This window comes from Lewinella sp. 4G2, assembly GCF_001625015.1.
In the GTDB taxonomy this organism is placed as follows: Bacteria; Bacteroidota; Bacteroidia; order Chitinophagales; family Saprospiraceae; genus Neolewinella.
On record NZ_LVWJ02000012.1, the window covers coordinates 57672 to 100276 of the forward strand.

The 42605-nt window shown below is 57.0% G+C and carries 37 protein-coding genes and 1 tRNA gene (1 of these 38 only partly in view); 17 read left to right on the forward strand and 21 right to left on the reverse strand.

The window, feature by feature from the left end:
* Together A3850_RS01765 and A3850_RS20275 are read right to left on the reverse strand one after the other, a co-directional pair.
* Nucleotides 1-616, reverse strand: the beginning of a protein-coding gene (locus A3850_RS01765) for a DUF6089 family protein (protein ID WP_068213518.1). Its footprint begins 1019 nt before the window's first position; only the first 616 of its 1635 coding nucleotides appear in the window; the start codon lies at nt 614-616; its stop codon lies beyond the left edge, outside the window.
* A gap of 210 nt (nt 617-826) precedes the next feature.
* Nucleotides 827-1384 (reverse strand): hypothetical protein, encoded by a 558-nt coding sequence (locus tag A3850_RS20275; protein WP_197493964.1) that lies wholly within the window; start codon nt 1382-1384, stop codon nt 827-829.
* Nucleotides 1385-1428: 44 nt separating this feature from the next.
* Between A3850_RS20275 and A3850_RS01775 the strand changes: the two genes are divergently transcribed.
* The gene (locus A3850_RS01775; protein WP_197493965.1) at nt 1429-2181 is read left to right on the forward strand and encodes an acyl-[acyl-carrier-protein] thioesterase; all 753 of its coding nucleotides are present in this window, start codon (nt 1429-1431) and stop codon (nt 2179-2181) included.
* Between the two features lie 15 nt (nt 2182-2196).
* Here the strand turns inward: A3850_RS01775 and A3850_RS01780 are convergent, their stop codons facing one another.
* The 3 genes from A3850_RS01780 to folB form a co-directional block, all read right to left on the reverse strand.
* Nucleotides 2197-3096, reverse strand: coding sequence for a neutral zinc metallopeptidase (locus tag A3850_RS01780; RefSeq protein WP_068213525.1), 900 nt, complete (start codon nt 3094-3096; stop codon nt 2197-2199).
* A gap of 91 nt (nt 3097-3187) precedes the next feature.
* A complete protein-coding gene (locus tag A3850_RS01785) occupies nt 3188-3910 on the reverse strand; it encodes a DUF4197 domain-containing protein (protein WP_068213527.1) in 723 nt (240 codons plus the stop codon).
* 105 nt (nt 3911-4015) lie between these two features.
* Nucleotides 4016-4750 (reverse strand): dihydroneopterin aldolase, encoded by a 735-nt coding sequence (gene folB, locus A3850_RS01790; protein ID WP_068213530.1) that lies wholly within the window; start codon nt 4748-4750, stop codon nt 4016-4018.
* 184 nt (nt 4751-4934) lie between these two features.
* Here folB and A3850_RS01795 point away from each other — a divergent pair, with 184 nt between their 5' ends.
* Both A3850_RS01795 and A3850_RS01800 read left to right on the forward strand, forming a co-directional pair.
* Complete coding sequence (locus A3850_RS01795) at nt 4935-5198, forward strand: hypothetical protein (RefSeq protein ID WP_068213533.1); 264 nt, start codon at nt 4935-4937, stop codon at nt 5196-5198.
* A gap of 41 nt (nt 5199-5239) precedes the next feature.
* Nucleotides 5240-5764 carry a peptidylprolyl isomerase gene (locus tag A3850_RS01800; RefSeq protein WP_068213536.1) on the forward strand — a complete coding sequence of 175 codons (525 nt, stop codon included), beginning with the start codon at nt 5240-5242 and terminating at the stop codon, nt 5762-5764.
* A gap of 32 nt (nt 5765-5796) precedes the next feature.
* Here the strand turns inward: A3850_RS01800 and A3850_RS01805 are convergent, their stop codons facing one another.
* The 3 genes from A3850_RS01805 to A3850_RS01815 are packed head-to-tail and all read right to left on the reverse strand — an operon-like array spanning nt 5797 to nt 6991.
* A complete protein-coding gene (locus A3850_RS01805) occupies nt 5797-6210 on the reverse strand; it encodes a hypothetical protein (RefSeq protein WP_068213539.1) in 414 nt (137 codons plus the stop codon).
* Entirely contained in the window at nt 6207-6485 is a 279-nt protein-coding gene (locus A3850_RS01810) for a hypothetical protein (protein WP_157500817.1), read from the reverse strand. The genes A3850_RS01805 and A3850_RS01810 overlap by 4 nt, the downstream gene beginning before the upstream one ends.
* 47 nt (nt 6486-6532) lie before the next feature.
* Nucleotides 6533-6991 (reverse strand): DUF1569 domain-containing protein, encoded by a 459-nt coding sequence (locus tag A3850_RS01815; RefSeq protein ID WP_068213546.1) that lies wholly within the window; start codon nt 6989-6991, stop codon nt 6533-6535.
* Between the two features lie 173 nt (nt 6992-7164).
* Between A3850_RS01815 and A3850_RS01820 the strand changes: the two genes are divergently transcribed.
* The 4 genes from A3850_RS01820 (at nt 7165) to A3850_RS01835 (ending at nt 11081) form a co-directional block, all read left to right on the forward strand.
* On the forward strand, nt 7165-9432 hold the full coding sequence (locus tag A3850_RS01820; protein WP_068213548.1) for an ATP-binding protein: 2268 nt from the start codon (nt 7165-7167) through the stop codon (nt 9430-9432).
* Between the two features lie 129 nt (nt 9433-9561).
* Nucleotides 9562-9972 (forward strand): response regulator, encoded by a 411-nt coding sequence (locus A3850_RS01825; protein WP_068213550.1) that lies wholly within the window; start codon nt 9562-9564, stop codon nt 9970-9972.
* Nucleotides 9973-10506 carry a response regulator gene (locus A3850_RS01830; protein WP_068213552.1) on the forward strand — a complete coding sequence of 178 codons (534 nt, stop codon included), beginning with the start codon at nt 9973-9975 and terminating at the stop codon, nt 10504-10506.
* Nucleotides 10506-11081, forward strand: a complete 576-nt coding sequence (locus A3850_RS01835; protein ID WP_068213554.1) for a biliverdin-producing heme oxygenase — start codon at nt 10506-10508, stop codon at nt 11079-11081. The genes A3850_RS01830 and A3850_RS01835 overlap by 1 nt, the downstream gene beginning before the upstream one ends.
* A gap of 60 nt (nt 11082-11141) precedes the next feature.
* Here A3850_RS01835 and A3850_RS01840 read toward each other — a convergent pair whose 3' ends face one another.
* Complete coding sequence (locus tag A3850_RS01840) at nt 11142-11669, reverse strand: GNAT family N-acetyltransferase (protein ID WP_197493966.1); 528 nt, start codon at nt 11667-11669, stop codon at nt 11142-11144.
* Between the two features lie 113 nt (nt 11670-11782).
* On the opposite strand from A3850_RS01840, the gene A3850_RS01845 reads away from it, so the two are divergent.
* The 3 genes from A3850_RS01845 to A3850_RS01855 all read left to right on the forward strand — a co-directional run bounded on the left by A3850_RS01845 (nt 11783) and on the right by A3850_RS01855 (nt 18838).
* Nucleotides 11783-14068, forward strand: a complete 2286-nt coding sequence (locus A3850_RS01845) for a hypothetical protein (RefSeq protein WP_068213559.1) — start codon at nt 11783-11785, stop codon at nt 14066-14068.
* Between the two features lie 250 nt (nt 14069-14318).
* Nucleotides 14319-16937, forward strand: coding sequence for a TonB-dependent receptor (locus tag A3850_RS01850; RefSeq protein ID WP_082921561.1), 2619 nt, complete (start codon nt 14319-14321; stop codon nt 16935-16937).
* A gap of 455 nt (nt 16938-17392) precedes the next feature.
* Entirely contained in the window at nt 17393-18838 is a 1446-nt protein-coding gene (locus A3850_RS01855) for a hypothetical protein (protein WP_068213561.1), read from the forward strand.
* 133 nt (nt 18839-18971) lie between these two features.
* Here the strand turns inward: A3850_RS01855 and A3850_RS01860 are convergent, their stop codons facing one another.
* The 3 genes from A3850_RS01860 to A3850_RS01870 all read right to left on the reverse strand — a co-directional run bounded on the left by A3850_RS01860 (nt 18972) and on the right by A3850_RS01870 (nt 21227).
* Complete coding sequence (locus A3850_RS01860; RefSeq protein ID WP_068213563.1) at nt 18972-19607, reverse strand: peroxiredoxin; 636 nt, start codon at nt 19605-19607, stop codon at nt 18972-18974.
* 84 nt (nt 19608-19691) lie between these two features.
* Nucleotides 19692-20648: an alpha/beta fold hydrolase gene (locus tag A3850_RS01865; protein ID WP_068213565.1), complete on the reverse strand. Its 957-nt coding sequence runs from the start codon at nt 20646-20648 to the stop codon at nt 19692-19694.
* Between the two features lie 6 nt (nt 20649-20654).
* On the reverse strand, nt 20655-21227 hold the full coding sequence (locus A3850_RS01870; RefSeq protein WP_068213567.1) for a TetR/AcrR family transcriptional regulator: 573 nt from the start codon (nt 21225-21227) through the stop codon (nt 20655-20657).
* Nucleotides 21228-21336: 109 nt separating this feature from the next.
* On the opposite strand from A3850_RS01870, the gene tgt reads away from it, so the two are divergent.
* Nucleotides 21337-22470 (forward strand): tRNA guanosine(34) transglycosylase Tgt, encoded by a 1134-nt coding sequence (gene tgt / locus A3850_RS01875; protein ID WP_068213569.1) that lies wholly within the window; start codon nt 21337-21339, stop codon nt 22468-22470.
* A 141-nt stretch (nt 22471-22611) separates the two neighbouring features.
* Here tgt and A3850_RS01880 read toward each other — a convergent pair whose 3' ends face one another.
* Nucleotides 22612-24180 carry a hypothetical protein gene (locus A3850_RS01880; RefSeq protein ID WP_068213572.1) on the reverse strand — a complete coding sequence of 523 codons (1569 nt, stop codon included), beginning with the start codon at nt 24178-24180 and terminating at the stop codon, nt 22612-22614.
* Between the two features lie 785 nt (nt 24181-24965).
* Nucleotides 24966-27959: a gliding motility-associated C-terminal domain-containing protein gene (locus tag A3850_RS01890; protein ID WP_082921562.1), complete on the reverse strand. Its 2994-nt coding sequence runs from the start codon at nt 27957-27959 to the stop codon at nt 24966-24968.
* Nucleotides 27960-28130: 171 nt separating this feature from the next.
* Here A3850_RS01890 and A3850_RS01895 point away from each other — a divergent pair, with 171 nt between their 5' ends.
* Nucleotides 28131-28592 (forward strand): hypothetical protein, encoded by a 462-nt coding sequence (locus A3850_RS01895; protein ID WP_157500819.1) that lies wholly within the window; start codon nt 28131-28133, stop codon nt 28590-28592.
* Nucleotides 28593-28677: 85 nt separating this feature from the next.
* Here A3850_RS01895 and A3850_RS01900 read toward each other — a convergent pair whose 3' ends face one another.
* The 4 genes from A3850_RS01900 to A3850_RS01915 all read right to left on the reverse strand — a co-directional run bounded on the left by A3850_RS01900 (nt 28678) and on the right by A3850_RS01915 (nt 32365).
* On the reverse strand, nt 28678-30552 hold the full coding sequence (locus tag A3850_RS01900) for an ABC-F family ATP-binding cassette domain-containing protein (RefSeq protein ID WP_068213583.1): 1875 nt from the start codon (nt 30550-30552) through the stop codon (nt 28678-28680).
* Between the two features lie 155 nt (nt 30553-30707).
* Entirely contained in the window at nt 30708-31508 is an 801-nt protein-coding gene (locus A3850_RS01905) for a geranylgeranylglyceryl/heptaprenylglyceryl phosphate synthase (RefSeq protein WP_068213586.1), read from the reverse strand.
* A gap of 134 nt (nt 31509-31642) precedes the next feature.
* The gene (locus A3850_RS01910) at nt 31643-32020 is read right to left on the reverse strand and encodes a four helix bundle protein (protein WP_068213588.1); all 378 of its coding nucleotides are present in this window, start codon (nt 32018-32020) and stop codon (nt 31643-31645) included.
* 260 nt (nt 32021-32280) lie between these two features.
* Nucleotides 32281-32365: transfer RNA gene (locus A3850_RS01915), tRNA-Leu, on the reverse strand.
* Nucleotides 32366-32565: 200 nt separating this feature from the next.
* On the opposite strand from A3850_RS01915, the gene A3850_RS01920 reads away from it, so the two are divergent.
* Nucleotides 32566-33933 carry an alkaline phosphatase gene (locus A3850_RS01920; protein ID WP_076639914.1) on the forward strand — a complete coding sequence of 456 codons (1368 nt, stop codon included), beginning with the start codon at nt 32566-32568 and terminating at the stop codon, nt 33931-33933.
* A gap of 320 nt (nt 33934-34253) precedes the next feature.
* Here the strand turns inward: A3850_RS01920 and A3850_RS01925 are convergent, their stop codons facing one another.
* A complete protein-coding gene (locus A3850_RS01925; RefSeq protein ID WP_068213591.1) occupies nt 34254-34691 on the reverse strand; it encodes a phosphoheptose isomerase in 438 nt (145 codons plus the stop codon).
* Between the two features lie 172 nt (nt 34692-34863).
* Here A3850_RS01925 and A3850_RS01930 point away from each other — a divergent pair, with 172 nt between their 5' ends.
* Together A3850_RS01930 and A3850_RS01935 are read left to right on the forward strand one after the other, a co-directional pair.
* Entirely contained in the window at nt 34864-35661 is a 798-nt protein-coding gene (locus tag A3850_RS01930; protein WP_068213593.1) for an SDR family oxidoreductase, read from the forward strand.
* A 185-nt stretch (nt 35662-35846) separates the two neighbouring features.
* Nucleotides 35847-36755, forward strand: coding sequence for an NAD(P)/FAD-dependent oxidoreductase (locus A3850_RS01935; RefSeq protein WP_068213597.1), 909 nt, complete (start codon nt 35847-35849; stop codon nt 36753-36755).
* Between the two features lie 99 nt (nt 36756-36854).
* On the opposite strand, the gene A3850_RS01940 is transcribed toward A3850_RS01935, so the two are convergent.
* Nucleotides 36855-38696: a M56 family metallopeptidase gene (locus tag A3850_RS01940; protein ID WP_068213600.1), complete on the reverse strand. Its 1842-nt coding sequence runs from the start codon at nt 38694-38696 to the stop codon at nt 36855-36857.
* 2 nt (nt 38697-38698) lie between these two features.
* The gene (locus tag A3850_RS01945) at nt 38699-39061 is read right to left on the reverse strand and encodes a BlaI/MecI/CopY family transcriptional regulator (protein WP_068213602.1); all 363 of its coding nucleotides are present in this window, start codon (nt 39059-39061) and stop codon (nt 38699-38701) included.
* 175 nt (nt 39062-39236) lie between these two features.
* Between A3850_RS01945 and A3850_RS01950 the strand changes: the two genes are divergently transcribed.
* Nucleotides 39237-40811 carry a mechanosensitive ion channel family protein gene (locus tag A3850_RS01950; RefSeq protein WP_068213605.1) on the forward strand — a complete coding sequence of 525 codons (1575 nt, stop codon included), beginning with the start codon at nt 39237-39239 and terminating at the stop codon, nt 40809-40811.
* A 173-nt stretch (nt 40812-40984) separates the two neighbouring features.
* Entirely contained in the window at nt 40985-42376 is a 1392-nt protein-coding gene (locus A3850_RS01955; protein ID WP_068213608.1) for a dipeptidase, read from the forward strand.
* Nucleotides 42377-42605 lie beyond the last annotated feature (229 nt).

Here is a 42605-nt window from a genome sequence, read left to right on the forward strand (position 1 = left end):
AAGCGGAGACACCATCGATCAGGTCAGAACCCGTCATGCGGTAGGTTACGTCGAGGCCGAGGGAAGACTTCTCGCTGAGGTAGTACTTGAGGCCAGCACCAAGGGGAATGACAACGCCACCGTTGTCGTCTTCCTGGTCCTGAATATCCTGCGCGATTCTTGCGTTGGTACGGCCGTTGTAGTCTGTATCTACGTCACCCCAAATGCCGTAAGCGACACCTGCACCTACGTAAGGAGAGAGGATTTTCTTGAAACCGTCGTCACCAAAACGCTTTGCAGCGAAGGGTTCGAACTCGAGCATCAGGCCGGGCTCGATGACGGAGGTGTTGGAGGTGAAACCACGGCGGGCGTTGTCACCTTCCGTTTCGTCACTTTCGAGGCTAGCGTACATCAAGTGAGCTTTCAGGGCAAGCACTTTACCGATACGGCGGCGCACGTTAATATTGGCGCCGAAGCTGGGCTGATTGAGGATAACGATATCTGGATCAATAAGGTCACCGGCCATGGAGGCGGTACCGACCTTTAACCCGATTTCCCAAGGGTAAGGATTGCTGGACTGTGCGGAAAGGGATACACAGGAGAGCATGACTAAAGCAAGGAGTAAGTGCTTATACATGTGCGCTGAATTTGGCAAGTGAAATATAGATTTTTAGGATAGGTGGGGTTTCCCACTAACGTATGTACTATCGTAAATAGCCGAACGGATGTTCGTTTACAAACGATACTAAGACGCAATTTTAGGAATAATTACGCTAGACAGGTCTAAACCAGCCTAACATTCTCACCTAAACACCCATTTTTCACGGTATTTGCACTATTTCCTTCCCTACCGGCGGTGAAATTTCACCAAATGGCCCGGCTCGGCCTCATTATAAAGCTCAAGAATCAGCTGCCCCCGTTGTCCACCGGAATTGGGGAAGAGAATCTTAATCGGGTTATGCACGTACCCATCTTCCCCAAATAAACTCAATTGGTGGCGTAGCTTCGGAGGCAAGCGGAACTGCTTCAGCTCGGCCACGTCCGCCGGTAATGGTAAACCCCGATATCCCTGTTCTTCCAGGAAAGTGACGATCAGTGCGTAGGTCCGGTCTAGCCGGCCGGCGGCGAAAGAAATGCGGTAGCAGTAGCCATCCGAAGTGCCACCCTCCGCGACGGGACCCGCGGCGGGGAAGTTGTACCTTAGGCCATCCTTGACGAGGCGTAAGCCACCTGCGTTGGAATGTATTTTCACTTCGTCCAATTCCTCTACGTCGGAGGCAGATATACCGGACGGAGCGGCGGCCGATAAATTTGGTGCTTCCGTTTCCTCACGAAGGGTGGAGGACCGGAAATTAGCGATGAAGACCGGGCGCCTGGGGGTAGAGGATTTCAGGCTTTTGCCCATCTTTCGTTGCTTTTAGTGAGTACTTAAAACAAATATACAGTTTGTTGCGACAATCCCCCCTTCACGAACTCTTTTCTACTCAGGTACCCGCCTACGCCGCCGGGCCAGATGGTTTGCTGACGGTTCCTTACTTAGTCCGGCTACTACAGGAAGCAGCCATGCGTAATACGGTACGGCTAAAGATCAGCTCACCTGAGTTGATGGAGGCGGAGGGCTTATCCTGGATCCTACGGCAGCAACGCATTACCATCCAAAGGTGGCCGCGAATGAACGAAGCCATCGATATTTTGACGGCCCCCACCGGGTTTGCCCGGGGCCTGTTGACTTACCGGGACTTCCACGTGCTGGACGCTAACGATCAACCCATCATATCCACCGTTTCGGAATGGTTATTGATGGACGTCGGCTCCCGCAAACTGCGGCCGATCCCCGACCGTATTCTTGCCCTACAATCCGACTTAGCACCCGCGGCAGCGCACCTTGAGCGGCCGAAGATCAAACTGCACAACCCAACCGTGGTGGATAATTCTACAACGACAAAGGTGAGCTACGGGATGCTGGATTTTAATGGCCACCTGACGAACCCCGTATTCCCCGAATTGATGTTGGAGCCACTCGGAGATACGTTCCTAAGTAATAGAAAGGCGACGGAAATCACCATCTTCTTCCAGGCCGAAGCGCGGTACGGAGATGAACTAACGGCGGAAATCGGAGCGGGCAGAGACGGTGGCACCGCGCACTGCCTCAAGCGCGGCGAAGAAACACTGGCGCGGATGCTGACGAAGTGGGACGCCTAGAAGGGATAGTTAAGTTTACAACGCAAAGTTGTTCCCGAAGAAGTAATCCAGCGCGGCCTTGCTGGCGTCTCCGGATTCGTAACCGGCGTAGAATGCTTTGATGCGTTGCTCGGAGCTGCCGTGGGTGAAGCTATCGGGCACTACGTAGCCCTGGCTCTGTTTCTGAATCTTGTCATCCCCAATAGCCGAGGCGGCGCGCAGGGCTTCTTCGATATCCCCTTCGCTGAGCAGATCAGTACGGTCGGCGTAGTGGGCCCAGACGCCCGCCAAGTAGTCGGCCTGAAGTTCAAGCCGAACGGACATCGCGTTGGCATCCTTCTTAGCCAACCGGCGGCGCGCCTGGCTGACCTGCTGGCTGTAGCCGAGTTGGTTCTGAATGTGGTGGCCCACCTCGTGCGCAACGACGTAGGCAAGAGCGAAATCACCCGGCGCCTTAAAGCGTTGGCGGAGGAGATCTGCAAAGGAAAGGTCGATGTAAACCTGCTGGTCCGCGGGGCAATAGAAAGGACCAGTGGCCGCGCTGGCGAAACCACAGGCGGAACGGTCCTGACCGGTAAAGAGCACGAGCGTGGGCTCCTGGTAGCGCCGGTTGTATTCCTGGGGGAATAGTTGGCTCCAGATCTTCTCCGTTTCGCGGAGGGTAACGCCGACGATGCGGGCGTTTGGATCACTATCGTCCACCAGGCCACCCGTACTAGGGCCGGAAGCGGAAGGGGCGGTGACCGTTCCACCGCCATTGCTGACGCCGAGAAACTCGCCCGGATCACCGCCCAGGAGCATGACGATGATCGCGATGATGATGGAACCGAGCCCGATGCCACCGGCGGTCTTCGTGCCACGGCTCATGCCACCACGGCTGCGGCCGCCACGGCGGTCATCAATATTTCTACTGGATTCTCTTCCTTCGAGTTTCATGAGGATTGTTTGCTTGGGGTAAATATAACTGGTCGCCGACTGAAGACGGCCAGGCCATGCTTTAAGCTCGGAACGGTTGGGGCGCGATGATCTATTTGGCGCCGTCCTGCAGGGCGAACACCTTGCGAAGCAGTTCGGAGGTGCGGGCACCAATGTTCTCGCGGATGTTTAACTCCTCGACGGCAATCTTGCGGAAGAGCCCTTCGAGCGCTTGCTCGGTGACGTAACCACCCAGGTCCGTGTTGACGGGTTGGCGGGTGAGGGGGAAGTTGTTGTAGGCATTAGCGGCGTCGCCCCAGACTTTATTAGCATCGTACTTGTCCAGGGAGTTATTGATCACCGGGCTGAATTCGTTGTAGAGCGCATTGTAAGTGGCCCGCTGGAGAAAAGAAGTTGCCGCATTGTCCTCTCCCTTAAGGATGGACATCGCATCCTGGATGGTCATTTGGCGGATGGCGTCTACGAAAATGGGGCCAGCTTTGCTCGCGGCATCCTCCGCACCCTGGTTGATCTTGCGGAGGATCACCTCCTCCAGGTTATTGAAGCCGGGAACGTTTTGCAGTTTACCCGTGACCTTGCGTACTTCCTCGGGTAGTAGGATGCGGTAGGCCGTATCGTTGAAGTACCCTCCCTCCTGGCTCAATTCGGAGGCTCCCCGCTCGACACCCTTGCGCAATGCTTCTTTGAGGCCGGCACCGATATCTTCGGAGCTCAGGCCACCCGCCAGTACGGTATTCAGCGTCTGGTTGATCTGCTGCGAGGTGCAGGCAAGAAAAAAGAAGGGGAGGCAGAGGAGCGTGAGGTGGCGTAGCATAGCAGGTTTATTTAACAGAAGAAAGCGATTAAGGCGCGCGGTTGTTTTGTTCAGGTGGCCGCTTAGCTTTTTAATAAGGAATCCGGTGGCCAGTGGATAAGGGGACTATTTGGGGTCATCCGGCCCAAAATCGAAGTCCAGCGCATCAAAATCGGGTAGGGAATCCATGTCGAAATCGTCGGGCAATTCGAAATCCTCCAGGTGGAAATCGTCGTCGGAAACGGCGTGGCCGGCTTCGTCCCCAAAGGCCTCGTCGTCCCATTCAAAGTTATCCTCCACGACCAACTCGGCGGGAAGGGCCGGTGGTGGTGGGGTAGGGGGATCAAAGGTCTGCTGAGGAAGCACCGGCCGGGGTTTGAGTGGTGCACCCGTCATGGTGCCCCCACCGGTACGGCTGGCGAAGGGCCCATCCTTATCGTAATGCGGCTCGTAATTGTCCTCAAAGGTGCGCGGTTCACCCAGGCCACCGCCGTAGCCAGCGGTAGCGGTGACTTCGACTTCAACCCAGGAAGCGGCGACTTTGCCCCCCAGCGGCGGGTTCAGCTTATGGAGGCGGAGCTTGACCTTATCCACGTTGTCGAACTGTTCGGCAATCCGGGCCGCCATGCGGTAAGCCAGTGCCTCCAGTAACTGGGTGGGGCGTTTCATTTCAGCCTTTAGCAAGTAGTGGATGGTGGCGTAGTTGACGGTCTGGCCCAGATCGTCCTGGCTGGCGGCTCCACCGATGCGGGCGTCCACCTCAACGTCGATGCTGAACTCGTTGCCCATGTAGTGTTCCTCCTCGAAGAAACCGTGGGGGGCGTGGATCCGTACGTCCTTCAAACCGATCTTAGCATTCATCGCCGTACAATTTACGGGGCGGGCCTGCGAAAACGGCCTACCTCCACCGGGCGCAAGATACTGCCCGGCCGGAGAAGTTGGCGGGGCCTTAGTTCATCACGTGCGGGAAGGACTGGCCCACCGCAACCTGGGCGGCTCCCGGCCGTTATGGTACGTATTCAAATCTTACTTAAGCGCATCACTGATGACCAGCTACTTCGTCGGGGCCGTTGCCGCCGCCATTATTTACTACATCGGCCGGGAGGTCGTCGGCTCTTTCGCCCACCCCTCGGATGGCGACCTGGTCAAGTACTGGAACGGTGACCTGAAGCGGTCCGACGCCAAAGCTTTCCGCCGGGTCAGTGAGCACCTGGCTACCTGTACGGATTGTCGAGATCGGCTCGACGAGGTACGTAACACCCACGCCGGCCCCGGAGCCGCCGATCCAATGATCAATCGCCGCTACTGACCCTACCCAGCCTCTTTCTCTTCGCATTTCAACCCCTACCCATGAGTGCTCCCCTTACCGTCGATGACCACCAGATCGTTACCCTCACCTACGAAGTCCGGGACGGTGGCCCCAGCGGCCCCCTGCTCGAACGGATGGACGTCAACTACCCCTTCGTCTTCATGTTCGGGGTCGGTAAAATGCTACCCGCCTGGGAGCGGCGCATCTTCGGGCTGAAGTCCGGCATGGGCTTCAGTTTCCAACTCGCGCCCCAGGATGCCTACGGGGTGCCGAACAAGCAGCACATCCTGAAAATGCCATTGAATCTTTTTAAAAATGAGCGGGAGCAGATCGAGCCCGGGCTACTTGTAGAAGGGCAATTCGTCACCCTCACGGATGCCGACGGCAAAGCCGTTAACGCCAAGATCCTGAAGTGGGACGACGAGGAAGTTACGCTGGACGCTAACCACGCCCTGGCCGGTAAGACCCTCTTCTTCTCCGGGGCCATCCTCAACGTGCGGAAGCCTACCGTGGACGAGCTCATCCAGAAGCGCTACATCGATTTGGGTGGGGTGCACCGGACTTAAGGCTCAGGATGCGTCCTTATATTATGGTAGGCCTATTCCGGGCTAAAGTCCAATTCTCGTAATTGCAGCAAGCTGTCCTGCAGTAAGCTATCCTGCAACAGACTGTCCCGCAACAGCGTGTCGAACCGAATTTCGAAGGGGAATAATGGCCTTAAGGGTAATGGTGCGGAAAGTTCCTTCGCCGGCGGCTCTCCCGGCCTGCGCGGGCGGGGTGGCCGGCCTTCGATCCGTTTCATGCGGCGGGCCCGTTGGATGAGTAGCGAATCCGCCCGTAGCTGGGCTTGGCGCATCACTTCTTCTCGGCAGTCGTCCTCGATCCGGGCGATGAGGCGGCCCACCCTTTCCTCGAAGAGTTGCTGGATGTAGGCACTACTATCAGTATTGCGCTCCTTACACGCCGCCAGGCTGGCCACGATTATGACTAGGGTTAGGATGCGGTACTTCACTGGCCACGGAGTTCAGGCATCCGCGCCCGCATCCGGGCTTCTTCTTCCAGACGGCGCTGCACGATGCTGTCGGTAGCTACGGCGACGCGGTCGGGTGTCTCTTCTACGCAGTTGGCCTTCAGGATGGGCCGGAGGCTGTCCATGTAGGCCACGATCCGGGTATCGAGCACGCTGCGCTCGGCCATCGTGAGGCGGATGTTGACTTTCGTCTCCGTCGGTTCACAGGCAAGCAGCGAGCAGATGATGGTCAGCAGTAGAAGCAGCCTCGATGGCACGGCGTAGATAGGTTTAAGGTAGGTAAGGCGCAAATAGGTTGCTGCGATCAGACACCAAACTGCGTCAGGTGGTGGTCCAGGTGTTTGTAGTAGAGCGTGCTCCATTCCTGCGCCGTAAGAGGGCCAAATGAAGGGCTGGGTTTGCCTTCATGAGCCGTCTTACCTTCCTGCTGCACCCGGTTGAGGTAGCTGATGAGGCGGGCTTTTTCCTTGCCAAAATCCCGCTCGTCCGTGATCAGGAACGCCGGAGCCGTGCGGCTGTTTTTCTCGTAGGGTTTGGGCCCAACCACGGCGGGTTTCACGAACTTTTTCAGAAACCACCCCATCAGGAAATTCGGCTTGGGGGGTGGGTTGTCGTAAGTCTGTTCGTAAGCTACGTTTACGTGGGCCAGCATTTGGCCGACGTTCATTTTGCCCCATCCCGGCTGAGTGTCAGGGCTTAATTTCTCTACCCGGTCAATCAAGCTCTGGGTAACGGCTGGTTCAAAAACTGAGGGGTACGTCATAATCGAAATTTAGCTGGCTACAAATATACGTGGGCCAATCCCGAAGACCAGCAGTGCTGTTCTTTAACAACAATTCATCGGCCTCGTTGTCTAAATCTAGGACTTATCAGCGGCGGGCCTCATGCTCTGCTACTTTAGTATTACCCAGCTCCTTTCACTCACCTGCGTTTCACATGACCATTCGCCAACGGTACAATACCAACTATGACCTTACGAATTGCGACGCAGAGCCGCTACGCTTCATGCGTAGTTGCCAGGACCACATCGCCATGCTGGTCCTGTACGCCGATTCGCTGCAGATCAAAGCTTACTCAGAAAACGTTCCGAGCAAATTCGGCCTGCCCGCCAATCAGCTTTTGGGCGCTGACGCAGGTGCCGTGCTGGGGAAGGATATCGTAGCCACCCTCCGGCAATTAGGTGACGTAGCGGACATCTCCACCCACATGCCACTGGAATGGCTACGCGTTGGGAAGGACGGCGAAACGGTTAGCCGGGAGAACGTAGTCGTCAACCGGGAAGGGGAACTCCTCATCGTGGAGATCGAACCCAGCGATCCTTCCTTTGCCTCGACGGCCTTCCTGATGAAGATCGATAAGGCGATGGCCCGCATCCAATCCAGCGTAGAGCGAGGGAACGACATTTTCAATACCGTAGTAACGGAAGTCCGGGGCCTAACGGGATATCACCGGGTCTATCTCTACAAATTTGATGAGCAGTATAACGGGCAGATCATCGCCGAGAACCGCGCCGAGGGGGTGACCTCCTTTCTCCATCTCCGCTACCCGCATACGGATATCCCCAAGCAGGCGCGGGAACTGTACGTCCGCCAACAGATTCGCCAGGTGGCCAGCACCCGCGAAGATTCGGATTACCTCCTGATCTCGGATGATAACCAACCCATTAATCTCAGTTTGGCCAACGCCCGGGGCGTTTCCCCTATCCACCAGGAGTACTTACGGAACATGGGCGTGGGGGCGAGTATGAGCATCGCCGTTACCGTTAATAATAAACTGTGGGGCCTCATCGCCTGCCACCACCACGCGGACCGGTTCATCGATTACCGCCTCCGCCAATTACTCGGCTTCTTCGGTCGGCTACTTTCCGGCCACCTGGCACTGCACCAGGGGAGTTCCTACCAGCGGAGCGTCCTGAACAGTAGCCTCACGCGAGCGCGGTTGGTGGAAAAGATGAACGAGAGTAGCGACCTCGTCACTCCAATGACGGAAGGAAGCCGCCACCTACTGGAATTGATGAACGCTAACGGCGCCGCCCTCATCCTGGACGAACGGGTGATTCTTCTCGGCGAGAGCCCCACGGAAGCCGAAGTTCGTAACCTCTTACCCCTGATCGAGGAACTGGATGAGAACATCTACGCTACGGATTCCCTACACGCAAAATTCCCCCCGGCCAAGGAATTTCATACCGCCCCCGCCGGGCTGGTCAGTATCCGGCTTACGAAATCACCCGGTGAGTACGTGATGTGGTTCCGGCCCGAGATCGTCACCACCCTAACCTGGGGTGGGAAGCCGGAGGACCGCAAGATCATTGAGGAAGGCCGGGTGCGTTTACATCCGGAACTTTCCTTTAATAGCTACTCCGAAACGAAACGGGGCGTCAGCGAGCCCTGGCAACAATTTGAGTTGGACAACGCCCTGGCGCTCCGGAACGATATTAAGGAGGTCATCCTGGTCAAGTACCAGGAGATGCGCAAGGTCAATAACCAATTGGTCAACGCCTACGAAGAGTTGGAGAGCTTCAGCTATACCGTCAGCCACGATCTGCGCGCCCCCCTGCGCCACATCCGCGGATACGCCGAAATTCTGGACGAAGACTACGGGGATAAGCTCGACGAATACGGCCAGCGCGCTCTGGAGGTTATCGTCAATAGCGTGAACCGAATGAATGATTTCATTGATGGGATCCTAGCTTTCTCCCGCCTGGGGCAGGGCCGGATCTCGCTGGACGAAGTCAACCTGGAAAGCCTGATCACCCGCGCCTTTGATGGCACTCCTGACCACGAACTGGTCAGCCTGACGCTGGACTTGCAACAACCTAGCCTTCACGCGAACGGCGCGCTGCTGGGTCAGCTCTTTCAAAATTTGATCGGTAACTCCATTAAGTACCGGCGGACCAACGTTGACGCCACCATCTTCATCCGGAGCTGGGAGGAGAACGGTAACTTGAAAATTGAGGTTGCCGATAACGGTATCGGTTTCGACATGAAGTACGCTGAGCAGATCTTCGCCGTATTCAATCGCCTCGTCCCCGAAGAGGAGTACGAGGGCACGGGGGTCGGTTTGGCCATTGTCCAACGGATCGTAGAAAAGCACCGTGGCAACATCAGCGTCGATAGTAAAGTGGGTGAAGGGACCGCCTTTACGATCAGCATTCCCCTGGATCTATTGACGCAGGAACAAAAGAAAATCGAAACGGGTGCTTAAACACGTATCGCAAGTGTAAAGGGTGTTCAAAATCATTAAAGGCGTGCTAATTTTGGTCCTGCTTTTGAACTTTTAACACTGCTGATTCGATCAAAAAGGTGTACCCTCCTTTCGTGCTACTATTAGATTATGCCCCAACAGAAAGTATTACTAATTGACGATTCTTCCGATGACGCCTTTTTGATGGAGCGTGCATTGAGAAAGGTTGCCCCGGACGTTGACTTCGAATGGATTGAGGATGCCGTGAAGGGTTTTGAAAGGTTGCTGGATTTTCCTGATAACGGGCAGGATGTCATCTTCATGGACATCAAAATGCCCAAGATGACGGGTCTTGAAATACTGGATGAACTGCAAAAGCGGAAAAAACTAGCTAATTTGCGCCGCGTCAACATACTTTCGTCCTCCGTGCTCAACGCGGACATCACCGCAGCGCTGCAGTACGGAAATGTTGCTTACTATACCAAACCAGCTGGCACAACGGATTTACGCTCTCTTTTGCAGGACGTACTTTCCGCGACGACCAAAGACCTCCAAGCGTAAATGATTGATTCTGTATTAAAAGTTTTCTTGCTTGAGGACCGGCCCGCGGATGCGGAGCTGACCAAGCGCGCCCTGCTCAAATTCGCACCCCATTCGCTTATCACCGTAGCCAAAAACGAAAGTGAATTTCTGGAACGCATCCACTGGAATGATTACGACATCGTTCTGGCGGATTACCATCTACCGGGCTACAATGGGCTGGAAGCGCTACTGTACATACGGGAGCACTTCTCCCACGTACCGTTCATTTTTGTGACCGGCCAATTGAATAATGAGGAAAAAGCCGCCGATGCCGTCCTCAGCGGTGCTAATGGCTACGTCCTTAAAGAACGCCTCAGCCAACTTAAAGAGGCCTTCACCTCCGCGCTGGACTGGGCCGCCTCCCACCGGGCTGCGGCGGACGAGCAATTGGCCCGCACCCAGCAACGTTCGTTGATGCTCCAGAAAGCCATGTATTTGCTCGAAGGTGCGTCTGACTTTTCGGAGAAGGAGGACATCAAGCAAGCCCTGAGCCAGGTACTGGCCCTCGATTAATGCGGGAGGCTACCATCGCTACCCGTTTAAAGGAAGAAACCAGAGCGGAACACCGGGCCACCGAAGATTTATTGCTGGGGAAAGGACTGCGCTCGCGGGATGTGTCCTTAACCCAGTATGAGCACCTCATCGCCACCAGCTATTTGGTGTGGAATCACCTCGTGGAATGTTTCCAAGAACAAGATAATAGTGTCCCCAACCTCCCGATCTTCCTGGGCTTAAGGGACGCTTTACTGCAAGACGTCAACCTGTTAAAGTTGGAGCCGAGGACCACTACCATCGAATTCTCTCCAAACTCTGTTGCCGCCGCACTGGGGGCGCAGTACGTCCTGCTCGGTTCTACGCTTGGGGGAAGAATGATCGCCAAACTTCTACCCGCCTGCCCGGAATTGAGCCACCTGCCATCCTTCCACTTTTATCGAGCGTGTGGACAAGTACCGCCGGCTACCTGGCCCAAGTTTCAACGGTTACTGGCCGAGCGGATCACCACCACCGCCGAGCAGGAGGCGTGCTTGGCCGCCGCGCGGGCCACGTTCAACTTGTACGCTGAACTGTACCCGACAGGTAACTCATAGGCGTAGGTAGTTTGCCTCGTGGTTAGCCAGCCCCATTTAAGCTCTCAAGAAATCACTAATTCAGGGGCGTTCGACAACGTACGCCACGTGGGGCGCAATTGGGTCCGTCGGATCGATCTTCGGGTGCAGGAATTCACCGTGATAAACCATCCCCAACTTCTTCATTACGTTGATGGACGGCTGGTTCTCCACCGTTGTGATGGCCGCTACGGCGGGGACTTTTAATTCACCAAAAGCGTATTCTACGCAGGCCCGGGCGGCTTCGGTAGCGTAACCCTTGCCCCAGTGCTCCGTTGCCAACCGCCACCCGATCTCCACGCAGCCGGTGGGAAGGGGAAGGTAAGCCCCCGGAACCACCATCCCTACGAATCCGATGAAGGCACCGGCCTCCCGAAGTTCCGCCGCCCAGAAAGTGAAGCCGTGCTCTTCGTCGTGCGCCCGGAAACGGCGAACGCTGGCGTCGGATTCGACCTTCGTCTGCAGGCCGGGGAAGTACCGGCGCACGGCGGGGTCGGCGTTCATCGCTGCGAAGGGAGCCAGGTCGGTATCCCGCCAGGAGCGGAGGAGGAGTCTTTCGGTAGTGAGCATTTCGGAAATAGTGAGCGGGGCAAATATGCGTCTTTCCGGACTTTAAGCGGCCTTGCCTTACCTTCGGTATTGGGTTGACCTACTGCTTACCCTGCTTTCGCAATTTATCTCTCATGACACTATTCCGCTTCCGCCCGTTCCTGGGCATCCTGTCTCTATTCCTATTGCTTTGCACCAGCGTCAGCGCCCAAGACTGTGATCTGGGGACGGAGGACTGGGAGACGGGGTCCAACGCTAACCCACCAGCGGGCTGGACGCGCGTCGGTAGCCCCAATCAGGCGGCCCCCTGCAGCAACTGCGGGGAGATTGACGGGCGCGCCCAGGGCTTTAATACGGTAGGGGAAGGCATGATCTCGCCCGAACTTACCTGCGTCGGTACCGTCACGTTTGATTGGCACTCCTCAAGTAACACCGGTGTATTTACCGTGGAAGTGCAGTGGAGCCAGACGCCAAGTGATGAAGCCAGTTGGCAGACCTTTGAAACGATCAATGCTACTGGTATTGGACCGGATCAGAAGCAGTACATGGAAGTTGTTGCTGACCTGCCCGAGGAAAGTGCCGTAGCCCCTTTTGGAATCTTTGTGCGGTGGATCATGACCGCAAGAACCTCCAGTACCTTTTACCTGGATAACATCTGTTTCACCTCTGGCACCTGCACCGTCCAGCCCACGCAGATCCAGTTTACCCAGTTGCCGCCCAGCTGTATCGAGGTGGGTGCCCCCTTCACGGTGACGGCCTGCGCGACGGACGATAATGGCTTCATCGCCGAAACTTACTCCGAGAATATCCTGGTGCTCCCCTCAACCGGCACCGTTACGGGAGGTGGTGCCAACCCGCCCGTCGCTGGTTGCGTGACGCTCGATCTGACGGCCACCAGCGCGGGTAACTTCTCCCTCATCGGCTCCAGCCAACTATTAATGGCGGCCAATGAAGCCCTCTCTGCGGAGGAGGCCTGCCCCAACGAGATCGACGTCCGCGTCATGGCCTACAATCTGCTGAACTTCCCGAACGGCCGCGACCGCTGTGAGGACCCTAACGACATCGTCCAGCTCAACCGCCAGGATACGTTGGCCAAGATTGTGGAACACGTCGAGCCGGACGTGATTATGGTCTGCGAGCTGCAGGACGCCCAGGGCAGCGCCGATATCCTGACCGCCCTTCAGGGTATCGACCCTAATTATGCGGCGGCCACCTTCGTGGAGAATACTTCTACGATCGTGAAGAACCTCAACAATATGCTCTACTACAACTCGGCGAAAATGACGCTGGTGCAGCAGAGCGTGATCGAAACCAATACTCGCGACGTCAGCCGCTACCGGATGCAGATGAACGACCCCAAGATTGCCACGGCACCCGATACGGTATTCGTCAACTTTTACGTGATGCACACCAAGGCTGGGTCCGCGCCGCCGGATTCTACCCGCCGGGCCAACGACGTGGCGACCTTCCAGGCTGCTTTTGACCAGTTGCCGGTCGAGAACGCCGTCTTTGGGGGCGATCTGAATTTCTACACCGACACGGAGGCTGCTTACCAGACGTTACTCAATGGCGCCAACCCTTGGTTCGACCCCGTCGATGCGCCCGGGGAGTGGGATAACAACCCGGCCTTTTCCGACATCCACACTCAGGCCAGCCGGGCATCCGGCTCCCAGAGTTACGACTGTGGCATTCCCGGTGGCCTCGACAGCCGCTTCGATTTCCTGATGTACGACCAGCCCATCAACGATGAAGCCATGGGCGTCGAGTACCTCGACGGCACCTACGATATCACCGGTAACGACGGTAACCTCTTCAACCAGTCCATCAACGACATCGATAACATGTCCGGTGTGCCCCGCTCCGTGCTCGATGCGCTCTTCTTCATGTCCGACCACCTCCCCGTTACGATGGATTTGCGAGTCACTTTCCCGCTGCAGGAACTCCCCGTCACACTGGCTCATTTTGGCGCTGACGCAGGTAAAAGCGAAGTGCGGTTGAACTGGGACATCACCGAAGAGACCGGATTCAGCCACTACGTGGTGGAACGGCTGGCCGGCGAAGATGGCTGGACCAAGCTCGGCGAAGTGGCCGGCGGGCGCCCCTCCTACGTGTTTACGGACGAGTCCCCCACCCGCGGAAACAACTTCTACCGCCTCCGGATGGTGGACCTCGACGGGGCGGAAGCCTTCTCGCCCGTCCGCTCGGTCCGCTTCGGCGAAGCCTTCACCCTTTACCCGACGGTGACTTCCGGGCAGGTATTCCTGAAGGGTGCCGACTCCGCCAATCTATCGGTATACGATGGCCTGGGCCGCAGGCTGGAGGTGCCGGTTACGGGGCAAGGGTTCAGCCTCGCCGCCCAGCCCTCCGGTTGGTATACGGTGGTTGGTAATGGTGAGGTGCGTAGGGTTTTCCGGAGGTAGGTAATGAATATGTCTTTTTGTTGACTTGAATCTACCCACTTCTTGCCTCTCGAGATCCCGGTAGGGATCACCATTCTAGCCCGGGATCAGACTTGACCGTAAGGTCAAGATAGATCCCGGGGTAATAGTAAGGTGCGAGGCATTGTTCCCACCAGACAATCCCCAGTTATCCCCACCCGGTTAGGCAATGCCGAATTACCTTTGTCGTTCCCCCTGCGGGCCCCGGTTGGGCTGCCCCTCACTTTGCCCTATGCGACTATTGTTTACCGTTTTTGTACGTCCTCAACCCTGTAAGCCAACGCAGTACGGGGCCAATTCCTGGCCAGCGCGTGGCGGCACACTCCTACTATTCTTACTGTTGAGTAGCGTTGGCCTTTTCGCCCAGGTGAGTTCCGCATCCATCTCCGGTAAGGTGACGGACGGGGTAAACGGGCGGCCGGTGGACTTCAGCACGATCTACATCAAGGGGACGACGCGGGCCGTGGAGAGTGGGCAAACGGGCCGCTACCTCATCAGCGTACCGGCGGGGGAGGATTTTACGCTGGTCTTCAGCCGTTTGGGGTACGGGGAAACTTCGGTGCCCATCAAGGCCCTGCCCGAGGGAAGCAACAAGCAGATCGACGTTGCCCTCGCACCGGTGGAAAGTGACCTGGAGGTCATCGTCCGCGAAAGCAAGATCGAAGAGGGTGGGATGATCCGGGAGCAACCGGAAGCCCTGCGGCTTCTGCCTTCCACGACGGGTAACCTGGAATCCTTACTACCCCATATCGCCCTCGGTGTCAGTAGCGGCGCTGGCGGTGAACTGACGAGCCAGTACAACGTACGCGGTGGCAACTACGACGAGAACCTGGTCTACGTAAACGGATTCGAGATCTACCGCCCCCAGCTCATCCGGGCCGGGCAGCAGGAAGGGCTCACCTTCGCTAACCTGGACATGGTGCGGTCCCTGAGCTTTAGTTCCGGTGGGTTCGATGCCCGGTACGGGGATAAGCTTAGTTCGGTGCTGGACATCAAGTACAAGCGTCCGGATAGTCTCCGCGCAAGTTTGCAGGCCAGTTTCCTCGGTGGCTCCGCCCATATTGAGGGCAGTTCGAAAGCCAATAAGGATGGCCTCAAGAAATTCCGCTACCTGGCCGGCGCCCGTTACAAAACGACCCGTTACCTACTCGGTAGCCTGGAGACGACGGGGGAGTACCTCCCCAACTTCGTGGACATCCAGACCTACCTGACCTACGACTTTAACCCGCAGTTGCAACTGGCCTTCCTGGCGAATTACAACCGCAGCATTTACAACTTCACCCCGGTGGAGCGGTCGACGGCCTTCGGTGGCTTCTTCGAGACGCTGCAGCTCTTCACCAGCTTTACGGGGGCGGAGCGGGACGATTTTCTGACCCAAATGGGTGGCCTTTCGCTGACGTTCATCCCCGAGAAAGACGAGAACCCGCTCTTTCTGAAGTTACTGGGCTCCGCCTTCCGCAGCGACGAAAACGAGGCCATTTCCATTGCCGGTAACTACAGCCTGGGCAACCTGGATACGGACCTCGGGAGTAGCACCTTCGGGGAGGTCATCAACGAACTCGGGTCCGGGACCCAGCAGGACTTCGTCCGTAACTTTCTGGACATCCAGGTTTACAACCTGGAACTGCAGGGTGGCCTCGAACTGGACGTCAGCAGCGAATCCACGCGGCGGACTCACTTTTTGCAGTGGTCCGCCAAGGCCCAGCACGAGCGGGTGGATGACTTCATCAACGAATGGGAACGGCTGGATTCGGCCGGCTACAGCCTGCCCTTCAACGAGGGGGCGGTGGAGCTCTTCAGCGTCCTGAAAACGGAGAACACCCTCAACTCCAATCGCTTCAGTGGTTTCTTCCAGGATACCTGGACGATCCGCAAGGAAGACCGTTTCGACCTTCGCCTCAGCGCTGGCGTACGGGGAACCTACTGGGACCTCAACGAAGAGTTTAACGTAAGCCCGCGGGCCCAACTGCTGTACAAACCCCTGGGCAAGACGGCGGACATCACCTACAAGCTGGCGGGTGGGCTCTACGTGCAACCTCCGTTCTACCGGGAATTGCGCCGGCCGGATGGTACCATTAACCGGAACCTGCGGAGCCAGAAATCCGCCCACCTCGTTGGCGGGATCACTTCGGATTTCTACTACGGTAAGCGGAACCCCAAAAAATTCCGCTTCATTGCCGAGGCCTACTACAAAGATCTGTGGGATCTCGTCAGCTACGACATAGAAAACGTGCGAATCCAGTATTCGGGGGAGAACGACGCGACGGGCTACGTGGCGGGAGTGGACTTCCGCCTCAACGGTGAGTTCGTGCCGGGCGCCGACTCCTGGCTGAACCTCAGTTTTCTGCAGGCCCGGGAACGCCTTACGGGCGTAGAACACCGGGAAGTCGTGGGCCGGGATATGGTCGCCGACACCGTCCTCTTCAACACGGTAGATTTCGTTCCCCGGCCGACGGACCAACTTTTCCAGCTGAGCCTTTTCTTCCAGGATTACCTGCGGAAGAACGAGAACTTCCGGACCCACGTCAACCTCACGGTGGGCGGCGGCCTGCCCTTCGGCATTCAGGATGATAACCGCATCTACCGCAATGCCCTCCGCTTCGATACGTACCACCGGATCGACATCGGCTTCAGTTGGCGCCTGTACGACCGCGCCACTTCGGTTAAGGGCCGCAACCACTGGCTGGGCTTCACCCGGTCCACCTATCTCAGTCTGGAGGTCTTCAACCTGATGCAGGTTAGTAACCAGGCGGGGAATACCTTCATCAAAACGATTGGGCAACAGCAGTATGCCGTCCCGAACCGGCTTACTGGGCGGCGGATTAATTTGCGGTTGAAGGTGGATATTTGATTTGGGGGGGAGTGGTGAACCGGACGCTCGCAGGACCTCCTACGTCGGACGCTACGAGGACCTGGATTATCGTAGTTGTCTAATCCTCCCCGTTACCCAGAGCTCCTCGTAGCGTCGATTTTATTGTAGCGCAGCGGAAATAGAATCGTCCTGCGAGCGTGCGGTCGACCACACAACCGGACGCTCGCAGGACCTCCTACGTCGGATGCTACGAGGACCTGGATTATCGTAGTTGTCTAATCCTCCCCGTTACCCAGAGCTCCTCGTAGCGTCGATTTTATTGTAGCGCAGCGGAAATAGAATCGTCCTGCGAGCGTGCGGTCGCCCACATAACCGGACGCTACAAGGTCCCAGCGACCAACAAAAAGTTAGGCAGCATGCAAAATTGCCCGTCTACCATCACTTTAAGCAACTACCTGGGCGGGAGATCGTTGCATTGGTTAAATCCTCCAGCTATGCGGTTGTCGTTTTTCCTGGCCCTGTTTTTGTCCTTACTCTGCACCTGCGGCAGCGCCCAAGTGCTGACGGTGAGCGACGAGCTGACGATGCGCAGCGATACGGACTACAGTTTGATCGGGAAATTGGGCGGGCAGACGCTGCTGTTGCAGGACCGGAGCACGAAGTACCTGCTGACCGCCTACAACCGGGGGATGAAGCAGACTTGGGAGAAGGAACTGGAACTGCGGGGCCGCAACGTGCGCCTGCTGGAGTCCGTCGCCAAGCAGGATGGGACGGGGTTTTACTTGGTCTATCTTTTTCGAGAATCCGGTAGGCACAGTCTGCAGGTGGATTTATACAACCCCGCTGGTAACCTCAAGGACAGCACGACGCTGGTCAATTTTGGGCTGTTTGTATCTAACCCGGAGGACGAGATCTACCGCTCGGAGGACGATACGAAGTTGGTCATTCTCTTTACCGACCAGAGCACTAAGCCCCGCGTTATCGGCATCGATCTGGCTGAGCAAAAGCTGCTGTACGACCGCGTGATTGAACCGAAGAATTTCTATTACGGCGAAGATTTTCTGCAGGCGGAAGTCGCCAACTCGGGCGATTTGTTTTTCATCATCGAGCGGGACAACTTTAAGAGCAAGCGGAAGGAACACCGGTTCGAGGTACACCACCTGGAGGCCAAACAAGCGGCGCGGGAATTTGAAGTCTCGATGGGCGATAGCCTGACTTACGATCTGTTTTGGCGCTACGATAACATGAACGATCGCCTACTGGGTGGCGGCCTGTATACGACCCGCGATTTCAGTAAGGCGGAAGGTTACTTCACCGTTGCCGTGGACCCCGCCAACCCGACGGCGGCGGACCCCCGCTTCGTGCCCTTCCCGATCCCGCTGATCCGTAACGTACAGGGGAAGAAGTACAATAAGAAGCACCCCGGTATTGACGAGATGAGCGTGCGGGACGTCATCCTGCGCCACGACGGGGGCGCGCTGCTCGTTACGGAACGCAACCGCCAACTGGAGCGCCGCAGCGCCGCCAGCAGAACTCAGGTAGCGACTGATTTTGGTATTCGGCCCCTGGTGGATTACCACTACGATGAAGTGATTGTCTTCGCCGTGCACCCCGACGGGAAACCGCACTGGAACAACATCCTCCACAAAAAACAGTACAGCCAGGACGACGGCGGCGTGTACTCAGGCTTCTTCCTGATGGAGAACCCCCGCAGCCTACGCTTCCTGTTCAACGACGAGATCCGCTTCGAGAATACGGTGAGCGAGTACGTCGTCAACGGCCGCGGTGAATTTGACCGGAACAGCCTCTTTAACACGCGCGACCTCGACCTCCGCCTCCGTTTTAAAGATGGTATCCAGGTAGCCGGGAACGAGATGATCCTACCCTCGGAGACGCGGAATAAGTTGCGGTTGGTGAAGATGACTTATGAAGGGAAGTAAGGGTGACCGCCCGTAAGGATGAATATTAAATGACCAAAGCACCAAAGTACCAAAGCAATACTTAGAAAGGTGCTTTGGTATTTTGGTGCTTTGGAAAGAGGAAGACCGATACTTAATTACGGTGCCAAGTCCTCTAACGATTCGGTTGGGGAGTCGTCCGCAAATACGGCTTGATGACTTTGTGGCCCTTCGGAAATCTGTCCGGAATATCTTCCGTTTTGATGCCGGGGCTGACGACTACGTCTTCGCCGTCTTTCCAGTCCACGGGGGTGGCGACGGAGTAGTTGTCGGTGAGTTGGAGGCTGTCTAGGACGCGGAGGATCTCCTGGAAGTTCCGTCCCGTAGCGGGTGGGTAGGTCAGCGTGAGGCGAACTTTCTTGTTCGGGTCGATGATGAACACGGAGCGGACGGTGAACTTGGCGTCGGCTTCCGGGTGGATCATGTCGTAGGCTACGGCGATCTTCTTGTCGGGGTCCGCGATGATGGGGAAGTTCATCTTCACGTTCTGGGTCTCTTCAATATCGCCCACCCAGCCCATGTGGCTTTCCAGGTCGTCCACGCTAAGGGCAATCACCTTGGCGGAGCGTTGCTCGAAGTCTTCTTTTAGGGCTGCCGTCCGGCCGAGTTCGGTGGTACAGACGGGGGTGTAATCAGAGGGGTGGGAGTAGAGGACGACCCAGTTATCACCGGCCCAGTCGTAGAAGTTGATGTCTCCCTGGGTGGTTTGGGCGTCGAAGTTGGGGGCGGTATCGCCGAGTCTGATGGGCATATAGCAGTTTGTTTAGGTTCGCCCTGCTAACGGGGTGGACGCCGGGATTGTTGAATGGCGGCGGTGCTCCCTTGTCCGTATTTCCTACTGGTAGTAATCACTCACCCCGCCGGTAGTGGAGAGGTCCTCCAGCGTCATGACGGCCGGGATAGGTTCTACGTCGCCTTTGTTAATGGATACGGGATCGGGCAGGGTGCCGTTGACCAGGTACTCCAGGACAATCCGCGTCACGCCGGCCGTGCCCAGGTGGTGGCCGGCCCCTTCCGCGCGGTACAGGGCGCTGCCCGGCCAGTGGCTGTGGTTGCGTTCGGAGTTCATGAAGGCGGTTACGCTGTCCGCCGGATCGTGAATTAATAGCGCTTCCACGTGGCCGAGTTGGGCGGCGCTGGCGGCCACGTCGTAATCGTTAAGGTGGCGGCCGGCAATGGTGTACACGTAGGCTTCCAGCTTTTCGAATACGATATCGCGGAGGCCCAGGCTCTGGGTGAAGGTGAGGAAGATCCAGCGCACGGTGGAAAAGGTCGCCAGGACGCACATCCGTTTGGGGTGCAGGCCCTTTGGCAGCCCCGCCAGTGCTTCGATGAGGCAACCGCCCCCGAAGCTGTGGACCAGCGCCATCTCGCAGCCGCCCGTTTGCCGGATCAGTTGTTGGATGATGTTGACCATACGCGGAAAGTGGAGCACGCCCTTATCCGCCAGCCCGTGGCCGACGGGGTCGAAGGCCACCACACGCATCCCGGCCTCCACGAGGGTAGGGACGTAGTGGCGCCACCGCCCCGCGTTATAGCCCCAACCGTAGGAGCAGATGACGATCGGGCCGTCCGCCGGGCCCCACGAGTAGACGGCCACGTTTTTGCCTTCGTGCTTAAAATCCTGGCGCTCCGCCGTTGTCAGGAATTTGCGCTCCTTCTCCCGTACGTTCGGTGGGGGAGGGGTGGCGAAGATCTTAAAAGTGAGGTCGCCCGTTTTCTGGGGGCTGACGTAAGACAGCAGGTTCAGGCCAAGGCCCAGCCCTTTAAAAAGTAGTTTGCGGGTGTTCATCGTGGGTCATTTTGGGTAGATGGGTAGGTTCAGGGATTCCAGGGCGCGGGCCCGGAAGCGTTCCAGGTGGGACGTATCCTGGTAGAGTTTGTAGAGAATGACGCTGCCCTGGTAATCCGCGAAGAGCCGGTAGGTGCGTTCGGCCGCCTCCGCCTCCGGGAAGCGTTCCTGGAGAAAAGCCTGGGTAACTTCCTTCCAGCGGTTGTGGAAGTGGGTGAGCCCCGCGGCGAAAAGCCCGTTACCACCCGTTTCCAAAATGGTGTTAGCGAAAAAGCAGCCGGCGCCGCCGTTGAGCTCACAGAGGCGGAAGTGACAATCCATAAAGGCACCCAGTCTTTCCGCGGCCGGTGCATCGCCCTGCAGCTGGGTGAGAACGCGGGTTTCGTACCACTCCATGGCGTATTCGAGGGCCGCTTTCATCAGGTCGGCCTTACTCCCGAAGTGATGGAGGAGGCCCGCCTTACCCAGCCCCGCCGCCGTGGCCAGTTGCTGGAGGGAAGCATCGTGGTACCCTTTTTCGTGGAAGACCTTCCACACGGCGCGCAGAATTTCGGCGCGGTTCGTTTTGACTTTTGGCATGGTGTTGTTTTACCGACCGGTTGGTTGGCAAAGATAGTCGCTTTTTGAAATCTTTTACTCCCTTCCGCGGAAATTCCCAAACACTTTGCCGCGGGTATATCTTCGCGGCATGACCTTCAAGCTCCAGCATACGGATACCGCCACCGACGCCCGCGCCGGTGAATTGACCACCGACCACGGCACCATTCAGACGCCCATCTTCATGCCCGTGGGTACGATCGGGACGGTCAAGGGCGTCCACCAACGAGAGTTGCGGGAGCAGGTGCAAGCCCAGATCATCCTGGGTAATACCTACCATCTTTTTTTGCGCCCGGGCATGGAAACGATGTCGGCTGCCGGCGGTCTGCACCGGTTCATGAACTGGGACGGGCCCATCCTCACCGATAGCGGCGGGTACCAGGTGTTCAGCCTGGCCCACCGGCGGAAGATCACCGAGGAGGGCGCCACCTTCGCCAACCACATCGACGGCAGCAAACACCTCTTCAGCCCGGAATCCAGCCTCGGCATCCAGCGGGACATTGGGGCAGACATCGTGATGGCCTTCGACGAGTGCCCGCCTTACCCCAGCGAGAAAGTGTACGCCGAAAAAAGTATGCACCTCACCCACCGCTGGCTGGAGCGCTGCGTCCAATTCATGCGGGATTCCGCCCCCAAGTACGGCCACGACCAGGCCCTCTTTCCCATCGTGCAGGGCAGTTCTTACGACGACCTGCGGCGCAAATCCTGCGAGTTCATCGCCGCCCAGGACCAGCCGGGCAACGCCATCGGCGGCCTCTCCGTGGGGGAGCCCATCGCTGATATGTACCGGATCGCCAAGTTGTGTTGCGACATCCTACCCAAAGCCAAACCGCGTTACCTGATGGGCGTCGGCACCCCGGCCAACCTCCTCGAATGCATTAGCCGCGGGGTGGATATGTTCGACTGCGTATTGCCCTCGCGCAACGCCCGCCACGGCATGCTGTACACGCGCCGGGGCATCATCAACATCAAAAACGCCCGCTGGCGCAACGATTTTTCCGTGGTCGATGACCACCCGGCCGGGGCGCCTACTTCCCGGGCCCACACCAAGGCGTACGTCCACCACCTCTTCCGCGTCAACGAATTGCTCGGCCCCCAGCTGGCCACGCTGCACAACCTGCGCTTTTACCTGGCCCTCGTCGAGGAAGCCCGCGAGCGCATTCTCGACGGCAGTTTCGCGGCCTGGAAAGCGGAGCTGGTTCCGTTGCTGGAGACTAAGCTGTAGTTGGTTTGGTTTTGGTATTGTTGCTTTTGCAGGGCGCTGCCGCGGGTGCGGGGTTTGGTGGGGGAGGAATGACCTCAATAAAAATCGGGGCGATCACCACGTTAGATGATCGCCCCGCTAGGCATCTGAAAAGTTTCGCCACTAATGAAACACAAGCTTCCCTCTATCCAGCGTGCCGCTACTGCTGCCTAATTCCCAGTAGTATAGGCCAGCGGGCAGATTTTGCCGTGGGATTGTCAATTGCTTACGGTGGTTTAGTTCGACGGACTGAACGCGTCGCCCCCCGGCATCATAGAGCGCCCAACTCAGGTTAAGTGCTGAGATACCTTCGCGCAATTTCAACTGGACCGGACCAGAGCTTGGGTTAGGTGAAATGGTCACGTAAGTTTTAACCGGTAAATACTGCTCTTCCGTTGCGACGGAGGAATAGTCCACGCAAGGAGAAACGGGATCTTTAGCCGTACCAATGCGGAAGACGGGGAAGTAGGGTTGATCCCGTGAAACGCTATGTGGCAAAGCCAACCCGTCCTCCTCCCAATCACAGGCAGCGCCTTTCTCATTAGGATTATGGATCACGTGAATATCATTACCCGCGTGAGCAAAAATATAGATTTTACAATCCGGACCAAGCTGCATTCTGACGGTAGTCGTAACATCTTCTAAACGGTGGTCGTTTCTGTATTCCAAGTCCGCAATTAACATTCGGCTTTGCAATACGTCACTGGCATCCAGATCATATTGAAACACCCTTGACCAATTACTTACATATAAAAATCTTCCATTGGGACTTACAGCTACGCCTCCATAGCCCCAAGTGTAAGCAGTTTGAGGATCGTCAGGCGGCAGTGGCAAATGTCGAAAGTTGGACAATTCACCGGTCGACCGGTTAAAGTCGAAAATTCTAGTGCCAATGTTGCCATTATGACGGATAAATAGGGAGCCGTCAGGAGAAAATATGGCCTGCTCGAAACCACGAGTCGAATTGTCATCAGTAAGACCTATGTTGAAAACATGGGCAATATTCATTCCATTACTATCGAGTAAAAAAACAGCAATCGAATCCGATTCCAACAGTGGGTCAATGACCCACCAATCTTCACCGTTAGCATGCTTGTTCATGGTGAACCCGCTCTCAAAATATCTAGTACTGTATTCCTTCCTCAATTCCATTACTCTTCCAAGCCCATTATTTTCCTCCATATTAATAGTGGTAATAAAAGACCTGTTCCGAACCCAATTTGGATAAGTATCAGTGGTGTCTCTATATAGTGGCCTGTGTAAAACGAAATACTCCCTGTCGCTATATGGTTTAGGTATGGACAAAAGTGTACGAGAGCTCCCAGGGTAAAATCCGATTTCACCAAATTGAGGGTCAATGCAATAGTCGTCAGCAACGCTTCCAGCATTAAGCTTTCTTCCATTATGCATTATTACATGATTTTTATTGAATATCGCACATCCGTTACTGTAAAATTGAAGATCGCCATCTTTGTTAGACATGAACGTGGAGGTCATCTCGAATTCTGTAATAAGGTCCACTTTATTTACTTCTGGATATCCATTGGTGAAATTTACTGACAAGGCACTGTCTCCGATAGCCAACAGCCAATTATTGTCGTATTGCGCGTTTCTTTGAGCGAAGAGAGATACAGAACTCAATAAAAAGCAACCTATTGAGATAATTTTAGCTACGTTCTTAAAATAATTCATAGTTCAATGATTAACTTTTCTAGAAAAACTTCGTTCAAGCTCGTAATAAGGCGTAATTGATACATCCCGGACTTAAGCCCGTAATTACGAGCATCCATTCTTAACACGCCCTCAGCAGACTTATTTGGCTTCATGGAATATGAAATGATTCCATTGCGAGGGGGCGGGGTATAAAAATTCATCAACGTGATGTTTACAACAAAGCTAAATCCATTCGCGAAGCGCGCGTAACCATTTCCCTCAGTGAGGGTACTATACATAAAGGGTGCGTTTAGATAAGCACGGTGGGTATGTTTAGGCAACTAATTGTGTGCGAGGTGGTGGGGGTAGCTAGGTCAGGTGAATAAGAAAAATCAAAGTGTACATCTTTAATTCATTCGTAATGTAACCAATAAAGTGCTGTTATCCAAGGACTTGCATCGTCTTCTTCGTGATTCGTATAGTAATAAGCAAGGAATCCTTATTGCTATCGATTGCAGGATTTGCTTCATTCGCACGATTTCGGTTGACCGCCACTATTTATTAAATCGGTCTCAGGAAGTACGAAAATTGGCCTGGCCGTAAGGAATGAGGTGATGGCCAACGAGCCAGTTAAAAATACAATCGTTGGATAATTTCTGCCTGATTTAAAGCACTAATATCCTGCCTCACAAATTTCTGTCGCAAGGCTTATGCTCAATCTCTTTTATATAGTTGCCTACTATCCGCAAAGCAGTTCCTCCCAAAAGAAATACCTCAATCAATCCCCAGCGCTTAACACGTTGTGGTCGTCGAAACCTCCCCCATCACTGTAACAAGACAACCTCCACCACCCGCTCCACCGTCTCCCTCCCATTAAAATAAGTATGCCGCACGAGGTAGGTGCCCGCAGCCGCCAATTCCCCCCGAACCCGGCCATCCCAGGCTTCGCTGCCAGCGTGGACCAGGCTCCCCCAACGGTCGTACACCCGCAACTCGGGGTTGGCGTACAGGGCGCAACTCCCTCGCGCGGGTTGGGGGGCGTAGGTGTCGTTCACGCCGTCGCCGTTGGGGGAGAAGGCGGTGGGGAGGTAGACCCGGCAACAGTCTTCGGCGAGGGCATTGAACGTAAGGGTAGCCTCCGCGCAACCGTCGGTCCGCACCAGCGAGAGGCTCGAACCGGCCCTTACCCAAAATTCAGTACGCAGCGAATCATCGGGTAGGTAGGTCGTCAAACCGGGGCGAGGATCCGGCCTAAAACGAACGGAATCCCCGTAGCAGAGTAACTCATTGATGGTTTCATCCGTCAGCGTTGACACTGGGGCCGGGCGAACGGAATAAGTAGCCGCTGCATCAGTACATCCGTTGTCCATCCGTATTTCGAAGTCGGCCGCAGCTATGACGGGGCGGGCCACGTCAGCGAAGCCATCCGTCCAGCTTGAGGTTACGCCGGCAAGCTGGGGTAAGGACAGCCACACCGTATCCCCCGGCGCGCAGAGGTTGAAGGTCCGGTCACTGGCGGCCGCCGATACATCACTGCTGGGGGCGATCGTGATGCCGTAGCTCACCGCTTCGCAATCCGTCCTGAGGCTGAGGGTGTACGTCCCTAATTCGTCGCTCTCCCAGGTTCTTTGGGGGTCGGTCCGGCCGTCATTCCACTGCACCTGCGGCAGCGCCTGATGATCGGGAAGGCGGTAAGTGACGGAGCCGCCGGGGCAAACGTAAAGCGTGGTATCCGCGCCCGGAGGCAGGGGAGCGGTAGGCTGAACGACGGTGAAGGTAGTAGCGTCGGCGCCGCAGCCATTATCCGCCGCCACGGTGTAATTGCCGGGTTGGTCGACGAGCAATGTGTCCGCCGTCGAGCCATCCGGCCAGGTGAAATTGGCGGGGATGGGGGAGCGCGCCCGCAGGACGAGGGGCGCACCGGGGCACAACGTGAGGGTGCCGCCTTCCGCCAACTCCGGTGCGGCCGTCGGGCGCAAAACCGTAACCGTAACGGATCGGGTAAACCGCTCCCCGCAGTTGCCTTCCACGGCAAATTCAATGGCGTACGTCCCCGCAAAATCGAGCCCCGCCGGTGGCACCAGGGAAAGCCGGTCCAGAAAGAACTGCAGGTTACGCACGGCGTACCGGTCCGGCTCCCGGTAGGTGATCTCTTGTGCGTTCGTGGAGGTAACGGCGGGGTAGGGTGCCCCTTCGTAACGCAAGCTGGCTCCGAGCGGCCCGCCCGTAATGCGCACCCGAACGGAGCGCAGGTTGGCCCCGTCGTCCAGCGTCCGGATGCTATCCACGAGGGAGTAGCGGCCGGGGACGGTACCGCAACCGACGATGTAGGGCGGTAGCTCCACGGGCTCGAAAACGGTGCAGCCGACGGAGCGTTGCCGGACGGTAAACTCCTCCAGCGTCGGTGGGCTGCTCCCTTCACTCACCAATTCCTCGAATGCTACGGGGTGGGCAAGGATGGCTACGGGTACCTCCTCGGCGAGGTAGCTGACGGGATCGCCGGGGCATTCCGGCGTGGCGAAGAAGAGGGCTTCGTCGAGGCGGGCCAGGTAATTGACGCGTTCGCCGTCCTGGCAATCGCGCGTTACGCCGCTGATGAAAAAGGCGCCGGGGTCGGCATTCCAAGTGATGCCGCTTACGTCGTACTGTTCGCCGTCCTTGCGGATAGCTTGGAGCGGATTCCCCTCGGCGTCGATCCGCAGTACGGTGAGGCTGTGGGCGGAGGGCGAAGTGATGCTGGCAAAGGCGGCCGTCACCAGGCCTTCTTCACTCACGTGGATGGCCCCCTGCCCGGCAAACTGATCGTCGGTGCGGTAAGCGGTTGAGTGGATGACCTCGCCGTCGGGATCCAGTTTCAGGAGGTGAGTTCGCCACTGATTGCCACCCGCGCCGAGAAAAGTGATGAGGTGAATATTCTCCTCGGCGTCCAGGTGGAAGCGGGAGGGTTGGCGCAGTTCCATGATGAGGCCATCAGCTCCGAAAAACCGGTCGCGGCTGATCTTTTTAGACCACACAATCGCGCCATCAGCCGTGAAGCGTAGCAGGGTGATTTCCTTCTGCGGGGTGCCGCCTACGGTGGTCGTGATGAACCCCAGCGCGAGCAGGTCTCCGTTGCGTAAAACTTGCACGTCCAGCAAACTGGCTGGCCGCACGGTTTCGGGAACGAGTTTGCGCGCAAAAATCGGCTCGCCATTGGATCCAATTTTGGTGATGGCCCCGAGGCTGGCCCGGGAGCTTCCGACCACGTAAAGGTTGCCAGTTCCATCCCCCGCCACGGCCTGCATCGTCCCCACCCAACTGCGGCTCGATTGAACGTCAAACGCCGCGTCCCGCCTGATGATTCCGTAGGACCGCACGAGGGAGTTGGGCGCCTGGTAGGAGGTGAGTAAAGTCTGGCTACCGTCCGGCGCCAGGTAGACGTCCTTGATCTGCGCGGGCAGGTCGCTGATGTGGTGGGCCGGCCCGGCCTGGTCGCCCCATTCGTTGACGGTGAGGATGACGCCGGCGCGTTCCGTTTCCAACTGGCTGGCGAAGTGGTGGCCGTACATCAATACTTCTCCAGCGGGTAGGGCCTGTACTTCGAAGAGGGCCTGGCGCCCACTCCCCGCGTAATCAAAATACTTCAGGTCGAACTCCTGCGCCACGGCATTTACGCCACCCAAAACCCCCAGGAGGGCCAGGCAGTACGGCAGGAAGTATCGTTGCGGGTGCGTCACGGTAAGGAAGGTATCCAATTTGCTACCCCGGCACAACAGGGAACGGCCGTAATGGGTCATTCCCGCACGAAAATGACCCCGAAAGTCCGCTGGGGAACGCATCGGGGCCGGTTAACAACCTAACGTAAATAATCTTTGCCGCAGTAGGCAGTAGGTCAACCGGTTGGCCAACACGATTAGTTGCGCTACCTACTGGACGGCAAGTGTGTGTTTGGTGAACGCTGGCTGAACAACCCGTGCGTGGTGGGGTTAGACGGCAAATCCAATCACACTATGAGATTCTTATCCTTTCTTTTCCTCGCCCTGCTCGTAACGGCCTGTGGCGAAACCGAGTCCATGAAGGACGCCGCCAACGACAACATGGCCGCCGCTTCCGAAATGGTCGATACCGAGGCCGCCGCCGCGAAAGCCGAGGGCGCTAACCTCCTCCAGTCTACGATCCAGGCGGTGCAGTCCGCCGGTGGAGACATCACCGCCCTTTCCCCCGACGTGGCCACCAGCAACATCGAAAGCTGGATGGGCAAGCTCAAGGGCGTGGAAGGTGCCGACGGCGTCGTCTCCGGCCTCTCCAACCTCAAGAATGAGCTCACGGCCGGTAGCATCGACGGTAGCAAAGTATCCGGTATTCTCAGCGGCCTCGCCACCGAAGTACGCGGCATGAGCGGTGAAATGCCCGCCCTCAACACCCTCGCTTCCGCGCTCGACGCCGGTGCGAAGAAGCTGGGCGGTATGTAATCGACCCTGGTTGTAGTTCTACTGAAATTACTACTGAAATTACTGCCGAACCCGAACGTACGCCCCGCCGTCCGTTCGGGTTTTTTTATCCCACCAACTCCATCCACTCCATTTCCTTCTCTTCGATCTGCTCGTTGAGGGCGGCGAGTTCCTTGCCTAATTCGGCTATTTTATCCGGGGCGAGGTTGGCGGCATTTTCGAACTGGGCGTTGATCCTGGCCTTGGCCTTTTCCAGTTTATCAATCTGCCCTTCTACCCGGCGGATGGCCTTGCGCTCTTCCTGGCTCATATGTTTTTCGGGCGCTGCCGCAGGTGCGGGGCTGGAGGGTTTAGGAGCCGATGGGGTGGACGGTTCCGCCGACTTAGCGGCCAGCTCTTCCTTACGGACCTCCCGGTATTCGGTATAAAGACCGTTCCAATCGCGGATGTTGCCCTCTTCTTCAAAGATGAACAGGTGGTCGGCGATCTTATCCAGAAAAAACCGGTCGTGGGATACGATGAGGACGCAACCGGGGAAGTCCAGGAGGAATTCCTCCAGGATGTTGAGCGTCATGATGTCGAGATCGTTCGTCGGCTCATCGAGGATGAGGAAGTTGGGGTTCTTCATCAAGATGGTGAGCAGGTAAAGCCGCCGCCGTTCCCCCCCGGAAAGCTGGCTGATGTACACCTGTTGCTGCTTATCCGGAAACATGAAGCGGTTGAGGAGGCCGCGGGCCGTCAGCTTCTGCCCTTTCTCCAACGGGATGAACTCCGCGATCTCCCGAATGGCCTCGATGACGCGTTTGTCGTTGTCTAGGTTGATGCCATCCTGGGTATAGTAACCAAAGTGGGTGTTGACGCCGTGGATGACCTTCCCCGTGTCCGGTTCCAGCTCCTTGGTGAGCATGTGGAGTAGGGTGGATTTCCCCGCCCCATTACGGCCCACGATGCCGACCCGTTCGTTCTTCTTGAATTTATAGCTGAAACCCTTCACCAGTTGGCGCTGCCCGTAGGTCTTGCTGATGTTGTAGGCCTCCAGGATCTTGCCGCCCAGGCGCTGCCCCTTGATTTCGATGGTAAGCTCCCCTTCGCGGCGGTGGCCGGTGACCTTGTTCTTCAGCTCGGCGAAGGCGGTGAGGCGGGATTTGGCCTTCGTCCCCCGGCCGGAAGGCATGCGGCGGACCCACTCCAATTCCTTCTTCATCCGCTTGCGGTCCTTGTCCAGTTCGGCGGAAGCGGTTTCTTCGCGGGTGGCCTTCTTCTCGAGGAACTCGGAGTAGTTGCCGGTGTAATGGTAGATCTCGCCGCCGTCCAGCTCGATGATGCGGTTACAGACCCGTTCGAGGAAGTACCGGTCGTGCGTCACCATCAGCAGGGTGAGGGTGGAGGTTTGGAGCCATTCCTCGAGCCATTCGATCATGTCCAGGTCGAGGTGGTTGGTCGGCTCATCCATGATGATGAGGTCCGGCTCGTCGATGATGAGTTTGGCCAGGGCGACGCGCTTACGTTGGCCACCGGAGAGGGTGGATACCTTTTGGTCGTAGCGGTCCACGTTGAGTTTGGAGAGAACTTCTTTGATGCGGGCTTCGATGTCCCAGGCGCGTAGCTCATCCATTTTGGCGGAGGCCTTTAGCAGGCGCTCGACCTTGTCGGGGTGGGAGAGGGCCTCCTCGTAGTCCCGTACCGCGCGGACGACGGGGTTGTCGCTATCGAAAACGGCGTCCATTACCGTGGCGTTCTCCCCGAAGTCTGGCTCCTGAGGCAGGTAGGCCAACCGGGCATCCTTGTGGACGTAGCGTTCGGACCCGAGGCCTTCGGGTAGGTCCACGGCCGCGGCGACCCGCAACAGGGTGGATTTGCCGGTGCCGTTCTTGGCGACGAGGGCCACTTTCGTCCCCCTCGCCACCTGCAGGCTGACGCGATCAAACAGGACTTTATCGCCGTAGATCTTGGAGACGTCGGTGAGTTCTAGGTAGACCATAGCTTGTTGGGAGTATCGGGTAGGAAGGAGTCGACTACTGCGGTAGCTGGAGGGCGAAGGTAACTTTTTGGCGGGGGACTACTTAGTCCGGCAACGGAGCGGAATTTTGCGTTGGTTTGGAATTGCCGCAGAGCAAAAATCCGAACAAAGTCTTCCTAAGCCGGCGTCCCCTTCGCCTTAGCTGTGGGTTCGGCTTCTACGGCGATATCAAACTGCCGGGAGGTGGCCCGGACGGCGGCGGCCAGTTCGGGTAACCAGTCACTGTTCCGCTCGAGGGCGTTACCAACGACGATCATGTCAGCACCGGCGTCAAGCGCTGCCGTGGCGCGTTCGGGCGTACGGATCCCGCCACCAACAATGATGGGGAGGTCGACTTCGTGGCGCACGGTAGCGATGAATTCGGGGGAAATCGGGTTCTGGGCACCGCTGCCGGCATCGAGGTAGATCAGCCGCATGCCAAGTTGCTCTCCCGCCAGGGCGGTAGCTGCGGCAATGCTGGGTTTATCCGCCGGGATGGGCGTCGTATTGCTCATGTAAGAGACCGAAGTGGGCTTGCCACCATCCACTAGGAGGTAGCCAGTAGGGATGGTCTCCAGTTTCATCTGCTTGAGCCTCCCCGCAACCTGCACGTGGCGTCCGATGAGGAGATCAGGGTTACGACCGGAGAGCAGGGAGAGGAGCAAGATGGCATCCGCTTCCTTATCCAACTGGTAGGTGGAACCGGGGAAGAGGATCACCGGGGTGTTCTCTACATGTCCCTTCAAAAATTTCAGGTAATAAGCCGCCTGCGGTGCGTTGACGAGGCTGCCTCCCCAGAGGAAAAGGTCCACGTGGCCCTCGTTGGCGTAGTTGGCCAGTTGCAACAGATTGTCCCGCCGGGCCTTGTCCGGATCGATCAGTACCGCCAGCAATTTGTTGCCGGAAGCCCGGGCGTCGGTGAGCGTGGGATATACCATAGGTGGGAAGCTGTTGGCGGGCTAAGGTAGGGTTTATTAGTCTACAGTCTGTAGTCTATAGTTAACAGTCTGTAGTCTATGGTTAACAGTCTGTAGTCTATGGTCTGTAGTCTATAGTCGGGAACCACACTTCCTTAGGTGAACTTGTCGGCGAATGTTTCAGGGTTGCGAATCATGTTCATCAACAAGCGGTTGACTTCGATTACCTGTCCGTGCAAATCGAGAAAGGTATCGTTGTTGATGTAATTACATCTTCTGGCGAATCTGAGCCAGCATTCCGTTTCGTAGGCCTCACCTAAAGAGTCGGTTAATTTGGAGATGAAATGCTTAGGGTACCTCCGTTTAGCGTAACTCTCGGCGATATTACTACAGACAGACCGAGAAGAACGCCTGATTTGGTCCGTCAGACTCCTGTCCTCAATACGCGGGAATGCCTTGCTGGTCTCAAATACCGCGTGCGCAAGAAGTTCCGCTTTTTCAAAAGCATAAAGCTTGGTATAGCCACTGTACATAATCCTAGATTTTTAACAAAGGACGAGTACCACACAAACTTTACCCAAATATAACCGTATACTTTCGTTTAAATACGCATGAAAACGCTATTCTACAGACTACAGACTACAGACTACAGACTACAGACTACAGACTACAGACTACAGACTACAGACTAGACTACAGACTACAGACTACAGACTACAGACTACAGACTACAGACTACAGACTACAGACTAAAAAAGCCCTAATCCCACAAAGAGATCAGAGCTTTTTAAAGTGCCCAGAACAGGAGTCGAACCTGCACGCTCGCAATGAGCACCAGCCCCTCAAGCTGGCGTGTCTACCAATTCCACCATCTGGGCGTGGGGTAGCGCGTTTAAGCGGATGCAAAAGTACTACGCTAGTCTGAAGTGAACAAGAGATTACAGAAAAATAGTTGCTGCGGCGTCGGGGAATGTCGCAAGGTGGAAAGAGTAGATGGCCAGCAATGAACCAGGGCGTGAATCCCTTAATGTTGGCTTTACGGTGGATACCTATCTTTCCGGCCACAACCCAACTACCAATGATGCGTCCTCTGCTCCTGCTTGCCCTATCCCTCCTCCTTTGCACCTGCGGCAGCGCCCCCGAGAAGACGAGCGGGCAGGTTTTTCGTTACGGTGACGACGTAAGCCAGCTCATCCAATCCGGACCCATGCTGGGGTACAACGAGCAGCGGGAAGCCATGATCTGGGTCCAGACCCAACGGCCCGCGCAAGTGAAAGTGGCGTATACGAATGACGCCGGCGAGCGACGCGAAACCGCCACCGTGAGCACTAACAGCGAAAGCGCTTACACCGCAAAACTGGTCGCCAACGCCGTGGAACCCGGTGAGCACTATACCTACGAAGTGATCGTGAACGGCAAAGCGATGACCTTCCCTTACCCAACGGAATTCACCACCCAACCCACTTGGCGCTGGCGGGGAGACGCGCCCGATTTCACGGTTGCGTTGGGCAGTTGCACCTACGTGAATGAAGCAAAGTACGACCGACCCGGCACCGGCTACGGAGACAACTACAAGATCTTCAAAGCCATCAACGAAAAGCAACCGGACGCCATGATCTGGCTGGGCGACAACACCTACTTACGCGAACCCGATTGGTACACCCGCACCGGATACCAACGCCGCTACACCCATACCCGATCGCTGCCGGAAATGCAAGCCCTCCTGGCCCGCACCCACCACTACGCGACCTGGGACGACCACGATTACGGGCCCAACAACTCCGACCGCAGCTGGGTCAATCGGGAATTGGCCAAGGAAACTTTTGATCTGTTCTGGGCCAACCCCAGCAGCGGCCTCAAAGAAAATGAGATCCGCAACGGCACCCGCGGCATCACGACCCAATTCCGCTACAACGACGTGGATTTCTTCCTGCTCGACAACCGCTCCTTCCGCACCCCGAACGATCAGGTGCGCGGCGATAACCGAACCCTCCTCGGCCAAACCCAACTCGATTGGCTCATCGATAACCTCGTCTTCAGCGACGCGCCCTGGAAAATGGTGTGCGTGGGCGGGCAGGTCCTCAACTCCTTCGCCGGCCACGAAAATTACGTGAACCTGGCCCCCGAGGAACTACGCTACCTACTGGCCCGCATCACCGAAGAAAACATCGAAGGCGTCGTCTTCCTCACCGGTGATCGCCACCACTCGGAACTCTCCGAACTGAAACTGGCCAACGGTGCCACGGTCTACGACGTAACGATCTCCCCCCTCACCGCCGGCATCGCGGGCAGCCAGGACGAAGTGAATCGCAACCGCGTGGAAGGCACCCACGTGCTGAAGAATAACTTTGGTCTCCTAAAATTTTCCGGCCCCGCTGGCGCCCGCCGGCTGACGGTTGGCGCGTATGATGTTTTGGGGGAGGTGATTTGGGAGAAAACCCTTTAGATTCTCGATTCTCGATTCTCGATTGGCGATTCTTGATTGGCTACCGCACGGCTTTGTCGCACTGCGTGCTCCCGCAAATGTGATCGTATCACCTATGTTAGCAAAGAGTTAGCAACGCCAGCTTGAGCAGCGGCGGAAGCCGAGCGCAGCGAGAGTAACAGCGGCAGCCAATCAGTCCTCACTTATCGTGTGCACGAAGTACTGCGAAGCAAATCGAGAATCGAGAATCAAACGAGCGCAGCGAGAGTAACAGCGGCAGCCAATCAGTCCTCACTTATCGAGAATCGAGAATCGAGAATCAAGCGAGCGCAGCGCAGCGCCTAGTCATTAAAAACCTCCACATCCCGATTCTTCACCACCAAATCCGTAAACTTCCCCTTAAACCGGGTAGCCTTTACGATGTGGTTATCGATCCAGTGGTAGTTGCCGCCACGGGGCTTGCCCATGAGCATGGTGTGCCACTTGAAGTTGTGCTTGTCGAGCCACATTTCGGTGACTTCGCGGTGTTCTTCGGTCCGGCTGGTGAAGAAGCAGATGCGGTGGCCTTCGTCGTACCACTTGTTGACGATGCGTAGCGCGTCGGGGTAGGGGAGGCAGGTGCCCATCCGCTCCGGTTCTTCGTTGGGGATGTCGTCACAGATCGTGCCGTCGATGTCGATGAGGAAGTTCTTTACGCCGTCGGGCAGGACGGGGCTGATGAGTTCTCCTTTTTCGTTGAAGGTGGTTTCGAGGTCCTTTTCGGAAGCGTCGTTTGTCATGTTTCGGTTGTTTGGGGGGATCAAACCTGAAAGTAAAGCGCGAAGATAGGGGAAAAAGGAACGGCTCGCCACCGGGGGCGCCGGGAGAAAGCGTCCGCCCGCCGGCGCTTGGCTGCCGTACATTTGCGCCGTCCGTAATCAATCCGCCCTCTTTCTCACAAATAAGTAACGTATGACCGAAGTCGCCCTCGTCACCGGTGCCAGCTCTGGAGTTGGTGAAGCGCTCGCCCCTCTCCTGGCCGCGCGCGGCTACCGCGTCTACGGTATGAGCCGCCGCCCCGTCGATCTCAAGGGCGTCACCAGCTTGCCCGCCGACGTGACGGATGCGCTGTCGCTGGTGCAAGCAACGGATCGGATAATAGCCGAAACGGGAAGGTTGGATATCGTCCTCCACTGCGCCGGGATCGGCGGGGCGGGGCCGGTGGAACAAATGCCTACGGAACGGGCCCGCAAGATCATGGACACTAACTTCTGGGGAAGCTGGAACCTCTGCCAGGCCACGCTGCTCCACCTCCGGAAGAGCCCGCGCGGGAGGCTGGTCCTCGTCGGCAGCATCGCCGGGTTCATGGGCATCCCCTTCCGCGGGGCCTACTGCGCCAGCAAGGCCGCCCTGAAAACGATGACGGATTCCCTCCGCCTCGAAGTGCAGGGTACCGACCTCCAGGTCACCATGGTCGCTCCTGGAGATATCGCTACAAACTCCATCGCCACCCAGTACCGCCAGCCCGCCGAAGACCTCGACCCCATCTACCAGGCTCGCTACCGCAAAGCGGATGACGGCATGGCCAGCAACGTGGACGCCGGGATGTCCGCCACCCACGTCGCCGAGGAGATCTACCGCATCATGAACCGGGATAGCCTCAAGCCATATTACGTGGTGGGTCAGTTCGTCCAGAAAGCGAGTACCGTCGCCAGCCGGTGGTTGCCGGGGCGTTTGTGGGAGAAGGTGTTGGCGAAGTATTATGAATAGGGAACATTAAGGTAGTATGGATCCCACGCAAGTAGCAGGGCTCACGCATGGGTTTGATAATGCGGAGCGCAAGAAGCGCCGCGACATCAGAAAGCAGACTTAAGAGGCTGTTTTCTTATTGCAACTTGGTTGCAACTTTGGGGAGTGGCAAAGTGTCTGCACCGTAATTACCAAAAACGAATTACGTGGATTCTTCTCCTTCTTTTGACGCGATTATTGTGGGTGGCAGTTACGCCGGGCTCTCCGCCGCCATGTCCCTGGGCAGATCGTTACGCCGCACGCTCATCATCGATGGTGGCCGGCCTTGTAACCGGCAGACGCCCCACAGCCACAATCTCATCACTCAGGACGGGGTAGCCCCGGCGGCCATTAGCGCTTTAGCGAAGGCACAAACTTTAGCCTATACCTCCGTTGAATTCAAGGAAGGACTCGTAGTGGGGGCAATGCGAACGGAGGAAGGTTTTGTCGTTTCCACCAACGATGATGATTCTTTCCACTGCCGAAAACTGATTTTTGCAACGGGGATCAAGGATGAATTACCCCAACTACCGGGCTTTGCGGAGTGTTGGGGCATCACCGCCATCCACTGCCCTTATTGCCACGGGTACGAAGTAAGGGGGCTCCCCACCGGCATCCTCGGAAACGGCGACTACGCCTACCACATGTCCATGATGGTCAGGAACCTCACCGAGGATCTGACCGTGTTCACCGGCGGCCCCTCCACCCTGAGCCAGGACCAAACCGAAGGCTTAGCGCGTCAGGGCATCCTCATCAACGAGCAGCGCGTTACCGCAATAAATCACGAGGCCGGTCAAATCCAATCCCTCGAATTAGAGGGTGCGCCACCGTCTTCACTCGCCGCTTTGTATGCTTACGTACCCTTCCAGCAGTCATCGCCCCTGCCCGCTCAGTTGGGGTGCGCCCTCACGGAGCAGGGCTACCTGGAGCTCAATATGTTTGCGGAGACCACTTCCCCCGGTGTTTATGCGTGTGGGGATAACATGACCATGTTCCGTTCCGTAGCTCAGGCAATCGCCAGCGGAAGCACGGCGGGGGCCATGGTCAACCGGGCGCTGGTGATGGAGGACTTTTAGGGAAAGGCGCCAGGAAAACCCAGCGTATGCACCCCAAAAAAGCCGGGCAGCACGAAAACCGCGCTGCCCGAACTGAGTAAGCCAAAAAAATAAATTCTTCTACCAGACCATGTCGTCCACCACCATGATGTGGGCCTGGCCACCGGGGCAGGTGCCGGTGACGATGGCGTTTCTTTCGTTGAGGGGCCGGTCGAGGAAGTCGTCACCCACGCGCTCATTGTTATGGTAGAATAGGGGAGCGGGCCGGGCATTCTGGCGCTCCTGGGGCTTTGCCGCGGAGGGGTTCACCGGTTCAATCACCGGGCGGTTCTCCAGGTAATCACGAAGGGTGCCAGGTTGGGTCCAGGACGTATGGATGCCCAGGGGCTGTTCACAGCTCAGGAGGCAGGACATCCGTTGGGTGGGCGGTACGGGCAGGCCTTCGGGGTCTTCGCGTAGCGGGGTGTCCGGACCAGGGAGCAGCTGGATCTGTTTGCGGTTGAGGTAGATCACCAGGCCATCGTCGGCCACCGTCCGGGGTGTGTCGGTGGTCGGTGGGCGGGGTGGGAGGCCGCGGGACACCGGTTGGAGCCAGCCCGTCCCGCGTCTAGCGCCGGCCCTTGGTTTCAGGTGCAGCAGCCAGGCGTATTTTTTCGCGGCCACGTTGGCGATGTTCTCCTCGGTCGCGATCGCCTCCGGTTGCATAAAGTGGCCCAGTTGTAAGGTCAGTACGTCGGGGTTATCGCAGGAGGGGTAGATCGACATATCCGTATGCCCGAGGCGCCAGAGCAGGCCGCGGATCTGGTACCATTCATCGAGGGTGGGGAGGCGGCGGAAGTAGAATTCCAGCTCTTCGGGTTTGTCCCCTTTTTTGAGCTGGGGGACGAGGTCAGGATGGTCCACGTACTTGCAGGGGCCGCAGAAATCTTGGTCGGGTTTGTCCTCAGTTTGTTCGGCGAGTACCGTACTGCTTGCCACCTCCCCCGGTACCTGCGTCCGCGCAAAAAGTGAGCGGGTCAGGAAGAGGCTGGTGGCCAGTAACAAGAGGACGGGTAGGACGAGCGCACGGCTGCGCGGTGGAAATTTCATCATGTTAATGCGGGTTTTAAGGTGCCCGAGCGGGCTGAATTGCAGGGGCCAGGCGCCACTCAGCGCGGAGTGTTGGGCGAGGGTCATCTGGTAGGTGCGGCGGTCGTGCTCGCCGTGGGCGACGCCCTGATCGGCGAGAAATTCTAAGTTGAGTCTCTGCTCACGCACGAGCCAGTGGAGCAGTGGATTGAACCAGCCGATCAGCAACACCAATTCGCCCAGCAAGATGTCGATAGTGTGGCGCTGCCGCTGGTGCACGCGTTCGTGGGCAAGAATCAATTGGCCACTCGGGCCACTGAGGATCTCACTCCCCAGGTAGATTGTGGGCCCAAACGTAAAGGCCGCATCCGGTACGTGGGGAAGCTCCCGCACCCCCGCAAGCGAGGTAGGTCGACTACCCCGGGTAAGCCGAAGCGTCTGAAAAATGTGGGCTAGGCTGCGGACGCCCATCATCAGAAAAAACAGCAGATAGGGCACGAGTAGGAGCCGAAAATTGAAGGATCTGCCGCCCGTGGCAGCAGGGGAGGGCGACTGAGCTACTGTAGTCCGTGTCTCGCTATCATCATTCTGGCCCTGGTCTGCCGTGGTGGGAACCGAAATTGGGACCTGGCCAACCTGCGGCACTACGGCGGGTAATGTTTGAGTAGGTGTAGCAACCGCTTCACTTTGGATGGCTTGGCCAATGATCACTCTCGGGGTGATGAGGGGTGTAGCGTGCTCGGGCAGCAACGGCAGCAACAGTAAGCCAATCATCCCCGCCAGCAGGTAGTAACGCGCGGCGGTGAAATCCCGCAAACGGCGCAGTAGCCAGTAGCCGCCGGCCAGCGGGATGCTCAGTAAGGTGAAGGCCAGGAGGTAGTAGAGGAGGTCCATAATCACTGGTTTTGCTCGTCAATCATGCGCATCACTTCTTCGAGATCGGCCCGCGTGAGGTGCTTGTTCTTGGCGAAATGGGAGACGAGCTCCTTCGCGCTGCCGGAGAAGTATTCTCGGAGGACTTTACCGACGTCCTTGGCCTGTAATTCCTCGATTGGCCGGGTGGGGAAGTAGCGGTAGGTGGTGCCAAATTGCTCGTGGTCCACGTACCCCTTCTCTTCCAGCTTGCGGATGACGGTGGAGACCGTCGTATAAGCCGGTTTCTTGCCGGGGAGGGCGGCAATGATGTCCTTGACGAAAGCCTTTTCCAACTGGTAGAGCTGGCGGAGGATTTCTTCTTCTTTACGGGTGAGTGCGTCCATACCGTAAAGATAAGACTATAAAAGTAGTTGTGCAACTATTTTTATAGTTAGTGATGCAGTTTTATAGTTATGCCCGTCGGTTAGTGGAGGTGACTGCGTGGTTTTCCTCATGAATCAACCTGAACGCAGCATTAATTCCAGTCGCGGGCTACCTAACTAAACTTACTTTTACGGCATGCTACTACGCTTTGCTATCCTGTTTGCCCTGCTGGTAAGTTTTGGCTCCCTCGCCGCCCAGGCTAGCCCGACGCCGGCCCCGGTGGTCTTCAACCAGGACACCCTGTTCGTGATCAACAATAAGATCGGGACCTTCCAGCCGCAGCAGCGGGCGGACCGGGTGGCGAAGATCATCCGCCGCCTCAGCGTCTTACCCCGAACGGACTTCGACAGCCTCAAAGTCGGGACGCTCGATAACGGTGGGGCCGAAGTGTATCTCCGTGACGAGGTGGTGACGAGCATCTCGCCCCGCGATTCCGCTACCCTGGGGGTAAATGCGGAGCAGGTGGCCTACGAGCGATTGGGCATCATCCGCGCCGCCCTCATCAAGGACTACGAGGATAACTCTTGGAAGACGATCCTAACTGACGTGGCTATTTTCCTTGGCGCGTTGCTGGTGCTCTTTTTGATCTGGCTCGGGGTTACCCGCGGTTTTAACCACGTGCGCAAGCGGCTGCTGAATTTGGATACGGAGAAGGTATTCGGGCGGAATCTACTCGTCCGGAAGTTCGAACTCATCACGCCGGCGACGGAGCAGAAGGCCTTGTTGTTCGTCCTGCGGATGCTGCGGTATACCGTGCTGTTTTCCATCCTCTATCTCTACCTGCCCTGGCTCTTCAGCCACCTGACCTATACGCGGGGATTTGGTGAACGCCTACTCGAGTACGTGCTTACGCCGCTACGGACGCTTTGGGACGGTATCACTGGTTTCTTACCCAATTTGCTGTTCATCGTCGTCTTCGTAGTGGTGGCCCGCTACCTGATCCGGGGGATGAAACAGATTGCCTTCCAGGTAAAAACCGGCCGTACTTCACTGGATGGATTTTACCCGGATTGGGCGCTACCGACGTTTAATCTGCTGCGGGTACTCGTCATCATCTTTACGTTAGTGATGATCTTTCCCCGGTTGCCTGGCGCCGGTTCGGATGCTTTTCAGGGGATCTCCGTTTTTGTGGGCCTGCTCTTATCCCTCGGATCGGCGGGTATCATTGGCAACGTCATTTCCGGGGTCATCCTTACCTACATGCGGCCCTTCGTGGTGGGTGACCGCGTCAAAATTGGGGACGTGACGGGGGACGTTCTCAGCAAGACCTTACTGGTTACCCGCATCCGGACGGTCCGTAACGAAGAGGTCACCATTCCCAACGGCATCCTGATGAGTGGCGGGGTGATGAACTACAGCGCCATGGCGGCGAAGGAGGGCCTCATTTTGCATACGTCCATCACGATTGGGTACGACGTCCCCTGGCCCCAAGTCCACGAACTAATGATTGAGGCGGCCACCCGCACCCCCGGTATTGCACCCGCGCCAGCGCCCTACGTCCTGCAAAAAGCCCTGAACGACTGGTACGTGGAGTACGAACTGAACGCATATACCAACGACAGCCACAAGATGGCCCGCACGTATTCGGATCTGCACGCCAACATTCAAAATACCTTCAACGAAGCCAACGTCGAAATCATGAGCTCCCACTATATGGCGGTGCGGGATGGGAATGGGAGTACAATTCCTAAAAAGGACGTTAGATTTTAGACGTTGGATTTTGGACTGCCACTCCCGGCCGCTCCAAGAACCTCCCATTGTCGCTGCGCTCGGATGCGAGGCCGCTTGGAGAACCTGATGACTGTAGACTACAGACTAAAGACTGTAAACTAATTAAACGCCACCCCGCTCATTGACGTTTAGCCCATAAATAACCCCGGAACATGACCACCCAAGCTTACATCGACGCGAACCGCGAACGCTACCTCGAAGAACTTTTCCAACTCCTCCGCATCCCCAGCATCAGTACGGCTTCCGAGCACGACGACGATACCCACCAGTGCGCCGTGATGGTGCAGGAATACCTCGTCCGCGCCGGGTTGGACAAGGCGGCGCTCTACCCAACCGATGGCCACCCCATCATCTACGCGGAGAAGATCATCGACGAAAGCCTGCCGACCGTCCTTGTCTACGGACACTACGACGTGCAGCCCGCCGACCCACTGGATGAGTGGAATAGCGAACCCTTCGAGCCGACCATCAAAAAGACCGAGATCCACCCCGATGGCGCCATCTTCGGCCGCGGGACGACGGATGATAAGGGGCAAATGTTCCTCCACGTCAAGGCCGTTGAGGCGATGATCCAAACCGACAGCCTGCCGTGTAACGTCAAGTTCATGATCGAAGGCGAAGAGGAAATTGGCAGCCCCAACCTGGAGCCCTTCATCAAAAAGCACAAGGCGATGCTGAAGTCGGACGTCATCCTGATCTCCGATACCAGCCTGCTGAGCAAGGAAGTACCGAGCATCACCGTTGGCCTCCGTGGCCTGGCGTACATGGACGTTAGTGTTAAGACCGCCCGCGCTGACATGCACTCCGGCCTCTTCGGTGGCGCCGTAGCTAACCCCATCAATACCCTGGCCAAGATGATTGCCCAGCTGAAGGATGAGGACAACCGCATCACCATTCCCGGCTTCTACGACGACGTCCACTTCCCCTCCGACCGCGACCGCGAAATGATGCGCAACGCTCCGTTCGACGAGCAGGAGTACATGGATAGCCCCGGCGTTTACGGCCTCGAAGGCCAATCCGGCTTCCATACCTACGAGCGCACCGGCATCCTCCCAACGCTGGATTGCAACGGTATCTGGGGTGGCTTTACCGGGGAGGGTTCCAAGACCGTCATCCCCGCCAAGGCCAGTGCCAAGATCAGCATGCGCCTCGTCAGCAAGCAGGACTGGCACAAGATTGCGGACCTCTTCACGGAGCACTTCAAATCGCTGGCCCCCGATCACGCCAAGGTGACCGTCACGCCCCACCACGGTGGCAACCCCTACGTCACCCCCACGGATACCCCCGAATACCGCGCCGCCGCCGAAGCGATGAAGGATGCCTTCGGCGTGGAACCAGTCCCGATGTACGAAGGCGGTTCCATTCCCATCGTCGCCAAATTCAAGGAGGTACTCGAGGTAGAGACCATCCTGATGGGCTTCGGCTTCGATACCGATGGCCTCCACTCCCCGAACGAACACTTCGGCTTGTGGAATTACTACAAAGGGATTGAGACGGTGCCGGCGTTTTACCGGCATTACGTAGGCTTGAAGGCGGGAGTTTAGGTGGTGGAATTTCGTGAATGGTTTTAGACCCGGAGGGTTTTCACGAAAACCCAGGGTTGATTAATCCTTTGGATCAATCGACCCTGGGCTAATGGGGACCCTTCAGGGTCCGACGCATAAGGTGTTGGACCCTGAAAGGGTCCCCACTAGCCCAAGGTCCCAAGGCCGATAGGCCGACGACCTTGGGGAAGGTGGTGTATTAAAATATTGACGACCTTGGGGAAGGTGT

Bases quoted from the DNA above. Each gene is read 5' to 3' on its own strand.
- A3850_RS20275 (WP_197493964.1), bottom strand. From the start codon at position 1,384: ATGGGCAAAAGCCTGAAATCCTCTACCCCCAGGCGCCCGGTCTTCATC.
- A3850_RS01780 (WP_068213525.1), bottom strand. From the start codon at position 3,096: ATGAAACTCGAAGGAAGAGAATCCAGTAGAAATATTGATGACCGCCGT.
- A3850_RS01785 (WP_068213527.1), bottom strand. From the start codon at position 3,910: ATGCTACGCCACCTCACGCTCCTCTGCCTCCCCTTCTTTTTTCTTGCC.
- folB (WP_068213530.1), bottom strand. From the start codon at position 4,750: ATGAATGCTAAGATCGGTTTGAAGGACGTACGGATCCACGCCCCCCAC.
- A3850_RS01795 (WP_068213533.1), top strand. From the start codon at position 4,935: ATGACCAGCTACTTCGTCGGGGCCGTTGCCGCCGCCATTATTTACTAC.
- A3850_RS01800 (WP_068213536.1), top strand. From the start codon at position 5,240: ATGAGTGCTCCCCTTACCGTCGATGACCACCAGATCGTTACCCTCACC.
- A3850_RS01815 (WP_068213546.1), bottom strand. From the start codon at position 6,991: ATGACGTACCCCTCAGTTTTTGAACCAGCCGTTACCCAGAGCTTGATT.
- A3850_RS01820 (WP_068213548.1), top strand. From the start codon at position 7,165: ATGACCATTCGCCAACGGTACAATACCAACTATGACCTTACGAATTGC.
- A3850_RS01825 (WP_068213550.1), top strand. From the start codon at position 9,562: ATGCCCCAACAGAAAGTATTACTAATTGACGATTCTTCCGATGACGCC.
- A3850_RS01830 (WP_068213552.1), top strand. From the start codon at position 9,973: ATGATTGATTCTGTATTAAAAGTTTTCTTGCTTGAGGACCGGCCCGCG.
- A3850_RS01835 (WP_068213554.1), top strand. From the start codon at position 10,506: ATGCGGGAGGCTACCATCGCTACCCGTTTAAAGGAAGAAACCAGAGCG.
- A3850_RS01840 (WP_197493966.1), bottom strand. From the start codon at position 11,669: ATGCTCACTACCGAAAGACTCCTCCTCCGCTCCTGGCGGGATACCGAC.
- A3850_RS01845 (WP_068213559.1), top strand. From the start codon at position 11,783: ATGACACTATTCCGCTTCCGCCCGTTCCTGGGCATCCTGTCTCTATTC.
- A3850_RS01850 (WP_082921561.1), top strand. From the start codon at position 14,319: ATGCGACTATTGTTTACCGTTTTTGTACGTCCTCAACCCTGTAAGCCA.
- A3850_RS01855 (WP_068213561.1), top strand. From the start codon at position 17,393: ATGCGGTTGTCGTTTTTCCTGGCCCTGTTTTTGTCCTTACTCTGCACC.
- A3850_RS01860 (WP_068213563.1), bottom strand. From the start codon at position 19,607: ATGCCCATCAGACTCGGCGATACCGCCCCCAACTTCGACGCCCAAACC.
- A3850_RS01865 (WP_068213565.1), bottom strand. From the start codon at position 20,648: ATGAACACCCGCAAACTACTTTTTAAAGGGCTGGGCCTTGGCCTGAAC.
- A3850_RS01870 (WP_068213567.1), bottom strand. From the start codon at position 21,227: ATGCCAAAAGTCAAAACGAACCGCGCCGAAATTCTGCGCGCCGTGTGG.
- tgt (WP_068213569.1), top strand. From the start codon at position 21,337: ATGACCTTCAAGCTCCAGCATACGGATACCGCCACCGACGCCCGCGCC.
- A3850_RS01880 (WP_068213572.1), bottom strand. From the start codon at position 24,180: ATGAATTATTTTAAGAACGTAGCTAAAATTATCTCAATAGGTTGCTTT.
- A3850_RS01890 (WP_082921562.1), bottom strand. From the start codon at position 27,959: ATGCGTTCCCCAGCGGACTTTCGGGGTCATTTTCGTGCGGGAATGACC.
- A3850_RS01895 (WP_157500819.1), top strand. From the start codon at position 28,131: ATGAGATTCTTATCCTTTCTTTTCCTCGCCCTGCTCGTAACGGCCTGT.
- A3850_RS01900 (WP_068213583.1), bottom strand. From the start codon at position 30,552: ATGGTCTACCTAGAACTCACCGACGTCTCCAAGATCTACGGCGATAAA.
- A3850_RS01905 (WP_068213586.1), bottom strand. From the start codon at position 31,508: ATGGTATATCCCACGCTCACCGACGCCCGGGCTTCCGGCAACAAATTG.
- A3850_RS01910 (WP_068213588.1), bottom strand. From the start codon at position 32,020: ATGTACAGTGGCTATACCAAGCTTTATGCTTTTGAAAAAGCGGAACTT.
- A3850_RS01920 (WP_076639914.1), top strand. From the start codon at position 32,566: ATGATGCGTCCTCTGCTCCTGCTTGCCCTATCCCTCCTCCTTTGCACC.
- A3850_RS01925 (WP_068213591.1), bottom strand. From the start codon at position 34,691: ATGACAAACGACGCTTCCGAAAAGGACCTCGAAACCACCTTCAACGAA.
- A3850_RS01930 (WP_068213593.1), top strand. From the start codon at position 34,864: ATGACCGAAGTCGCCCTCGTCACCGGTGCCAGCTCTGGAGTTGGTGAA.
- A3850_RS01940 (WP_068213600.1), bottom strand. From the start codon at position 38,696: ATGGACCTCCTCTACTACCTCCTGGCCTTCACCTTACTGAGCATCCCG.
- A3850_RS01945 (WP_068213602.1), bottom strand. From the start codon at position 39,061: ATGGACGCACTCACCCGTAAAGAAGAAGAAATCCTCCGCCAGCTCTAC.
- A3850_RS01950 (WP_068213605.1), top strand. From the start codon at position 39,237: ATGCTACTACGCTTTGCTATCCTGTTTGCCCTGCTGGTAAGTTTTGGC.
- A3850_RS01955 (WP_068213608.1), top strand. From the start codon at position 40,985: ATGACCACCCAAGCTTACATCGACGCGAACCGCGAACGCTACCTCGAA.